Source organism: Rhodopseudomonas sp. P1 (assembly GCF_039642825.1).
GTDB lineage: Bacteria > Pseudomonadota > Alphaproteobacteria > Rhizobiales > Xanthobacteraceae > Rhodopseudomonas > Rhodopseudomonas palustris_H.
Genome location: NZ_CP088006.1, coordinates 4,653,570 through 4,709,654, shown reverse-complemented (window position 1 = coordinate 4,709,654; position 56,085 = coordinate 4,653,570). Strand labels below are relative to the sequence as shown.

Annotated in this window: 52 protein-coding genes (2 of these 52 running past the window's edge); 28 read left to right on the top strand and 24 right to left on the bottom strand. The window is 66.1% G+C overall.

All coding sequences use genetic code 11. From position 1 onward, the window contains the following. The 3 genes from LRC39_RS21755 to LRC39_RS21745 form a co-directional block, all read left to right on the top strand. On the top strand, positions 1-645 hold the end of the coding sequence (locus LRC39_RS21755; RefSeq protein WP_264053363.1) for a methyl-accepting chemotaxis protein. It extends 1,041 nt beyond the left edge of the window; only the last 645 of its 1,686 coding nucleotides appear in the window; its start codon lies beyond the left edge, outside the window; its stop codon occupies positions 643-645. A gap of 205 nt (positions 646-850) precedes the next feature. Next, on the top strand, positions 851-2,536 hold the full coding sequence (locus LRC39_RS21750) for a methyl-accepting chemotaxis protein (protein WP_346295604.1): 1,686 nt from the start codon (positions 851-853) through the stop codon (positions 2,534-2,536). Between the two features lie 13 nt (positions 2,537-2,549). Then, on the top strand, positions 2,550-2,957 hold the full coding sequence (locus LRC39_RS21745) for a hypothetical protein (protein ID WP_346295603.1): 408 nt from the start codon (positions 2,550-2,552) through the stop codon (positions 2,955-2,957). Between the two features lie 194 nt (positions 2,958-3,151). Here LRC39_RS21745 and LRC39_RS21740 read toward each other — a convergent pair whose 3' ends face one another. After that, on the bottom strand, positions 3,152-4,507 hold the full coding sequence (locus tag LRC39_RS21740; protein ID WP_264053361.1) for an esterase-like activity of phytase family protein: 1,356 nt from the start codon (positions 4,505-4,507) through the stop codon (positions 3,152-3,154). Positions 4,508-4,687: 180 nt separating this feature from the next. On the opposite strand from LRC39_RS21740, the gene mbfA reads away from it, so the two are divergent. The 3 genes from mbfA to LRC39_RS21725 all read left to right on the top strand — a co-directional run bounded on the left by mbfA (position 4,688) and on the right by LRC39_RS21725 (position 10,397). Next, positions 4,688-5,659 carry an iron exporter MbfA gene (gene mbfA / locus LRC39_RS21735; RefSeq protein ID WP_107356855.1) on the top strand — a complete coding sequence of 324 codons (972 nt, stop codon included), beginning with the start codon at positions 4,688-4,690 and terminating at the stop codon, positions 5,657-5,659. Between the two features lie 131 nt (positions 5,660-5,790). After that, positions 5,791-7,983 carry a methyl-accepting chemotaxis protein gene (locus LRC39_RS21730; RefSeq protein WP_263989606.1) on the top strand — a complete coding sequence of 731 codons (2,193 nt, stop codon included), beginning with the start codon at positions 5,791-5,793 and terminating at the stop codon, positions 7,981-7,983. Positions 7,984-8,300: 317 nt separating this feature from the next. Then, the gene (locus tag LRC39_RS21725; RefSeq protein WP_346295602.1) at positions 8,301-10,397 is read left to right on the top strand and encodes a methyl-accepting chemotaxis protein; all 2,097 of its coding nucleotides are present in this window, start codon (positions 8,301-8,303) and stop codon (positions 10,395-10,397) included. Between the two features lie 15 nt (positions 10,398-10,412). Here LRC39_RS21725 and LRC39_RS21720 read toward each other — a convergent pair whose 3' ends face one another. Continuing rightward, on the bottom strand, positions 10,413-11,318 hold the full coding sequence (locus LRC39_RS21720; protein WP_346295601.1) for a DMT family transporter: 906 nt from the start codon (positions 11,316-11,318) through the stop codon (positions 10,413-10,415). A gap of 232 nt (positions 11,319-11,550) precedes the next feature. On the opposite strand from LRC39_RS21720, the gene LRC39_RS21715 reads away from it, so the two are divergent. Then, positions 11,551-11,964, top strand: a complete 414-nt coding sequence (locus LRC39_RS21715) for a DUF1330 domain-containing protein (protein WP_346295600.1) — start codon at positions 11,551-11,553, stop codon at positions 11,962-11,964. A gap of 12 nt (positions 11,965-11,976) precedes the next feature. On the opposite strand, the gene LRC39_RS21710 is transcribed toward LRC39_RS21715, so the two are convergent. From LRC39_RS21710 to LRC39_RS21700, 3 genes are all read right to left on the bottom strand, one after another. Next, positions 11,977-12,906 carry a DMT family transporter gene (locus LRC39_RS21710; RefSeq protein ID WP_107345883.1) on the bottom strand — a complete coding sequence of 310 codons (930 nt, stop codon included), beginning with the start codon at positions 12,904-12,906 and terminating at the stop codon, positions 11,977-11,979. Positions 12,907-13,064: 158 nt separating this feature from the next. After that, positions 13,065-13,541 (bottom strand): Cys-tRNA(Pro) deacylase, encoded by a 477-nt coding sequence (ybaK, locus tag LRC39_RS21705; protein ID WP_107345882.1) that lies wholly within the window; start codon positions 13,539-13,541, stop codon positions 13,065-13,067. A 446-nt stretch (positions 13,542-13,987) separates the two neighbouring features. Next, positions 13,988-14,812, bottom strand: a complete 825-nt coding sequence (locus tag LRC39_RS21700; protein ID WP_346295599.1) for an aldo/keto reductase — start codon at positions 14,810-14,812, stop codon at positions 13,988-13,990. A 390-nt stretch (positions 14,813-15,202) separates the two neighbouring features. On the opposite strand from LRC39_RS21700, the gene LRC39_RS21695 reads away from it, so the two are divergent. From LRC39_RS21695 to LRC39_RS21685, 3 genes are all read left to right on the top strand, one after another. Next, a complete protein-coding gene (locus LRC39_RS21695; RefSeq protein ID WP_107345880.1) occupies positions 15,203-15,514 on the top strand; it encodes a PilZ domain-containing protein in 312 nt (103 codons plus the stop codon). Positions 15,515-15,809: 295 nt separating this feature from the next. Continuing rightward, a complete protein-coding gene (locus LRC39_RS21690) occupies positions 15,810-17,102 on the top strand; it encodes an adenylosuccinate synthase (RefSeq protein ID WP_107345879.1) in 1,293 nt (430 codons plus the stop codon). A 37-nt stretch (positions 17,103-17,139) separates the two neighbouring features. Beyond that, on the top strand, positions 17,140-18,747 hold the full coding sequence (locus tag LRC39_RS21685; protein ID WP_346295598.1) for a hypothetical protein: 1,608 nt from the start codon (positions 17,140-17,142) through the stop codon (positions 18,745-18,747). Positions 18,748-19,082: 335 nt separating this feature from the next. Here the strand turns inward: LRC39_RS21685 and LRC39_RS21680 are convergent, their stop codons facing one another. The 6 genes from LRC39_RS21680 to LRC39_RS21655 all read right to left on the bottom strand — a co-directional run bounded on the left by LRC39_RS21680 (position 19,083) and on the right by LRC39_RS21655 (position 22,397). After that, a complete protein-coding gene (locus LRC39_RS21680; protein WP_107345877.1) occupies positions 19,083-19,301 on the bottom strand; it encodes a hypothetical protein in 219 nt (72 codons plus the stop codon). 474 nt (positions 19,302-19,775) lie between these two features. Further along, positions 19,776-19,976, bottom strand: a complete 201-nt coding sequence (gene pufA, locus LRC39_RS21675) for a light-harvesting protein (RefSeq protein WP_107345876.1) — start codon at positions 19,974-19,976, stop codon at positions 19,776-19,778. A gap of 12 nt (positions 19,977-19,988) precedes the next feature. Further along, on the bottom strand, positions 19,989-20,144 hold the full coding sequence (gene pufB, locus LRC39_RS21670) for a light-harvesting antenna LH1, beta subunit (protein ID WP_022721374.1): 156 nt from the start codon (positions 20,142-20,144) through the stop codon (positions 19,989-19,991). A 322-nt stretch (positions 20,145-20,466) separates the two neighbouring features. Beyond that, complete coding sequence (locus tag LRC39_RS21665) at positions 20,467-20,937, bottom strand: phosphate-starvation-inducible protein PsiE (protein WP_346295597.1); 471 nt, start codon at positions 20,935-20,937, stop codon at positions 20,467-20,469. Between the two features lie 129 nt (positions 20,938-21,066). Beyond that, entirely contained in the window at positions 21,067-21,624 is a 558-nt protein-coding gene (locus tag LRC39_RS21660) for a cyclin-dependent kinase inhibitor 3 family protein (RefSeq protein ID WP_107356849.1), read from the bottom strand. Then, entirely contained in the window at positions 21,624-22,397 is a 774-nt protein-coding gene (locus LRC39_RS21655) for a type III effector HopAG1 (RefSeq protein WP_346295596.1), read from the bottom strand. Before LRC39_RS21655 ends, LRC39_RS21660 begins: the two co-directional genes overlap by 1 nt. Before the next feature lie 139 nt (positions 22,398-22,536). Here LRC39_RS21655 and LRC39_RS21650 point away from each other — a divergent pair, with 139 nt between their 5' ends. Beyond that, on the top strand, positions 22,537-23,172 hold the full coding sequence (locus tag LRC39_RS21650; RefSeq protein WP_346295595.1) for a class I SAM-dependent methyltransferase: 636 nt from the start codon (positions 22,537-22,539) through the stop codon (positions 23,170-23,172). A gap of 328 nt (positions 23,173-23,500) precedes the next feature. Here LRC39_RS21650 and LRC39_RS21645 read toward each other — a convergent pair whose 3' ends face one another. The 3 genes from LRC39_RS21645 to LRC39_RS21635 form a co-directional block, all read right to left on the bottom strand. Then, on the bottom strand, positions 23,501-24,304 hold the full coding sequence (locus LRC39_RS21645; protein ID WP_346295594.1) for a DODA-type extradiol aromatic ring-opening family dioxygenase: 804 nt from the start codon (positions 24,302-24,304) through the stop codon (positions 23,501-23,503). A gap of 42 nt (positions 24,305-24,346) precedes the next feature. Then, entirely contained in the window at positions 24,347-24,937 is a 591-nt protein-coding gene (locus tag LRC39_RS21640; RefSeq protein WP_346295593.1) for a malonic semialdehyde reductase, read from the bottom strand. 73 nt (positions 24,938-25,010) lie between these two features. Beyond that, positions 25,011-25,652, bottom strand: coding sequence for a YceI family protein (locus tag LRC39_RS21635; protein WP_346295592.1), 642 nt, complete (start codon positions 25,650-25,652; stop codon positions 25,011-25,013). A gap of 96 nt (positions 25,653-25,748) precedes the next feature. Between LRC39_RS21635 and LRC39_RS21630 the strand changes: the two genes are divergently transcribed. Further along, complete coding sequence (locus LRC39_RS21630) at positions 25,749-26,651, top strand: LysR family transcriptional regulator (protein ID WP_346295591.1); 903 nt, start codon at positions 25,749-25,751, stop codon at positions 26,649-26,651. Between the two features lie 12 nt (positions 26,652-26,663). Here the strand turns inward: LRC39_RS21630 and LRC39_RS21625 are convergent, their stop codons facing one another. The 5 genes from LRC39_RS21625 to LRC39_RS21605 all read right to left on the bottom strand — a co-directional run bounded on the left by LRC39_RS21625 (position 26,664) and on the right by LRC39_RS21605 (position 32,083). Continuing rightward, on the bottom strand, positions 26,664-27,137 hold the full coding sequence (locus LRC39_RS21625) for a BLUF domain-containing protein (protein ID WP_346295590.1): 474 nt from the start codon (positions 27,135-27,137) through the stop codon (positions 26,664-26,666). 213 nt (positions 27,138-27,350) lie between these two features. After that, on the bottom strand, positions 27,351-27,950 hold the full coding sequence (locus tag LRC39_RS21620; protein ID WP_264074546.1) for a GNAT family N-acetyltransferase: 600 nt from the start codon (positions 27,948-27,950) through the stop codon (positions 27,351-27,353). Between the two features lie 321 nt (positions 27,951-28,271). Continuing rightward, positions 28,272-28,532 carry a hypothetical protein gene (locus tag LRC39_RS21615; protein WP_234822271.1) on the bottom strand — a complete coding sequence of 87 codons (261 nt, stop codon included), beginning with the start codon at positions 28,530-28,532 and terminating at the stop codon, positions 28,272-28,274. 765 nt (positions 28,533-29,297) lie between these two features. Next, positions 29,298-29,723: a hypothetical protein gene (locus tag LRC39_RS21610; RefSeq protein WP_264053344.1), complete on the bottom strand. Its 426-nt coding sequence runs from the start codon at positions 29,721-29,723 to the stop codon at positions 29,298-29,300. Positions 29,724-30,466: 743 nt separating this feature from the next. Next, positions 30,467-32,083: a hypothetical protein gene (locus LRC39_RS21605; RefSeq protein WP_346295589.1), complete on the bottom strand. Its 1,617-nt coding sequence runs from the start codon at positions 32,081-32,083 to the stop codon at positions 30,467-30,469. A gap of 580 nt (positions 32,084-32,663) precedes the next feature. Here LRC39_RS21605 and LRC39_RS21600 point away from each other — a divergent pair. Next, positions 32,664-33,041 (top strand): hypothetical protein, encoded by a 378-nt coding sequence (locus tag LRC39_RS21600; RefSeq protein WP_346295588.1) that lies wholly within the window; start codon positions 32,664-32,666, stop codon positions 33,039-33,041. Positions 33,042-33,220: 179 nt separating this feature from the next. Here the strand turns inward: LRC39_RS21600 and LRC39_RS21595 are convergent, their stop codons facing one another. After that, positions 33,221-33,937, bottom strand: coding sequence for a DUF1013 domain-containing protein (locus tag LRC39_RS21595; RefSeq protein WP_107356835.1), 717 nt, complete (start codon positions 33,935-33,937; stop codon positions 33,221-33,223). A 259-nt stretch (positions 33,938-34,196) separates the two neighbouring features. On the opposite strand from LRC39_RS21595, the gene ispH reads away from it, so the two are divergent. The 3 genes from ispH to rnhA all read left to right on the top strand — a co-directional run bounded on the left by ispH (position 34,197) and on the right by rnhA (position 36,707). Next, positions 34,197-35,159 (top strand): 4-hydroxy-3-methylbut-2-enyl diphosphate reductase, encoded by a 963-nt coding sequence (gene ispH / locus LRC39_RS21590; RefSeq protein WP_263989582.1) that lies wholly within the window; start codon positions 34,197-34,199, stop codon positions 35,157-35,159. A 100-nt stretch (positions 35,160-35,259) separates the two neighbouring features. After that, entirely contained in the window at positions 35,260-36,243 is a 984-nt protein-coding gene (locus tag LRC39_RS21585) for a homoserine kinase (RefSeq protein WP_346295587.1), read from the top strand. Next, positions 36,240-36,707, top strand: coding sequence for a ribonuclease HI (gene rnhA, locus LRC39_RS21580; RefSeq protein ID WP_047309033.1), 468 nt, complete (start codon positions 36,240-36,242; stop codon positions 36,705-36,707). Before LRC39_RS21585 ends, rnhA begins: the two co-directional genes overlap by 4 nt. Positions 36,708-36,834: 127 nt before the next feature. Here rnhA and LRC39_RS21575 read toward each other — a convergent pair whose 3' ends face one another. From LRC39_RS21575 to LRC39_RS21560, 4 genes are all read right to left on the bottom strand, one after another. Then, the gene (locus LRC39_RS21575; RefSeq protein ID WP_107345858.1) at positions 36,835-37,320 is read right to left on the bottom strand and encodes a peroxiredoxin; all 486 of its coding nucleotides are present in this window, start codon (positions 37,318-37,320) and stop codon (positions 36,835-36,837) included. Positions 37,321-37,568: 248 nt separating this feature from the next. Beyond that, the gene (locus LRC39_RS21570) at positions 37,569-39,260 is read right to left on the bottom strand and encodes a long-chain fatty acid--CoA ligase (RefSeq protein ID WP_346295586.1); all 1,692 of its coding nucleotides are present in this window, start codon (positions 39,258-39,260) and stop codon (positions 37,569-37,571) included. A 274-nt stretch (positions 39,261-39,534) separates the two neighbouring features. After that, complete coding sequence (locus tag LRC39_RS21565) at positions 39,535-40,983, bottom strand: serine hydrolase (protein WP_346295585.1); 1,449 nt, start codon at positions 40,981-40,983, stop codon at positions 39,535-39,537. A 169-nt stretch (positions 40,984-41,152) separates the two neighbouring features. Then, the gene (locus tag LRC39_RS21560) at positions 41,153-42,952 is read right to left on the bottom strand and encodes a glucan ABC transporter ATP-binding protein/ permease (protein ID WP_346295584.1); all 1,800 of its coding nucleotides are present in this window, start codon (positions 42,950-42,952) and stop codon (positions 41,153-41,155) included. Between the two features lie 445 nt (positions 42,953-43,397). On the opposite strand from LRC39_RS21560, the gene LRC39_RS21555 reads away from it, so the two are divergent. The 12 genes in view from LRC39_RS21555 to LRC39_RS21500 are tightly spaced (at most 2 nt apart) and all read left to right on the top strand, a layout consistent with a single transcriptional unit that may run on beyond the window. Continuing rightward, a complete protein-coding gene (locus tag LRC39_RS21555; protein WP_011159799.1) occupies positions 43,398-43,787 on the top strand; it encodes an NADH-quinone oxidoreductase subunit A in 390 nt (129 codons plus the stop codon). Continuing rightward, entirely contained in the window at positions 43,784-44,410 is a 627-nt protein-coding gene (locus LRC39_RS21550; RefSeq protein WP_346295583.1) for a NuoB/complex I 20 kDa subunit family protein, read from the top strand. The genes LRC39_RS21555 and LRC39_RS21550 overlap by 4 nt, the downstream gene beginning before the upstream one ends. Beyond that, a complete protein-coding gene (gene nuoC, locus LRC39_RS21545) occupies positions 44,407-46,152 on the top strand; it encodes an NADH-quinone oxidoreductase subunit C/D (protein ID WP_346295582.1) in 1,746 nt (581 codons plus the stop codon). Before LRC39_RS21550 ends, nuoC begins: the two co-directional genes overlap by 4 nt. Further along, positions 46,149-46,637: an NADH-quinone oxidoreductase subunit NuoE gene (gene nuoE, locus LRC39_RS21540; RefSeq protein ID WP_346295581.1), complete on the top strand. Its 489-nt coding sequence runs from the start codon at positions 46,149-46,151 to the stop codon at positions 46,635-46,637. The genes nuoC and nuoE overlap by 4 nt, the downstream gene beginning before the upstream one ends. Further along, positions 46,634-47,920 (top strand): complex I 51 kDa subunit family protein, encoded by a 1,287-nt coding sequence (locus LRC39_RS21535; protein ID WP_346295580.1) that lies wholly within the window; start codon positions 46,634-46,636, stop codon positions 47,918-47,920. The genes nuoE and LRC39_RS21535 overlap by 4 nt, the downstream gene beginning before the upstream one ends. Beyond that, positions 47,917-50,550, top strand: coding sequence for an NADH-quinone oxidoreductase subunit NuoG (nuoG, locus tag LRC39_RS21530; RefSeq protein ID WP_346295579.1), 2,634 nt, complete (start codon positions 47,917-47,919; stop codon positions 50,548-50,550). The genes LRC39_RS21535 and nuoG overlap by 4 nt, the downstream gene beginning before the upstream one ends. Then, positions 50,547-51,506: an NADH-quinone oxidoreductase subunit NuoH gene (nuoH, locus tag LRC39_RS21525; protein WP_346295578.1), complete on the top strand. Its 960-nt coding sequence runs from the start codon at positions 50,547-50,549 to the stop codon at positions 51,504-51,506. Before nuoG ends, nuoH begins: the two co-directional genes overlap by 4 nt. Next, the gene (gene nuoI / locus LRC39_RS21520) at positions 51,503-52,024 is read left to right on the top strand and encodes an NADH-quinone oxidoreductase subunit NuoI (RefSeq protein ID WP_107356825.1); all 522 of its coding nucleotides are present in this window, start codon (positions 51,503-51,505) and stop codon (positions 52,022-52,024) included. The genes nuoH and nuoI overlap by 4 nt, the downstream gene beginning before the upstream one ends. Then, on the top strand, positions 52,021-52,527 hold the full coding sequence (locus tag LRC39_RS21515) for an NADH-quinone oxidoreductase subunit J family protein (protein WP_346295577.1): 507 nt from the start codon (positions 52,021-52,023) through the stop codon (positions 52,525-52,527). The genes nuoI and LRC39_RS21515 overlap by 4 nt, the downstream gene beginning before the upstream one ends. Then, complete coding sequence (gene nuoK, locus LRC39_RS21510) at positions 52,524-52,832, top strand: NADH-quinone oxidoreductase subunit NuoK (protein WP_107345848.1); 309 nt, start codon at positions 52,524-52,526, stop codon at positions 52,830-52,832. The genes LRC39_RS21515 and nuoK overlap by 4 nt, the downstream gene beginning before the upstream one ends. A gap of 2 nt (positions 52,833-52,834) precedes the next feature. Beyond that, positions 52,835-54,904 carry an NADH-quinone oxidoreductase subunit 5 family protein gene (locus tag LRC39_RS21505; protein WP_346295576.1) on the top strand — a complete coding sequence of 690 codons (2,070 nt, stop codon included), beginning with the start codon at positions 52,835-52,837 and terminating at the stop codon, positions 54,902-54,904. After that, positions 54,895-56,085, top strand: partial view of a complex I subunit 4 family protein gene (locus tag LRC39_RS21500; RefSeq protein WP_107345846.1) — the 5' portion only. Its footprint extends 252 nt past the window's final position; the window shows 1,191 of its 1,443 coding nt (coding positions 1-1,191); it begins with the start codon at positions 54,895-54,897; its stop codon lies beyond the right edge, outside the window. The genes LRC39_RS21505 and LRC39_RS21500 overlap by 10 nt, the downstream gene beginning before the upstream one ends.

Here is a 56,085-nt window from a genome sequence, read left to right as displayed (position 1 = left end):
GCCGAGGAGCTGTCGGCCTCGGTCACCGAGATCTCGCGTCAGGTCGAGCAGTCGCGTGAAATCGCCGGTAAGGCGGTCGACGACGCCGCGCTGACCAACCAGACCGTCAAGCTGCTGGCGACCGGCGCCGAGAAGATCGGCGAGGTGGTGCAACTGATTCACTCGATCGCGTCGCAGACCAATCTGCTCGCGCTCAACGCCACCATCGAAGCCGCCCGCGCCGGCGAATCCGGCCGCGGCTTTGCGGTGGTCGCCAGCGAAGTGAAGGCGCTGGCCAGCCAGACCGCTAAGGCGACCGAGGAAATCTCCGCGCAGGTCGCGGCGATGCAGTCCTCGACCAACGATGCGGTGCAGTCGATCGGCGGCATCACCGCGACGATCGCGCAGATGAGCGAGATCACCATGGCGATCTCGACTGCGGTCGAACAGCAGGGCGCGGCGACCCGCGAGATCGCCCGCAACATTCAATCGGTTGCGGCGGGATCGACCGAGATCAGCATGCATATCGGCGGCGTCACCGAAGCGGCCAGCGCCACCGGCTCGGCCGCCGGCCAGGTGCTCGCCAATGCCCGTGAACTCGACGCCCAGTCCGGCGAACTTCGCCGCGCGGTCGACGACTTCCTCGGCAAAGTCCGCGCCGCCTGACTTCCCGCGAGCTTCGGCTCCCGCGATCACTTTTTGAGCCCCCGGCAGATCCGACGGTCTGCCAGGGGCTTCGTCTTTTCAGGGTGTTAGCAAGGTCCGAGGCGCAACCCTCGGGTTCCTACGAGGGAACTATTAAACCGATTGGACACCCTGAGCTTGTAACGCTTCTCGCAGCTAGTCTCGAAATGCGTAGGAGCTGATCGCTGTGAAGTTCACCAATCTGCGGATCTCGCCGAAGCTGGGCATCCTGGTCGCTGTGGCGATGCTCGGCCTGGTGGTGTCCGGCCTATTTGCGGCGTCGATGCTGCAACGGGAAATGAGCAACGAGCGGTTCGAGCAGACCAAAGCGCTGGTCGAAAGCGCGCTGAACATGGCGATGGGGCTGCAGAAGCAGGTCGCGGCCGGCAAGCTCACCAAGGAGCAGGCGATCGCTGAATTTCAGCAGCGCGCCCAGAGCATGACCTACGACGGGACCAACGGTTACTTCTTCGCCTACAAGATGGACGGCACCGTGGTGGTGATGTCCGATCCGAAGATGACCGGCACCAACCGGCTCGACGTCGAGACCGGCGGCCGCAAGATTGTGCGCGAGCTGCGCGACGGCGTCGCCGCCAAGGGCGACGTGACGCTGTTTTACGAATTCATGAAGCCCGGCAGCACCGAATTGCTCCGCAAGGTGTCGTATGCCGCGGCGATTCCCGGCTGGGACATGTTCGTCGGCACCGGCGTGTACTTGCAGGACATCAACGCCAAGCTGAAGCCGCTTCTGACCTGGCTCGGCGTGGTCATCGTCGGCATCGGCGTGGTGTGTGCCCTGGTCGCGTGGCTGATCAGCCGCAGCATCACCCAGCCGCTCGGCGCGCTCGGCACCCGCATGACTGCGCTGGCCGAAGGTCAGCTCGACGCGCCAATCCCCAGCGTCGACCGCGGCGACGAAATCGGCGCGATGGCCAAGACCGTGCAGGTGTTCAAGGACAACGCGATCCGCATTCGCGGGCTCGAGCAGCAGGAGCAGGAGGCGCAGCGCCGGGCCGCGGCCGAGCGCAGCGCGCTGATGCAGAGCATCGCCGACGATTTCGAACGCAGCGTCAATGGCGTGGTGCGAAGCGTGGCCGATGCCACGCGCTACATGCAGAGCACCGCGCAGTCGATGACCTCCACCGCGGCCGATGCGTCCTCGCGCGCCGCAGCAGTTGGTGCGGCCTCGGATTCGGCATCCGGCATGGTCGGGACCGTGGCGTCGGCCTCCGAGCAGCTTTCGAGTTCGGTGCAGGAAATTTCCCGTCAGGTCGACCAGTCGCGCTCGGTGGCGAGCAAGGCGGTGAGCGACGCCGAGCAGACCAACGGGACGGTGATGCAGCTGTCGGTCAGCGCCGAGAAGATCGGCGAAGTCGTGCAGCTGATTCACTCGATCGCGTCGCAAACCAATTTGCTGGCGCTCAACGCCACCATCGAAGCGGCGCGCGCCGGCGAGTCCGGGCGCGGCTTTGCGGTGGTGGCGAGCGAAGTGAAGGCGCTGGCGAGCCAGACCGCGAAAGCGACCGAAGAAATTTCCGCGCAGGTCGCGGCGATGCAGTCCTCGACCGCGAGTGCGGTGCAGTCGATTGGCGGCATCACCGCGACGATCGGCGAGATCAACAAGATCACCGTGGCCATTGCGACGGCGGTCGAGCAGCAGGGGGCTGCAACGCAGGAAATCGCCCGCAACATTCAGTCGGTTGCGGCCGGTTCGAGCGAGATCAGCGATCACATCGGCGGCGTCAGTTCCGCTGCGGCTGCGACCGGCGATGCGGCTTCGCAGGTGCTGTCGCATGCGCAGGCGCTCGACAGCCAGTCTGGTGCACTGCAATCGGCGGTCGACGACTTCCTCCGCAAGATTCGCGCCGCTTGATCGTGCGCTAGGCTTGAACCTTTTGGCCTCCAGTGGTGACAATTCTCTGCTGGGGGGATGCGTGAAGGACGAGAGACAACGCATGCCCATGATGTTGCAAGGCACCGTCGCTTTCGAACCTGAATTCGTCGGCAATCTGGCGTGGCTCACCCGCGCGCTGATTGCCCGCGACATCGATCCGGATGGTGTGACCATCGCCAAGGATCTGGCCGGCGTCGGTGCGCCACCGCGCGCGGCCGGCTTACGCTACGTCTACACGGTCTCGACCGGCGATACGGATTTCGTCGTGATCGAAACCAGCGATGCGCGGTTTCTCGAACGGTTTCTGGGCCGCCTCGAATCCGCCGACGACACGCCGTCGGCTCTGCCGCCCAAAGGCATGTTCGCGCGCCTGACCCGCTGGATGTCGCCGCCGGCGTGAAGACAACGGGCGCGGGCTTCCTATGCCGAAGCGGCGCCTCCCATCGCAAACGTCATTCCGGGGCGCCGCGCAGCGGCGAACCCGGAATCTCGAGATGTTGAAGCAACGCCGCAGAACCGCACCGCGAGGTTCCGGGTTCACGCGCTGATGCGCGTGCCCCGGAACGACGGCAGTGGCTACGTCGGCAGTGGCGCTTACTTCGCCTTCAGGAAGTCAGCGACTTCGAGCAGCACGAATTCGTTGTCGTCGGCCTTGTTCGGATCGCGGCTCGACGAGAACGGCAGGTTGTTGTCGTTGCCGACGATGATGTGGCGGTCGTCGACCTTGTCGACGTTCTCGATGGTGAAGAACGGGAACGCCAGCACGCCGTCGGTCAGCGGCTTCTTCGCCTTCTTGTCCGGATCGCGGATCTTCATCAGGTCGATGAAGCCGATCTTGTTCACCGGCTTGCCGGCGTTCGCATCGGTCAGCTCGATCTTGTAGACGCGCTTGAACTTGGCGAGATCGTTGAAGCAGTCGGTGCCGGTCTTGCCCTCGGGGCAGGCCTTGTCCTTGGTGCCTTCGCCGTTGTCACGCTCGATCACCAGGCCGTGGGTGGCGTCGATCATGTTGAAGTCGCCGATCGCATTGCCGTTCTGCTCGAACACGTAGTGCCAGGAGCGGCCGGTGAACTTCTTCTGCGCGACGTCGAATTCGAGGATGCGCGAGGCTTCCTTGCCGTCGACCTTTTCCCAGTCCTTCTTGTCGGCGTCCCACAGCGGGCCTTCGAGCAGGCCGTACAGGAACTTGCCGTCCTTGGAGGCGGCGAAGCCTTCGTAGCCCTTGGAACGCTTCAGGTTGACGCCGGTGTAGGTCGCGCCCGGCGCGCCGGGCGACTGCACCGACCAATGATCCGGCGACTTGATCGGCTTGCCGTCGGCCATGCTCTCATAGACGCCGATGATCTTGCCGGTCAGGTCGGCTTCGATGATGTAGGGGCCGAACTCGTCGCCGATCCAGAACCGGTCGCCGATGATCTGGAAGCCTTCGGTGTCGAAGTCGGCGCCGGTCAGATAGCGCTTGTCGGTGTCTTCGTGGACGATGCGGAACGGCACCTTCTTGTCCGGATCGTGCAGGAACACGGTCTGCTTGCGGTCGACCGTGCCGGTCGCCCAGTCGATCTTGTAGTTGTCCAGATACAGCATCGAGTCGGCCGAGTTGTAGCGCGAGCCGAAGCCGTTGTCGGTCAGCACCCAGAAGGTGCCGTCCGGCATCGCCTTGATGCCGGAATGGCCCTGCAGCGGCTGGCCCTTGAACGGCACCGACACGCCGGTCGGACGGCCGTTGGACTTGCCCATCACGCTGCCCTGCGCTTCGACGCGCTGCCCGGTGGTGTACTTGCCCGAGGTCTTTAGATCGGCCGGCGCATCGGCCGGCGCGTCGACGAACGAGGCCGCCGGCAGCACCGCATGGCCGGCGAGAGTGGCGGGAAATTCGCCTTCGGTTTGCGCCAGCGCGGCGGACGTCGCCAGCGCAAAGACCGCGACCGAACCGAGCAGTAGTTTTCGCATGAACAGCCTCCTGGAATGGAAAGCCGGTCTTGTGGCGGCGCTCGGTCACAGAGGCCTGACGGATCGATGAAGCGATGATGACGGGCCCTGCGACCAGTTGGCCACCCGCCGTCGAGCTCGGCTTTGACTCCCCCGGTCGGCGATCCTATTTAGAAGCGTTCTAAACTTGCGGGTGCTGAAATGAAGGCGTTTTCCGACCTCACCGAGCGTGAAATCCTGGCCGTCGCCATCTCGGGCGAGGAGGAAGACAGCCGGATCTATTTGGCGTTCGCCGAGGATCTGGCCGAGCGTTATCCCGATTCCGCGCGCGTGTTCACCGAGATGGCGCAGCAGGAGAAGGGCCATCGCCACATGCTGCTGCGGATGTACGAGGAGAGGTTCGGGCCGGACCTGCCGCCGATCCGCCGCGAGGACGTCAAAGGCTTCATCCGCCGCCGCCCGATCTGGCTGACCCGCAATCTGCCGCTCGACCGCATCCGTAAAGAAGCCGAGACGATGGAGTTCGAGGCGCAGCGCTTCTACGAGCGCGCCGCCGAACGCGCCACCGACGTCCACATCCGCAAGCTGCTGTCCGACCTCGCCGAGTTCGAGAAGCGCCACGAGCAGCGCGCCACCCAGCTCACCGACAAGATCCTCACCCCCGATGCGCGCAGCGCCGAGGATCACGCCGCGCGGCGGATGTTCGTGCTGCAATACGTCCAGCCCGGTCTCGCCGGCCTGATGGACGGTTCGGTGTCGACGCTGGCACCGCTGTTCGCCGCCGCCTTCGCGACCCATCAGAACTGGCAGACCTTCCTGGTCGGTCTCGCCGCCTCGATCGGCGCCGGCATCTCGATGGGCTTTGCCGAAGCGCTGTCCGACGACGGCTCGATGACCGGGCGCGGCTCGCCGTGGCTGCGTGGCGGCATCTGCGGACTGATGACCACGCTCGGTGGCCTCGGTCACACGCTGCCGTATCTCGTCCCTGATAGTTGGGCCAACGCGTTCTGGATCGCGACCGGGATCGCCGCGCTGGTCGTGTTCGTCGAGCTGTGGGTGATCGCTTATGTCCGCGCCAGATACATGGACACGCCGTTCCTGCACGCGGTGTTCCAGATCGTGCTGGGCGGCGTCATCGTGCTCGGCGTCGGCATCCTGATCGGCGGCGCTTAGTCCCGCTGTTACATGCGGAATTCGACCTAAGTCGTAGTCTGAACCCGGCTTTCCTCGTAGCCGCACGAGGCGTTTGCTTAAGCAATTCCAAACAGCCGGCGATCAGCATGGGGCTCTCCTAGGAGTGCCCCATGTCGTTCTCGTTCAAATCCATCCGCAAGATTCAGGTCAAGATCGCGCTGGTCGCCGGCCTCTGCTTGACCGGCGCCAGCCTGATCCTGATCGGCTACAGCGTTCTGTCGGCGCAGAGCACGCATCACTACGTCACCTCCGAGGTGATGAAGCTGGTCGATCAGCAGACCAAGGAAAGCCTGCTCAACCGCGCCACCTCGGAAGCCTCGGTGATTAAGGCCGAGCTCGACCTCGGGCTCGACTCCGCGCGCAACATGGCGCACGCCTTCGAGGTCCTGGCCGATCCCAACAATGCGGGCACCACCGACGGCAATCGCCGCCTGCAGCTCAACGCGGTGCTCAAGAACACGCTGGAGCAGAACCCGGCCTTCAACGGCACCTACTCGGCCTGGGAGCCGAACGCGCTCGACGGCAACGACGTTGCGTTCAAGGGCCGCCAGACGATGGGCTCAGATAACACCGGCCGCTTCCTGCCGTATTGGACTCGCAGCGCCAGCGGTTCGATCGCGGTGCAGCCGCTGGTCGAATACGACAGCCAGGAACGGCATCCGAACGGCCTGGTGAAGGGCGCGTGGTTCATCAATCCGAAGGCGACCGGCAAGGAGAACATCCTCGGCCCGCTGCCTTACATCGTGCAGGGCAAGGCGGTGTTCCTCGCCACCATGTCGGTGCCGATCAAGATCGACGGCAAGTTCGTCGGCGTCGCCGGCGCGGACTACAATCTCGACTTCGTGCAGAAGCTCGCCACCCAGGCCAACCGCTCGCTGTTCGGCGGCAAGGGCAAGGTCGCGATCCTCAATGACACCGGCCTGATCGTCGCCAACAGCGCCAATCCGGAATCGATCGGCAAGGCGGCGTCGAGCGCCGATCCGCGCTGGTCGGAGAGTCTGGCGATCGTCAAGGAAGGCAAGGGCACGGTGCTCGACGATCCGAAGTGGGATAACGTCGAGGTCTACTCGCCGATCTCGGTGGGGCGGACCGGCACGCCGTGGTCGGTGCTGATCTCGGTGCCGCGCAAAGTGGTGCTGGCCTCGGCCCATGAGCTCGACACCGCGCTGAACGAGCGCGCCAACTCGGCGATGTTCTGGCAGCTCGGCGCCGGCATCCTGGTTGTGGTGCTCGCCATCACGGTGATCGCGTTCGCAGCCCGCAGCATCGCCCGTCCGATCGGTGATTGCGCCACCTTCGCGGACGGCATCGCCAAGGGCGAGCTCGACCAGAAGCTGGCGATCGAACAGGCCGACGAAGTCGGCGTGCTCGCCGCCTCGCTGCGCACCATGCAGGGCGAGCTCAAACGCAGCATCGCGCAGCGTGCGGAGGATCAGGCCAGCGCCGATCTGGCGCGCCGTCGCGACATGAACGACATGGCCGACAAGTTCGAATCCGCCGTCGGCAAGATCGTCGAAACGGTGTCGTCGGCCTCGACCGAACTCGAAGTCTCGGCCGGCCGGCTGACGACGACGGCGGAGCGATCGCAGCAACTGACCTCGATGGTCGCCTCGGCGTCCGAAGAAGCCTCGTCGAACGTGCAGTCGGTTGCCACGGCGACCGAGGAGATGTCGGCCTCGGTCGACGAGATCAGCCGGCAGGTGCAGGAGTCCTCGCGGATCGCCAACGAGGCGGTCAACCAGGCTCAGAAGACCAACGACCGCGTCGGCGAGCTCGCCAAGGCCGCGACCCGGATCGGCGACGTCGTCGAGCTGATCAACACCATCGCCGGCCAGACCAACCTCTTGGCGCTCAACGCCACGATCGAGGCGGCGCGCGCGGGCGAGGCCGGCCGCGGCTTCGCGGTGGTGGCCGCGGAGGTCAAGCAGCTCGCCGAGCAGACCGCCAAGGCGACCGGCGAGATCAGCGCGCAGATCAGCGGCATCCAGTCGGCCACCGGCGAGTCGGTGACGGCCATCAAGGAGATCACCGACACCATCGGCCACATCTCCGAGATCGCCGGGTCGATCGCGTCCGCGGTCGAGCAGCAGGGCGCCGCGACCCGCGAGATTTCGCGCAACATCCAACAGGCGTCGCGCGGCACCAGTCAGGTGACCGGCAATATCAGCGACGTGCAACGCGGTGCCAGCGAGACCGGCAGTGCGTCGTCGCAGGTGCTGGCGGCGGCACAGTCGCTCGCCGGCGACAGCAATCTGCTCCGGCGTGAAGTCGCGCGCTTCCTCGACACCATCCGCGCCGCCTGACCTGGCTGTCGTCAGTTGCGGTTACGCGCTCGGCGCCGCCGTCTCGCACGGCGGCGCCGCAGTATTTTCAGAGTGTAAGTAACAAGTGACAGGTGTCTTCGTCTTTCGTCGCTCAGGACTCATACGTAGCCCGCGATTAACGAAGATTGATACGCGCGTAGGTAGTGTCGAGCTGCCGCGATTGGCGTGATGCCCGGCGTTCAACGGCGAACCCCACCATCGAAATCGGACCCTAAGATTTCCTGCGGCTTGTTCCATGTTCGGAACAGGCGCGCGTCGCCGTCGCTCGTTTGAAATGCGCCAACCAGGAGCCGGCGATGTCTCTCAAGATCCGTGTATTGCTGCCGTTGATCGTTCTCGCGCTCGCGGCCACCGCCATGACGCTCGCCGGGTTCGAGGCGCGCGACGCGGTGATCCGCCGCCGCCAGTCCGAAGCCTTCGTCGAGGTCAATCGCATCTCGCAGCTGCTATTGAAGAGCGCCGGCCGATGGGCGCTGGAACGCGGCCTGAGCAACGCGGCGCTGAATGCCCCGGAGCCGGCCGATCCCGAGCGCCGCGCCGACATCGCCAAGGCGCGGGCCTCCGGCGACACCGCGTTCGCCGAGGCGCTGCGGCTGATCGGCGATGTGCCGCAGATGAAGGCCGGCGCCGCCGCGATCACCGAAGCGCAGCGCGCCCAGCAGGACCATCGCGCTCTGCGTTCGCGTGTGGATGAAGCGATCGCCAAGCCGGCGTCCGCACGCGATCCGGAGGTGGTGCGCGGCACTTTCGGCATCATCACCCGCACCATTGATGTCGCCGGCACTTCGCTGCGCAGCACGCTGGAGACGCTGACCGATCCGCCGTCGGTGGCGCTGGCGCAGATGATCCGGCTCCGGCATCTGGCGGCGGTGATGGCCGAAAATGCGGGGCGGGAGCGCGCTTATCTCGGCGCCAAGGTCAGCGCGCGGTCGAAGTTCACGGCCGCGGAGATCGGTGAGATCTCGGCGTTCCGCGGCCAGATCGATCTGGCGTGGCCGATGATCGCCGCATTGAAGCAGCGCACCGATACGCCGGCCGCGGTGATCGACGCGATCCGCAGCGTCGAAACTGATTACTTCGGAACCTATGTGCAGGCTCGCGGCAGCGTGCTCGCCGCCAGCGACACCGGCGCCTATCCGCTCGGCGGCAGCGACTACATCGCCCGCGCCACCGACGGCGTTGAGACCATCCTCAAGCTCGCCGGCGCGATCGGCCAGGCGGCCGACGCCGAAGCCGCCGCGGATTCCGCCCGCAGCAGTTCGCGCCTGATCCAGGCGCTGGCCGCGCTCGGCGCCGCGGGCGCGCTGGTGATGATCAGCCTGTGGATCACCTTCCGCCGCGTGCTGCGTCCGCTCGCCGAACTCGGCGGCGCGCTGCACAAGCTGGCGCAGGGACAGCTCGACCTGACGCTGCCGGGGCTCGATCGCAAGGACGAGATCGGCGACATGGCCAACGCGATCGAGGACCTCAAAGTCCACGCCGCCGCCAAGGCGCGCGAAGAGGCCGAAGCCCGGATCCGCCAGGATGCGATCGCCGCGGCGCAGCGCCGAGCCGACATGCACAAGCTTGCCGACGATTTCGAAAGCGCGATCGGCGAGATCATCGAGACGGTGTCGTCGGCCGCGACCGAACTGGAAGCCTCGGCCGGCACGCTGAACGTCAATGCCGAGCGCGCCCAGCATCTCACCGTCACGGTCGCCGGCGCCTCGGAAGAAGCCTCCACCAACGTGCAGTCGGTCGCGTCGGCATCCGAGGAGATGACCGCGTCGGTCGAGGAGATCAGCCGCCAGGTGCAGGCCTCCGCCAAGATCGCGTCGGACGCGGTGGAGCAGGCGGCCCACACCAATCACCGCGTCGAGGAGCTGTCACAGGCCGCGGCGCGGATCGGCGACGTCGTCGAACTGATTAACACCATCGCGCAGCAGACCAACCTGCTGGCGCTCAATGCCACCATCGAGGCAGCGCGTGCCGGCGAGGCCGGCCGCGGCTTTGCGGTGGTGGCCGCCGAAGTGAAGGCGCTGGCCGAGCAGACCTCAAAGGCGACCGGCGAGATCGGTCAGCAGATCGCCAGCATCCAGTCGGCGACGCACGAGTCGGTCGAAGCCATCAAGGGCATCGGCGGCACCATCGAGAAGATGTCGGAGATCGCCTCGACCATCGCCTCCGCGGTGGAGGAGCAGGGCGCCGCGACGCGGGAGATCTCGCGCAATATCCAGCAGGCGGCCGAAGGCACCCGCGCGGTGTCGTCGAACATCGTCGAGGTCGAGCACGGCGCCAGCGGCACCGGTGCCGCGGCCGGCGAAGTGCTGCATGCCGCGCAGTCGCTCGCCGGCGAGAGCAACCGGCTCAAGCTCGAAGTCGGCAAGTTCATGCACACGGTGCGCGCGGCCTGACGGCTGCGCGTTCCGTCACCGCCGGGCGGCGATGAACACACCGGCGACCACCATGGCGTAGCCGGCGAGGTGAAACAGCTCGGGCTTTTCGCCGAGCAGCACGATCGCCATCACCGAGCCGAACACCGGCATCAGATGCAGGAACGGCGCCGAACGGTTCGGCCCGATCAGCGCCACCCCGCGGTTGAAGCAGAGATACGCCAGCATCGACGGGAAGATCACCACATAGGCGAGCGTCGCGGCGCTGAGCCAGTCGGCACTCGGCCGCACGCCGCTGGCATATTCCCAGGCGCTGAACGGCAGCAACAGCAGCGCGCCAAAGCCGGTCGTCACCACGATCAGCGACAGCGGATGCGTTGCGGGCCGCTTCGGCATCAGGGCCGAATACAGCCCGAATGCGCACAACGCGCCGGCCACCATCAGGTCCCCGCGGTTGAGTTCGATCCCTGCCAGCGCCGCGAAGTCGCCGCGCAGGATGATGGTCAGCACGCCGAGCAGCGACAGCGCGATGCCGGCCGCCTGCATCCAGGTCAGCCGCACGCCGAACAGCAGCAGCGACCACAGCGCCACGAAAAGCGGCCCGGAGGACTGCATCAGCAGCGCGTTGAGCGCCTGGGTGTATTGCAGCCCCCAATACGACAGCGCGTTGTTGATCGCGAAGCCGGTCGCCGACAGCACGATCATCAGCTTCCAGTGGTGCAGCAGCTTGCGCCAGTCGTGGCGCAGATGCGGCCAGGCGAACGGCAACAGCAGCAGCATCGCGCCGACCCAGCGCGCGCAGCTCAGTGTCACCGGCGGCACGTAGCCGGCCACCGCCCGGCCGAGCACGATGTTGCCGGCCCAGAACAGCGAGGTCAGGCTGAGCAGCAGATAAGGCTGGTGGGCGAGCCAGCCGAAAGCGGAGCGGGACCAGGCTATCAAATCGAGGGCCGGGGCAAGGGAACCATTTTGGCCTTCGTGCCTGAATTCACGTCGGCGCAAAAGAGGTGCGCGGCGGATTGCTGGCATTCGTCGCGCGTGTTTGCGCGTGCAGCGAGTTCCATGCGCCGCGCGGGTGGAAGCGTTGCTGCGGCGCGGTTGGCCGCGGCAAAGAATCGGCTACCACGTCGCCGGCGATCTGCGCATGCTGGCGCACGGATCGAGTGGGGCGAAGATGAGTATCGACGAGTTGAACATCGAAGGGCTGACGGCGCTCGATCGGGACGATCCGGGCCCGGTGGTGATGGTGAACCTGCTGCGGTTCAACGAGCAGTCCGCAGACGGCGACGGCACCGGCTGGGATGCTTACTTGCGCTACAGCGCCCAGAAGGTGGCGCTGATCAAGGAGCATGGCGGCATGCTGTTGTGGAACGGCAATGCCAAGGGCATCGCGCTCGGGCGCTCCGACCCCGCGCCCTGGGACTATGTCTCGCTGGTGTATTACCCGACGGTGGCGGCGTTCATGGCGATGATGCGGTCGCCGGCATATCTCAGCCAGTGCGAGCCGCATCGGCGCAACGCCTGCGCCGATCACCTGATCATCTGCACACGCGAAGCATTCAGCAAGTTTCACATCCCGGTGAAGTGAGCGCCGGGGCGCTCACGCCGTCTTCGGCTTGCGCGCCGCGATCACCACGCCGGTCAGCACCAGTGCGTAGCCGACGGCGTGGTAGAGGTGAGGCTGCTCGCCGAGAAACAGGATCGCCATCGCCGAGCCGAACACCGGCACCAGATGGAAGAATGGTGCCGAGCGGTTGGCGCCGATCAGCCGGACGCCGCGGTTGTAGCAGAGATAGGCCAGGATCGACGGGAACACCGCCACATAAGCGAGCGCGCCGAGATTGCGCCAGTCGACCGCCGGCAGCGGCTTGGTGCTCAGCTCCCAGATTTCGAGCGGGATCAGGAACAGCGCGCCGCAGCCGAAGGTGAAGCCGAGAAACGACAGCGCATGCATCGGCGGCCGCTTCTGGGTCAGCGTGGTGTACAGCCCGAAGCTCGCCAGCGCGCAGACGAACAGCACGTCGCCGCGGTTGAGATCGATCGCGGCGAGTTCGGCGATGTTGCCGTGCAGGATGATCACCACCACGCCGATCATCGACGAGCCAATGCCGATCGCCTGGGTCAGGGTCAGCCGCATCCGCAGCACGATCAGCGCCCACAGCGCCACGAACAGCGGCGCGGTGGATTGCAGCAGCAGCACGTTGAGCGCCGAGGTGTACTGCAGCGCGGTGTATTGCAGCGTGTTGAAGGTCGAGATGCCGATCACCGACACCGACACCATCAGCGGCAGATGCCGGCGGATCACCTTCCAATCCGCGATCAGGTGCCGCCAGGCGAACGGCGCGACGATCAGGAACGCGCAGGTCCAGCGCAGGAACGACAGGGTCACCGGCGGGAAGTGCCCGGCGATGGCGCGCCCGACAATGGCGTTGCCGGCCCAGAACAGCGACGTCAGGCTGAGCAGCAGATAGGCTTGGTCGGAGATCCAGCCGAAGCGGGGCGCTTCAGCGGGCGGCGTTGTGGTGGTCATAGCAGGCCCGGTGCTCGGAAGCGGCGCGCACGCCCGGCCATGCCCGCATCAGCAGAACGCCGCCTCCCTTTGAGATTTGGCCCCAGCAATACGGGTTTTTGCACAGATCACAAGCAGCCTGCACGCATCGCGAGCATGCGCGGCGGCGAACGGGCGTGTCAGTCCGCTGCGATCGGGCGTGCCACGGCGCCAAGCGCGGTGACGGCGGCGTTGGGATCGAGCTCGATCTGCAGGCCGCGCTGGCCGCCGTTGAGATACACGGTGGTTTCGGCGAGCGCGGCGTCGTCGATCGCCACCGGCACGCGCTTCTTCTGCCCGAACGGCGAGATGCCGCCGACGTGGTAGCCGGTCAGCCGCTCGGCATCGGCCGGCTTCATCATCTTGGCGCTCTTGCCGCCGAGCGCGGCCGCCAGCTTCTTCATGCTGACTTCCTTGTCGGACGCGATCACCGCGCACACCGGCTTGCCATCCAGCTCGGCCATCAGCGTCTTCAGCATCCGCTTCGGCTCCACTCCTACAGCCGCTGCCGCCGCAAGCCCGATCGCCTCGGCGTTCGGATCGTACTCATAGCTGTGCAGCTTGAAGGCGACGCCGAGCTTCTCCAGCATCTGGGTGGCGCGGGTGGATTTCGACATAGTGGGGACTCGAGGCAGGTCGCAGGACGGCGCAGACTTGCGTGCACCGGCGCGCACATTGTCACTGCGCGCAAGCCGACGCAATGCAACGCCATCATGTCCCCCGCACCGTCATTCCGGGGCGCTCGCGCCAGCGAGCGAACCCGGACTCTCGCGGCCATGGGGCACGGCGGGTCGGCCAGCACCTCGGGATTCCGGGTTCGCGCTTGCGCGCGCCCCGGAATGACGGTGGTGGAGCGACGAAACCCGCGGCGGTGTTACTTCATGCCTGCTGGCATCGTCATTCCGGGGCACGCGCGTCAGCGCGTGAGCCCGGAATCTGGAGGTGTGGGGCAAGGCGGTGGGACTTGCATTTCGGGATTCCGGGTTCGCTCGCTGGCGCGAGCGCCCCGGAATGACAAGGACGGGGCCAGATACTCGTCCGCTCAGTTGTGGCGATCCCGCCGCTACGCCTCATCCCACTTCGGCGAAAACGCCGGGGTGACGAAGCGCTGGTTCTTCGGCAGCTTGGCGATCACGGCGCGGTCGTCGAAGTCGAGCTTGATGGTCAGCGCGCCGAGATTGCTGCGCTGGCTGGCTTCGCTGCGGGCTTTCGGAATCGCCATCACGCCGTCCTGCTCCAGCAGCCAGGCCAGCGCGACTTGCGCCGCGGTGGCGCCGTGCTTGTCGGCGATCGCCTGCAGCTCCGGATAGGAGGCGAGCCGGCCTTGGGCCAGCGGCGCGTAGGCGGTGAGCGGGATGGATTTGCTCTGCAGATAGGGCAGCAGCTTGGTCTGCCCGAGCAGCACGTGGTACTCGACCTGATTGCAGGCGATCGGCGCGCCGATCTCCTCCACCGCCTGCTTCATCAGCGCCACCGGGAAGTTGCAGACGCCGATCGCGCGGGCGCCGCCGTCGTCCTTGATCTTCAGCAGCGTCTCCAGCGCCGCGCCGAGATTCATGTCCGGCGCCGGCCAGTGGATCAGATAGAAGTCGACATAGTCGGTCTTCAGCTTGCGCAGGCTCTGGTCGAATGCCTTGCGGATCGCGTCGGGCGCGAGATTGGTCCACCACACCTTGGTGGTGAGATGAATCTGATCGCGTGGCACGTCGGTGTCTTCCAGCGCGTCGCCGACGGAGTCCTCGTTGGCGTACATCTCGGCGGTGTCGATGTGGCGATAGCCGAGGCCGAGCGCGGTCAGCACCGCCTCGTGGCAGTCCTTGCCCTGCAGTTTGAAAGTGCCGAGCCCGAGCTTGGGCACACTAAGTCCCTGGGTCTTGATGCTGTCCATGCGGTCTCCTGGTGCGTCTTGGCGCGAACTGGACACCAGCCCGCTTCGACAAACGCGTCAAACCCAAATCAGGCTCATCGGATCTCATTTGATCAGGGCGGCGCGCGGAAGGCGTCGCTGCGCTTAGGAAAGCTTGCCACGCCGCGGAAATGGTCAACGCATTGTGAATGCGAATGCCTGACATCTGCATTGGATTTTACGAATCGGAAGTGGTTGTGGATTACGATTTGCCACAACTGACGGGGGTAATAGTTCCAAGGGATTGGCTTCGCGGGCGGAGCCCAAGGCCCGCGGGCGGCTGCCGTCGGCGCGTCGATCCGAGAATTTCAAGAACAAGTCGATTGGCCGCGACAACGGCGTTGCGGCGCCAAGAATTGCACGGAGCCGAGCGTGACCTATGGCGACCGCAAAGATCCGCGGGTCCGGTTCGAAACCGCGATGGATTCGGTGATGATTGCCGTCGATGGCACCTGGCGGCGCGATTGCGCGATCGCCGACATTTCGCAGACCGGCGCCAAGCTGATCCTGAAAACCTCGATGGCCGGGCTGAACCTGCGGGAGTTCTTCCTGGTGCTGACGCCGAACGGCACCGCCTATCGACGCTGCGAGCTGGTGCGGGTCGAGGGCGACACCATCGGAGTGCGCTTCGTCGTCGTCCGCAAGGGAGCCAAGCGGCTGCCGAACCAGCGGGCCAGTGTCTGACACCAAAACGGTATTGCGTCCGGGGTGATCGCCGGTCACCGCGGGGCGGCGCGTCGGCCTCGCCGGAATGCTTCCAAACAGTGACGGATTTCAGAGGGGATACAATGCGTTGCAGCGCCGTGGGACGGGCGTTTCGCTTGCGTCGCAAGCCTGCATCCGTTATCCGGTGCCGTGCCTCGTATGCGAGCGGCCACGGCCGCGTTTGCCTGGGCGCGCGAGCCCGATCCGTCATCGTCGCCACCGGCGCGCCGCGATCGTGCTTCATCCGATAAAGTGGCAGGGGAACCTTCTCGAAATGGCCAATGTCGTCGTGGTCGGCGCCCAGTGGGGCGACGAAGGCAAGGGAAAGATCGTCGATTGGCTCTCCGAGCAGGCCGACATCGTGGTGCGATTCCAGGGCGGTCACAATGCCGGCCACACCCTGGTGATCAACGGCGCGACCTACAAGCTGGCGCTGCTGCCCTCGGGCGTGCTGCGGCCGTCGAAGCTGGCGGTGATCGGCAACGGCGTGGTGTTCGATCCGCAGGCCTTCCTCGATGAAGTGAAGAAGCTGCAGGGCCAGGGCGTCGCGATCTCGCCGGACAATCTGCGCATCGCCGAGAACGTCACGCTGATTCTGCCGCTGCACCGCGAGCTCGACGCCACCCGCGAGAACGCCGCCAAGGCCGGCGCGATCGGCACCACCCAGCGCGGTATCGGCCCGGCCTATGAAGACAAGGTCGGCCGTCGCGCCATCCGGCTGATGGACCTCGCCGACCTCGACACTCTGCCGACCAAAATCGAACGGCTGCTCGCGCATCACAATGCGCTGCGCCGCGGCCTCGGTCAGCCGGAGATCGACGCCGGCCAGATCCTGGCGGAGCTGTCGGCGATGGCGCCGCAGTTGCTGCCTTATGCCGAGTCGGTGTGGCGCCTGCTCGACATCAAGCGCCGCGAAGGCAAGCGCATCCTGTTCGAAGGCGCGCAGGGCGCGCTGCTCGACGTCGACCACGGCACCTACCCGTACGTCACCTCATCCAATACCGTCGCGGCGCAAGCGGCGACCGGCACCGGCATGGGCCCGGGTGCGGTCGGCTATGTGCTCGGCATCTGCAAGGCCTACACCACGCGCGTTGGCGCCGGTCCGTTCCCGACCGAGCTGACCAACGAGATCGGCGAAGAGATCGGTCGTCGCGGCAAGGAGTTCGGCGTCAACACCGGGCGCAAGCGGCGCTGCGGCTGGTTCGATGCGGTGCTGGTGCGGCAGACGGTGCGGACCTGCGGCATCGCCGGTCTGGCGCTCACCAAGCTCGACATTCTCGACGGCTTCGACAGCGTCGAGGTCTGCGTCGGCTACAAGCTCGACGGCAAGGAGATCGATTACCTGCCGGCCGGCGAAGGCGCCCAGGCGCGGGTCGAGCCGATCTACGAGACCATCGAAGGCTGGAAGGAGCCGACCGCGAATGCCCGCTCTTGGGCAGAGCTGCCGGCGCAGGCGATCAAATATGTTCGCCGCATCGAGGAACTGGTCGGCTGTCCGGTGGCATTGTTGTCCACCAGCCCGGAGCGCGAGGATACAATCCTGGTGCAGAACCCGTTCGAGGCTTAATAAGATGTTACCGAAAGACATCGTAAATTGAGTCGAGATGGCTGATTACTATCCGCTGATCGCACGCGCTATTGCGAGCCTGGATCCGAGTGCTCCGGGCGAGCAACGTCGCGCGATCTATGAGCGGGCGCGCGCGGCTCTGATCGCGCAGTTGCGCGGCGTGCAGCCGCCGCTGACCGAATCCGAAATCACCCGCGAGCGCCTGGCGCTCGAAGAGGCCGTGCGCAAGGTCGAGTCCGAGGCCGCGCAGCGCGCCCGCGATGCCTCGCGCGCCGAGCTGAAGGGCCGCGGCCGTCCGGGCGATCCGCCGCGTCCCGGCGATGCGCTGCGTGCATCGAGCCGTCCGCTCGGCCGTCCCGGCGATCCGCCGCCGCAGGTCAATCGTGGCGCTCCGCCCAGTTCGATGCCGGAGCCGGAGCTGCCGTCGTCGGTGCGTCCGCGTAATCCCGACGAACCGATTGCTGCCGAAGACACCGGTGAGCCGAGGCCGTCGCGCACGCTGCGGGTCGATCCGCCGCCGATTCCGCCGGAGCCGCCGCTGCCCGGTCGTGGTCCTGCCGCGCCGCCACCGCGTCGTGGCCCGCTGCCGAACCAGCCGCCGCCGCCCGCCAATTCGCCGGGGCTGCGCGGCTTCCGCGACGTCACCGCCGATCTCGACGATCTCGGCCGCGCCGCTGCACAGGCCAATCGCTCGGCGCGCAAGACCTACGCCAATGTCGCGCCGTCGCCGGAATTCGACCGGCTCGAGCCGACCATGGAGAACCGCTCCGATCCGGACGCGCCGTACTCCTATGACGAATCGCCCGATGAGGCGGCGCGCTACACGCCGCCGCCGGCCGCTTCACGTGTCCCGGCCGAGCCGAAGCTGAAGGGCAGCCGCAAGCCGTCTAAATTCCCGCTGCGCACCGCGCTGGTGATCGGCGTGGTGGCGATGCTGATCGGTGCCGGCCTGGTGTGGGGACCGGGCGTGGTGTCGAGCCTGATGTCGATGATGCGCTCGCCCTCGACTCAGACCGCTGCGCCCGCGACTCCGGCGCCGTCGACCGAGCGGCCGAAGATCACCGACCGAGTGGGCCAGCCGTCGACCGAGCAGGCTGCGCCGGTGGCGCAGCGCGTCGTGCTGTATGATGAGGATCCGAACGATCCGAAGGGCAAGCAGTACGTCGGCACGGTGGTGTGGAAGACCGAGCAGGTGAAGGGCGCCAGCGCCAAGGGCGGCGCCGACATCGCGGTGCGCGCCGACATCGAGGTGCCCGAGCGGGCGTTCAAGATGACGATGTCGTTCCGCCGCAACACCGACACCTCGCTGCCGGCGAGCCACACCGCGGAATTGACCTTCATCCTGCCGGCGGATTTCCCCGGCGGCGGCGTTTCCAACGTGCCGGGCATCCTGATGAAGTCGAACGAGCAGTCGCGCGGCACGCCGCTCGCCGGGCTCGCCGTCAAGGTCACCGACGGCTTCTTCCTGGTCGGCCTCAGCAACGTCGAAGCCGACCGCGCCCGCAACCTGCAGCTCCTCAAGGAGCGCTCCTGGTTCGACGTGCCGATCGTCTACAGCAACGGCCGCCGCGCCATTATCGCGATCGAAAAAGGCGGCCCCGGCGAACGCGCCTTCAACGACGCCTTCAAGGCCTGGGGCGAGTAGTTAGGACGGGCAGCGCACCCGCGCCTTTGTGGCGCGGGGCCTGCGCGCCTCCATTCCTTCAGGTTGCTGTTCGACCTACAGAGTCATTCCGGGGCGCTCGCGTTAGCGAGCGAACCCGGAATCTCGAGGTCGTATTGCGCGGAGCTGGCCGCGCGCCCGCTGCATCTTGCCTCGCTACAATTTCGAGATTCCGGGTCTGCGTGCTGACGCACGCATCCCGGAATGACGGCGGGTGGGTAGGAGAACGCGCGTGGCTTCGAGATGCCACGCGTCCCCCGAATCAAAACGCGCCGCGGAGGCCGCGGCGCGTGGGTGGGTGAGGCGTGACGATTGGATTATGGCGCGCCGATCGATCCGGCGCGGACGGCGTCATCGACCAGTTCGTGGGCGTCGGTGATGCCGCGGGCGGCGTTCTGCACGATGATTTGCGCCATCATCGCTTTGGTGGCCGGAGTGCGGTGCTCCGCTGCGATCTGCTCGACCGCGATATCGAGCACTTCGCGCAGCGTCGCGACGTATTCGGGATCGAACTTCGGCGGTTCGTTGGCAGTCATCGTCGTCTCCTTCAGTTACGGCGCGCACCTTGTCGGCCCAATGCGGCCCAAGTGCGGAGCGGCGATGAAGTTGCAGTGACGGAGACGATTTTTCCGCGACCTTACGGAGCCGTCATGAATCGAAAAACCCTTGCGGCACAATCACAAACGTGATTCCGCCGCAGCCTCGACACGTTCCAATTTCGAGCAAATCCAGGCCGGCGCGAAAGCGGTGTCGCAGGTTGTTGACGTGGCTGCGATCTGCGGTGCCGTTCGCGTGTGAATTCAACCATCGCGAGTCACTGGCTACGCGTCATGCGCGCAAACGGCGGATGGGACTCGGGGACGATCAGGACACGCGGTGACATGCTGCGGTCATCACTGTGTCGTCGCGGCATGCTGCGGCCTTCAGGCCGCCAAAAACAAAACACCCGCCGGGACCTCCGCACGAGGGGCCACGACGGGTGTCTTGTCAGCTTCGAAGAAGTAAGAAGCTTACTTCTTGGCGGCCGGAGCAGCCGGCGCCGGCGCAGCGGCGGGGGCGGCAACGGTGGCGCCGTTCCAGTACTTCGGGAACCAGGTGGTGTTGCTGAGAACAGCGAAGTGCACCAGGATCGCGATGACGGTGACGCTGCCGAGCAGCAGCGGCAGGCCGACGCCCGGGTTCACGACGGTCCAAATACGACCTTGATTCATTGCATCTACTCCTTAGTGCAGCCAGGGCGAATAAACATACGCCAGGAAATGCGCGACGATGGCGATCGCGCCGAAAATGCGCGTGCCGTCGATCACATGCTTATGGAGCTCTTCCGACTCCGCGATCGTCAGACCGGTCGGCCAGACCTTGTTCAGATCGTCTGCCATTGTAAAACCTCCTGAGAGACTTCGATCAAAGCGTGCTGTTCGCACGCGTAAAGTGCCGCTAGCAGCGACCGGGTCGTCTGGTCCGTCTGACCAATCCGCGAGGCCCCCCTCAGGACTGTCGCGTATCATCCGGACCATTCGCTTCCGGTTGAGACCTCCGCTTTCGGTGCCGCTCCGATCCCGGAGGGGCGTTGCCGATCACGGCGTTCTCTCGCGCAGTCACATTATCGTGACAGCACCCCTTGTCAACTTGACATGACACTGACCTGTGTCCGGTTCATGCCGGACAGTGGCTCTCGTACGGAACGGACAAATCCGCCGATCATTTCGGCGGCGAGGCTGGCTGGTCCGAGCCTTGATGCCGGGGGCTCGACTGAGCATGGCCATGGCCGTGCTCGTGGTGGCTGTGCCGCGGCGGGCGGTAGGAAATCACCGCGCAGGCCAGCGCCAGGATCAGGATCGCGCCGCTCTCGTACAACAGGTTTTCGGCGGGCTGGTCCTTGCCCTGCAGGATCAACAGCCGGGAGATCGCCGTGATGGCGATGAACATCGGCAGCGTGATCGGGATCTTCTTGCTCTCGTAGTACACCGCGACCATCGCGATCACTTCGACATAGATGAACATCAGCAGCAGCTCTTTCAGCGTGACGCGGACGTTCAGCACGGTCTCGTAGACTTCCTGCGTCATCGCCACCACGGCGAAGGTGCCGATCAGCAGCAGGAAGGCGTTCTCGATCAGCTGGAAGCCTTTGCGGATCAGCGGCATCGGCGGGTTGGGCGGCAGGTCGTTCATTGAAAGAATCCGGTTGCGGCGCGGCTTGCGCCTTGAAGCGGCGCATCTAGCGGATCAGGCGTGAAGCGTCTTTGACACCGTCACGCGCTGCGGAAAAACGCCGCTGCGGCGGATGCGCGCCGTCCGCGATCAAGCGATCGGCTGCGCCCGTTCGACCACGGCCTGCTGCGCGCTGGTCTCGATGGCGCCGCGGCCGCGGGCGGCACGCACCTGCGCGATCGCGGTGGTCGGCGGCACGCCGAGTTCGACCAGCAGCCGCGCCGCAATCATGCCGGCGCGGCCGAGCCCGCCTTTGCAATGCACCAGGACGTCGTCGCCGGCGCGCAGCCGCTGCCGGATCAGGCGGCCGTCGGTTTCCCAGCGCCGTTCGAATTCCGCGGTCGGCGGGTGATAGTCCGGGATCGGCAGATGCAGCCACTGCATCGCACGGCGCTCCACCTCGGCGCCGAGCTCCGGCACCTTCAGCAGCTCCAGTTCGCGCCGCTCGACCAGCGTGAGCACCAGCTGCGCGCCCCATGCCTGGATCGCATCGAGATCGGCGGCGAGATCGCGGGCCCAGCCGCCGGTCAGCGCCGAATGATCGTGCTTGCCGGGGCAGAAGGTGATGCCGATGCGGCCGTGGTTCGGCCCGGCTCGCACTTCGGCGATCTGCAGCGGATGGGTCTGGCTGGTGCGCAGCGGCGCCATCATTCCTCCAGGGTGTCGAACGCGCGGACGCGATTGATCGCCGGCGCCGCGCCGCTGGCGGCGACGCGGCGGATCAGATCGTCGCGCCGGGCGAGCAGCAGCGCGGTCAGGGCGCGCGCGTCGTCGGTGTCGCCGAGCACATCGCGAACCACCGCCGAGATCGCCGGCTCGGTCAGCCGCGCCACCTTGGCGACGGAGGCCGCGAGCGCGTGCCGGGTCATCGCGCCGAATACGCTGGCCGCCACCGCATTGGCGCGGGCGTCGCGCAGGGTGTCGAACTCGATCACCTCGGCGCCGAAGTCGGTCTTGCGCGCGCCGCGGGCCCGATAGGCCAGCGCGCCGCCCTGATCGATCCGCACCACGCCGCCGTCGCGGGTCACCAGCACGTTGTCGAGGTCGACACCGAGCACGTCGCGATTGGCGAGCCAGGCATCGACCGCAAAATCGCGGCACACTTCGGCGGCGACGCCGTTCTCCGGATAGGCCAGCGCTTCGCCGAGCGAGGCGCCGCGCAGCATCGCGCTCGCGACCGCGAGGCCGCCGCCGCGCATCACCAGCTCGACCTCGGCGACGCCGGTGCCGGCGAGCCGATACAGCCGATTGGCCAGCACCTCGTTGCGGGCGTGATCGTCACTCGGCGGGGTTTTGACGTACCAGGCGCGGTCCTCCGCGTCGGCGTAAAGGCCGCCGGCATTGGAGCCGGCCTGGCCGCCGATCGCGGTCCAGCCGTTGGCGTCGCGCAAGGTTGGCGCGCTGTCGCTTGGCTCCGTCATAGACTCCCCGAGGTTGATCGCGCGCGCTTTCCGCGATTTGCGCGAAATCAAGCGACATCCCGCCGCCCGCCGATTAGCGTAGCGCCGCCGCTGGCCCACGCAACATCGACCAAACGCTGACGAGCCGGGAGGCGAGGCGATGTCATTCTCGAGATTCTGGGAGGTGCTCACCGGGCGTGACACGGCGCGCGCGGGCCGGATCGACTGGGACGCCAAATACGGCACCGACACCCGCTCGACCGTCGAACTGCACGGGCTCACCATCCCTCACGACAGCCGCAGCTTCGGCGAGCGCTATCAGGCGAGTGATCCGTCGGTGCTGAGCGACGCGCTGGCGTTCGTCGGGCTCGATCCGCGCTTCTATCGCTTCGTTGATCTCGGCTGCGGCAAGGGCCGGATGCTGATCGTCGCCGCCGAGCTCGGCTTCAAATCCTGCGTCGGCGTCGAATTTGCCGCCGAGCTGGCGCAGACCGCGAAGGCCAATGTCGCAGCAGCCGGATTCAAGACGATCTCGATCGTGCACGGCGACGCCGGCGCCTACGCGTTCCCCGACGAGCCGTTCGTGCTGTATCTGTTCAACCCGTTCTCGCACCAGATCATGGCGCGGGTGCGCGACAATCTCGCGACGCTGCGCCGCGCCGAGTACTACGTGATCTACAAGAACCCGCGCGAGCGCCGGATCTTCGACGAGATGCCGACGCTGCGCTATCTCGGCACCCCGCCGGCGCACAAGGGCGTCTGGGGCGTGCATGTCTGGGGGCCGCGGCGCGCGTAGTCGCTCGTAGGATGGGTTGAGCCGCAGGCGAAACCCATCGCTCCGTCGTTTGCGTCGACGATGGGTTTCGCTGCGCTCAACCCATCCTACCAACTGGGTGGAGCCACGCGCGCGCCTCTCCACCCGCCGTCATTCCGGGATGCGTGCGACAGCACGCAGACCCGGAATCTCGCAGTTGTTACGAAGGAAGATGCCGCGAAGCGCGCGGCGGTCGCGTGCACGAGCCCGTCGAGTAGCCCGTAGGATGGGTTGAGCGCAGCGAAACCCATCGCTCCGTTTGTGTCGTGATGATGGGTTTCGCTGCGCTCAACCCATCCTACGGTGTCAATCACCCGAACGCGTAGCCGGAGATGCGCTTGTTGCCGATGGCGTCGTGGAACACGCGGCGGCCTTGGTCGGGGCCGGCGGCGCCGGCGGTGACCATCAGCGGGATCAGATGTTCTTCGCGCGGATGGCAGGCGCGGGCGCCGGGGGCGCCGGCCCAATGTGCCAGACGTTCGTTGCGGACCGCGGCGTCGGGCGCGGTCGCGGCGTCGGTGAGCCAGTGATCGAACGCCACCGACTCGGCCTCCTGGCCGTCGAAGAAGGTCGAGAGATTGTGGAAGCTGTTGCCGCTGCCGATGATCAGCACGTTGTCGTCGCGGAGCGGCGCCAGCGCGGCGCCGATTGCCAGATGCTGCACCGGATCGAGATCCTGCTGCAGCGACAGCATCACCACCGGAATCTGCGCCTCCGGATCGACGATCAGCATCGGCACGAACACGCCGTGGTCGAAGCCGCGCGCCGCATCGGTTGCGGTGGCGATGCCGGCATTACCGAGCAGCGTCTGCACCCGCGCGGCGAGCACCGGATCGCCCGGCGCCGGATAGCTCAGCCGGTAGGTGTGCTCGGGAAAGCCGTAGTAATCGAACAGCATCGATGGGGCCGCCGAGGTGCTGACGGTCGGCAGCGCCGCCTCCCAATGGCCGGAGACGATCAGGATTGCGCGCGGCCGCGCCGGCAGCGAGGCCAGCACGCCGGACAGATAGGCGCGCAGGCCGTCATAAGCGTGCGGCCCGAACCGCCGCGGCGGCTCCATCCAGAAGCAGGGGCCGCCGCCGTGCGACAGGAAGATAGTGGGTTGACGGGGCATCGTCGCAATCTCCCTGATTGAAAGTGATGTTGAGCGGCCGCGTTACAGCACGCGGCAGGCGTCCTCGAAGGCGAGCCGCGGGTTGCGCGGAAACAGCTTCTCGGCGTCGCCGTAGCCGATGTTGCACAGGAAGTTCGACTTCCAGCGGCCGTCGGGGAAGAACTCGGCATCGAGCGCGGCGTGATCGAAGCCGGACATCGGCCCGGCATCGAGCCCGAGCGCGCGGGCGGCGAGGATCATGTAGGCGCCCTGCAGCGCCGAGTTGCGCTTGGCCGTCTCGGTGATCAGCTCCGGCTTGCCGACGAAGCCGCTGCGCATGTCGCGCGCGGGAAACAGCTGCGGCAGCAGATCGTGGAATTCGGTGTCGTAGGCCACGATCACGCAGCACGGCGCCTGTTTCACCTTGTCGACATTGCCGGGCGCCACGCTCTTCAATAGCCGCGCCTTGGCCTCGGCGCTGCGCACGAACACGAACCGGCCCGGATTGCTGTTGGCCGCGGTCGGCGCCCATTTCAGAAGATCGTACAGCGCGTGGATGGTGTCGTCGGTCACCGGCTTGCTGGTCCAGGCATTATGGGTGCGGGCCTGAACGAACAGCTGGTCGAGGTGAGGGGCGTGCAGCGTCGAGCTCATGGGGAGTTTCTTCTGTCGGACGAAGGGAGGTGCGCCCGCCGCCGGATGCGACGGGCGCGGAATGTCGAAGCGATCAGTTCTGCTTTTCGAACGCGGCGCTGATTTCCAGGCCGACCTCGTCGCTGATCAGCGGCACATATTTGGTCACGCCGAACTCGCTGCGCTTGATCGTGCCGGTGAGGTCGAAGCCGACCGTCACCTTCTTGTTCAGCGGGTTGACGCCGGCGCCGTGCAGCCGGGCATCGAGCGTCACGGTCTTGGTGACGCCGTGCAGCGTCAGCTCGCCGGTCACCTTGGCCTGGCGCGGACCGGTGACGGTGACCTTCTGCGATTTGAACAGGATCTCCGGATTCGCCTTGGCGTCGAGCCAGTCGGCGGCCGTCAGCTCCGTGGTGAGCTTGTCGACCGGGGTGTTCACCGAGGCGGTCGGCAGCTTGATGTCGAAGCTGCTCTTGGCCGGGTTGGCGCCGTCGAGCTGCAGCGTGCCGGAGACGTCGCCGAACCGGCCGCGGAACTCCGAGAAGCCCATATGCGACACCACGAAGCCGACCTGGGTGTGGTCGGGGTCGATCGCGTAGGCGCCGCTCTCGACCTTCACCGGTTCGGTCTTCACTGCCTGGGCCTTGGCGGCCTTCGGCGCAGTCTCGGCGAACACGGCAGGCGCGGCCATCAGGGCGGCGGCCAGGATCGGAAACAGCAGGCGTCGTTGGATCATGGGTATCCTCCAGTTTGGCTGTCCCCCTGACTTAAGAGCGGCGGCCAGCCGAAGAAAGAGATGAAGTTTTGTGGTTCTTCATCTAAAATTTCGATCATGAACGACGGCCTCACCCTCGACCAGATCCAGCTTCTGCTCACGGTGGCGGACGAAGGCAGCTTCTCCGGCGCCGCCCGCAGGCTGCGGCGGGCGCAGTCGGCCGTCACCTATGGGGTGCAGAAGCTGGAGCAGCAGATCGGGGTGTCGCTGTTCGATCGCTCCGGCTACCGGCCGGTGCTGACCGAGGCGGGGCGCGCGCTGCTGGCGCGGGCGCGGCGGATCGCCGAGGAGGCGGCGGCGTTCCGCGATCAGGCGCGCAGCCTCGCCGGGGGCCTCGAGCCGGAATTGACCCTGGTGCTCGACTCGATGTTTCCGATGCCGCGGATGGTCGATGCGCTGCGCGCCTTCACCGATGCCTTCCCCACCGTGCCGCCGCGGATCTTCGTGCAGTCGCTCGGCGCCTCGGCCGAGCTGGTGCTGAACGGCACCTGCGTGATCGGGCTGGTGCCGGAGCCGTTCAGCGATCAGCCCGAGCTGAAGCGCTATCCGCTGTCCACCGTGCAGCTGTTGCCGGTGGTGGCGCAGGATCATCCGCTCGCCGCGATCGCCGGCCCGATCCCGACCGATGTGCTGCGCCGCCATGTCCAGCTCGTGCTCACCGACCGTTCGGCGCTGACCGAGGGCCGCGACTACGGCGTGCTGTCGACCCAGACCTGGCGGCTGGCCGATCTCGGCACCAAGCACGCGATGCTGCTGGCCGGGCTCGGCTGGGGCAGCATGCCGACCCATCTGGTGGCGGACGATGTCGAGGCCGGCCGGCTCAAGCTGATCCAGCCGCTCGAATTCGAAGACCACACGGCGCGGCTGGTGATGACCGCCGCGCATCTCGCCGGCCGCCCGCTCGGCCCCGCGGCGCAGTGGATGCTGAACTACCTCCGCGCCCAGAGCCCGCGCGGGTGAGGCGCCGCGCCCTCAGCTCTTGCCCGGCGCCGCGAAGCTCCGGTCCGGCGACAGCTCGGAATCGTAGGCCATTTCCATCACGATCTTGAACAGCCGGTCGCAGCGCTCGTCGGGGGCGAAGTGGGTGTCGTCCCTGATCCAGCCGAGCGCCTTCTCCCAGCTCGGCGAGCGGCCGATATAGGCCATCGTCCAGTTCGGGAATTCGCGGTCCTCGACCTCGGCGGCCGACATCACCTGGATCTTGCTATGGCGGGGATCGTGCCGGATCACCTCGAAGATCCGCTCCACGGTCTCGCGCGGGCCTTCCAGCACCTGGGCGAAGAAGCCGCAGTTGAAGATCAGTGCGCCGGTGAGGCCGAGCGCGTTGTTGTTGCGGCGGGAGGTGGCGAGGATGCCCTCGATCTCACGGGCGACATGCGCGACATCGCCCTCGATCCGATTCTCGCTGACATACAGCAATCGATACAAATGCGCAGATTCAGTCATCACCGCGCTGGTTTAGACGGAGCCAAGCCATCAGCCAATCCTCCCCAACGCCATTGAGGAGTGCTGCGCCTTCGGCTTCCTTGCGCGGCGTCAAATCACCTCGCGCTTCGAATGGCCGGACGCGTGGCGAGGGGCGAAAGACGAAGAGAAAAAGACGCTGGGCTGGTCGGATGGCGCGCGCGCAGCGACCCCTATCCGCCGCGCCGCGCGCGATCAGCGGCCGAGCTGTTTCAGCATCGTAGTGGCGCTGCGGAAACCGAACAGCGGCTCCAGCAAGCCGAGCGATTGCGTGCCGCGCGCCTGGTAGCCCTGCCGCTCGTACAGCTTTCGCGCGCCGTGATTGCTGTCGATGACGTCGAGCCGCACGGCCTTGAGGCCGCAGGCTGCGGCGTGCTGTTCGACGGCGTTCAAGAGCGCGGTGCCGACGCCGAGCCCGCGGGCCTGTTCGTCGACGAAGATGCCGTCCATCAGCAGCGTGCCGGGCTCGCAGCCGCGCTCCAGGATGCTCAGCAGCAGCCCGCGCCAGACCGCCTGCACCGGACCGTAGATCCGCACCACATCACCGAACCCGCCGCCGACGAAGGCGCCGTCCGGCGTCTTGAACCCGGCGACGCCGAGGAAGCGGCCGTCGTCGGCCACCGCGCTGATCGCGTAGTCGGCATCGAGCACCCGCCGGATCAAAGCGACCGCCTGGCGCCGCGGCCCGAGCGAATAATGCAGCTTGCGCGCGAACGCCGCCCAATAGCCGGCGGCAGCCTGCGCGCGATGCTGCGGCCGCAGCCCGTGTTCGATCCGGAAGGTGGTTGGTGTCATCGTGGCCGTCCTGTTGTCGCCCCGCGCCGGCGGGGCAGCGCTCGGAATACTGCGCCGAGCGTTCGCGGCCGCAGCATCGTGCTGCGAGCCTTGCGAGCGATTTATGGCGACGGTCGGGCGCAACCGGCGTCGGCCCCGCGCCCCTATGTCGCTCCGTATGGCGTCAGTGCGCGCTTCACCGAGTCATTCCGGGGCGCTCGCGCCAGCGAGCGAACCCGGAATCGCGATCCCTGGATCAACGAATGGTCTGGCTTGCCTCCGCGAGCCGAGAACGCTGATGGATCGAGCGCGTCGAACCCCATCAGCGGCAGTCAAAGCCGCTCAGCTCAGCATCGGCCACAGCCGATACGCCACTGCCACGGCGAGCACGATCGCGGCCCAGATCAAAGCGTGGTTTAGCCATTGGCTGGTGGTGGTCCCGCGCAGCATGCCGCGGCCGACGAACAGCGTCAGCGCCGACAGCATCGCGACGCCGACCACCGTCGAGGAATCGAACAGTTCGCCGCTATAGGCGGTGTCGTTGACGATCGCCGCCACCCCGCCGGTGACCACGATCGCGATCAGAAGCCAGAAGTAAGCCATGGCCGAAGTCTCCGCCGCACCGCGCAGCCCTGTCAATGCGGGGCAGCGCCGCGGGGGCAGGGGGCTCCGCACCCGCAGTGTCTCGCGACACGACGTCCTTTCTCCACGTCATTCCGGGATGCGCGCCACCGGCGCGCAGGCCCGGAATCCATAACCACCGTCGTTTGCATTCCGCCGCAGCGATGCAGCGCCGCGCCCTTACAGCATTCACAGTGAGTATGGATTCCGGGCTCGCGCTCCGCGCGCCCCGGAATGACGTGGAGAGAGGATTGTACAGTTAGGCTAAGCAGGTCGTTCGGTCATTCCGGGGCGCTCGCGAAGCGAGCGAACCCGGAATCTCGACGTTGTGACAAGGATCGTCGCGACGTGATCAGAGCGTCGGGCGAGTTAGCCGAAGGCATCAGCCGTCGATGTGCGCTGTATGCGTCTCCCCCTATCGCAGCGCGCCCCCTCTCCCGCTTGCGGGAGAGGGCTGGGGTGAGGGCGACGCGAGCAGTGAGTCCAGTATGGAGTCCGCATGAGCGGAACGAAGCGCGGCTCACAGATCGCGACAGGCCGCTTCGTCGGACCCAAAAAGCCGTTCGGGGAATGTCGCGAACGGATCAACGTCACGTACCGAGAGTCCTGTCCGACGCGGCGCAAGTTCGACATCTCGACAAGGCGATGCTTGCATCGCATCGACCAGGGCGGCGCCGGTGCGGTCGCACTTCAGCCGCAGAATTCGTTGGCCGCAGCACCCCGACCTCGTCGCGGCCGTGCACCGGGCTACGTTTGCTTCCCGTTGGAAACTGCATGTCTTTTGAAGATCGATTTGATGTTGCTTATCTTGCCGTCTGGACTCGGCACGGTCATCAGCATGAGGAGTAGATCGTCCTTCAGCCCGAGGTTGAGATAGAACGGCTTCCCTCCGTAGAAGCCGCGAGTATTCGGACTCCAGCTTCCTTTCCCTGCGACATAGGGTCTTCCCTGGAAGCTTTGTCGCACGACAGCAGACCAGCCGTTGTTCGCTTTCACCGTAAAATCGCTCCCGTTTTCTTCAATCAGGATGCGGCAATCAGCGCAGTGACCTGCGTTCGAATCCACCTGGAGCCATTCACCCGGCAAAGATGATAAGATGGTTGGTTCCGCCCGAACCAGACTCGAGCAGACGGAAAAGGCGCCGAGGAGAAAGCAAAGAAGAGCGTGATGCATAATAACTCCGATCAAATCGACGTGGCACGATAATCCCGACAATCCGTTACGTGCCGCCGTACGACCGGATCATCCTCCAAGACCGCTGCGCGGACAGTTCAGGCGATCGGAGCTATTTGAATCAAATTGCCAGACTCGGGAGCGAAGCGGCAGCGGGCCTACGCATGCCGCCTGCCTCTTAACTCCTCTTGTCCTGCATTGCGCCTCCCACACCGCAGTACGCAGGGCGGGTTATCCGAAGGCGTAATCCGCCGATGTGCGACGCCAATGACGACGGCATATTACGCTGCGATAATCCCCCCCTCTGAGCTTGAAGCACGGGCCATGCCGCAGATCGCAGCGCGCTCCCTCTCCCGCTTGCGGGAGAGGGCTGGGGTGAGGGCGACGCGGGCAGTGAGTCCAATGTGTAGCCCGCGTGAGCGGAGCGAAACGCGGGACGAAGCGCGGCTCACAGATCGCGATAGGTCGCTTCGTCGGACTCCAAAAGTCATTCTGAGAATGTCGCGAACGGATCAACGTCACGTACCGGAAGTCTCATCCGACGCGGCATAAGTTCGACATCCCGACAAGGCGATGCTTGCATCGCATCGACCAGATCGCGTCCGGTCCGAGCCATGTCCGGCGCGGCTGTGCCGGGCGTCCTTTCGGCGTCCCGAGCGATGCCGGACGGCCGCCGCTTGTTCGTCATAGAACGCATCCTTGCAAAAACCCCGCGGTCGCTTCGCTCGCGCGGGCTACGCTTGCTAGCGAATGACCTTCGAATTCAATCCGAAGTAAAGATCAAACATCTGGTTGCCACTAGCATAGCTCATTGGACATCGTATTCGATGAACGAAATGATCGAGGTCGGAAACTCCCTGTAGGTACGCGCTCAGCGAGGCGGCGCTTGCTGAGGATGTGAAAAATGCCTGCTCGCGCTCTGATATTCCGATCTCCAGCGATTCGGTTTGAATCTTCAGCAGAGCTTGGTTGATTTTTGATGCGATTTCTTCGGATTTGTCGTCACCGGCACCGGAAGCACGAGATCTCAATAAGGTTTCATAGATCAGGAACAGTAGGGTGCGGTCATGGAGCGCCCCATGGTCCAAAAGAGTAAGCGCAATGCGCGTAATCTCTTGCCCGTTGAACTTCAGCGACGTGTTGCCGTCTGAGAACACGATAGTGCCATTCTGGCGCAGGACACGTTCGTGCTGAAGAGCTTGTGCATGGGCCTTGATAATTCCGAGCGAGAAGTCGGTTAGTGCGGCTCCTTCGCTCCCGCTCATTGATGCGCGAGTGAGTGCCTTTGCCTTGCATTCCAAGAATACGATGTGGCGCTCGTCAGCCAGAATAAGGTCGCACTCTCCGTCGGCATTTGTTCCCATGTTATATTTTGCATTGGCTGCTACGATGGGTAATCCAGCGTCATTAATCAGTCGCGCAAATACCCGCTCAGTCCCAGTTCCTTGGAGATCGTCGATTTCGTTTCGATTTACCAATGGCCTAATCGCCGCCATCAGTGCTTCATAAAACGCGGGACCTGAGGTCGATGCGGCTGGCAGAAAGAAGGTGTCGGGTTGTATCGCGATGAGTGGCTTAAACATGAGGTTGGCCTGTGAGCTCGCCAACGGAGAGTCGTAATCTTTGTTTACGATCGAAATATCGTGCGCAAAGAAATTGATGATCCGGTCAAATGACTCGCGGTGCGCCCCCGCCGTCAAGAGTGCTGATTTTGTTATAATATTAGGGTCCAGGCCGCTGAAGTGACCGATTGCCTCGCAGAGTCGAAAGGCATCCTCCAAATCCCAGCCAAGTTGCTGCGGCATTCGGTCGAGCGGGAAGGCCGAGAAGAATTCAGAAATCACTGGAAGTGTGATTTCCCAGGGCCATTGGCGCAGTGTGAATACATGGTCAAATAGTGCGCATCTCCCGAGTAGTGCTCCCAATTGCGTAGGCCCAACGTTCACGTTCCAGAATTGACTTCGTGGCTGAATATCTAAGATGGCGGCAAGGGCAACGGCGAATTCGATTGCCTCCCGCCAAGCTGTCTTGGGGTCCTCTGGGAGTTGGGTCGATGGTGGTAGCTGGACAGCAAGGTTGAGAAGAAAGCCATATGGGATTGCTGACGGGGTGGTAGGTTTACTGAACTCTCGTGCCGTTAAGTACACGCCTAGTCCAAATCGATTGTTAGATCGCATGCCTCCGAAAAGTTGGCATAACACATCAAAGCACCCAAAGGGTCTGAATTTCTCCAGTAAGCTTGCTGTTGCCCGCTCAAGTTCGCCGTTGGCGAGTTCTCCGTCCGCATCGAGCTCATAGCCCGCAGAAGAGAGATGCGCTTTGGCGGCAACTAGAGCGGCTGATCGCTTTGACTGATTCATTGGGGCGCAAATCGTCAATAGTAGTGCCTTGAGCTTAGGCTGATTCTCGAAGAATGCTTGCCATCAAAAAGGGGCGTAGTGTCGAAAGACTCCTGTTGACTTATCTGTAGTACAGGATTATATTCCCATTCATCCCGCCCCATCGAGGGGCGCGTTGCCGGGACGCTGGTCGTCGCGGGGCGGGGTGTGGCGCCTGCGGGTGTGGGGTGGACGTCGCCCTGGACCTCCGGGAGGCTGAGGGTCGCCGTCCGCCGCTACTACGAGCGGCCGCCGCGACAGAGGCTGGACGGGTACGGTAGAGGCCGGGGAAAGCCCGCAAGCTCGCCGTGTCCCGGAAGAACGGTCCTTCAGCCAAAAGTCGCCACGGTGGAGCGTCGAAAGACGTTTCCGCGGCGCTCGCGCTTCGGCGATCCGAGGCATGAGGCCGCGGGTACTACCAAAGGCGCGTCTTTCGGCGCTCCACCTCCCTCGGCCCGATGGCCGACCGGAGGCCCCCTGAACCCACCACTCACGCAAGGCTTTTGCGGGCAACGCCGCCGCATGCGCGCGCGCCCGCTGCTATCAGCATCAGGAGGGAGCGATGCCGACTTGGCCGACCGAACAGCTCAGCTGGGATCACGCGCGGCTGGATGCGCTCGAGCAGCAGGCCAGCGCCGAGCGGGCGCAGCTTTGGCTCGACATCGACATGCTGGCGGCACGCCGCGCGCTGCAGCGCGCGCTGGCAGATGAAGTGCAGGCGCACAAGCGCTGCCCGGTGAAGGACTGCCGCCGGGCACGCGGCTGCCGCACGCCGATGCTCTGCGCCGTCGTGCCGATGGACCCGCCGACCGAACCACAGTGGAAGATGATCGACACGCTGTACACCAACCTGCAGCGCCGGCGCCGCGATCAGGCGCTGGCGCGGCGGCAGCACGGCGAGTGGATGCGCGATGGGCGCAAGCCGGGGAGCGGGCGATGACGATGTCGGTGGGGAGGGCGCTTCGCGCTGATCCCGGCTGCGGAGCTGCCACGCGCCGGGTCCGTCATCCTCCGCGCAGGCGGAGGATCGAGTATTCCAGAGAGCCTGCGGTCGGCAACGCGCGCTTTGGAATCCTGGGTCGCCCGCCAGCGCGGGCGATGACCGTGAGGGTGGGCGGCTCAGAAGCCGCCGTCTTCGTCCTCGTCGTCGTGCTTCTTGCCGCCGATGGTCTTGAGCTTGGCGAACACCGCGTCGACGTCGAGATCTTCCTGGCTCTTGCCGGAGGTCGCGGCTTCGAACTCGGCTTCCTTGCGGGTGGTCTCGGAGGCCGGCAGCAGGGTGGCGCCGCCATACTGCTGGTCGGTCGGCTTCTCCTTGGCGGCGCGCTGCACTTCGAAGTCGAGGTCGAGCTGCGAGCACAGGCCGAGCGTCACCGGGTCCATCGGGGTCAGCGTCGCGGCGTTCCAATGGGTGCGGTCGCGAACGGAAGCGATCGTGGTCTTGGTGGTGCCGACCAGGCGCATGATCTGCGCGTCCTTCAGCTCCGGATGATTACGCACCAGCCACAGGATCGCGCTCGGGCGCTCGTGGCGGCGCGACACCGGGGTGTAGCGCGGACCCTTCTTCTTGGCGGCCTGCGGCAGCACCACCTTGCTCTCGGCGAGCTTGAGGCGATAGTCCGGGTCCTTCTCGCCCTTCTCGATCTCGTCGCGGGTGAGCTGGCCGGTCGAAATCGGGTCCATGCCCTTGATGCCCTGGGCGGCGTCGCCGTCGGCGATCGCCTTGACCTCCAAGACATGCATCTTGGTGAAGTCGGCGACCTGATCGAACGTCAACGCCGTGTTGTCGAGCAGCCAGACGGCGGTGGCCTTCGGCATCAGCGGTGCGTTGCTCATGGCAAATCTCCTTTGTCCCTTGCCCCTCCGGATTCGTCCTGAGGCAAGGCGGGTCGTCGAGGATGACGGGAATTGCCGCTTATATATGCTGTCCGGGGCTTGCCGCGCAAGGAGCCTTGCTAAAGTGCAGGTGATCCGGCCTTGACAGTGCCGCAAACCCGGCCCAATTCCTACCCCGTTCGACCGCTGCGCAACGCCGTTGGCGTGCGCCCGTTTTCCGCCGGTTCTGCTCGGCGCCCAGGCCCCCGGATCGTTGCCCATGCTCGCCAAATCGCCGCTGAAAATCGTGTTGTGCTCGCCGCGCGGGTTCTGCGCCGGCGTGGTGCGGGCGATCGATACCGTCGAGCGGGCGCTCGCGATGTACGGCGCCCCGGTCTATGTCCGGCACGAAATCGTCCATAACAAATACGTGGTCGACAGCCTGCGCGCCAAGGGCGCGATCTTCGTCGAGGAACTGGAAGAGATCCCGGACACCAAGGCGCCGGTGGTGTTCTCCGCCCACGGCGTGCCGAAGTCGGTGCCGGAAGACGCGCTGTCGCGGAATTTCTTCTCGATCGACGCCACCTGCCCGCTGGTCACCAAGGTGCACCGCGAGGCGGCGATCCATTTCAAGCGCGGCCGCGAGATCCTGCTGATCGGCCATTCGCACCACCCCGAAGTGGTCGGCACCCTCGGCCAGCTCCCGGCCGGCGCTGTGACGCTGATCGAGACCGCGGCGGATGCCGAGGCGTATCAGCCGAAGGATCCCAACAACCTCGCCTTCGTCACCCAGACCACGCTGTCGATCGACGACACCGCCGGCATCGTCACGGTGCTGCGCGAGCGCTTCCCGAACATCTCCGGGCCGCACAAGGAAGACATCTGCTACGCCACCACCAACCGCCAGGCGGCGGTGAAGAAGGTGGCGCCGGTGGTCGACGCCATGATCGTGGTCGGCGCGCCGAATTCGTCGAACTCGCAGCGGCTGCGCGAAGTCGCCGAGCGCGAGGGCTGCAAGGTCGCGGTGCTGGTGCAGCGCGCGTCGGATCTCGACTGGAGCCAGTTCGAGGGCATCAAGGTGCTCGGCCTCACCGCCGGGGCCTCCGCCCCCGAGGTGATCGTCGAGGAGATCATGGGCGCCTTCGCCGAGCGGTTCGACCTGTCGGTCGAGACGGTGTCGGCGGCGGAAGAAAACGAGTTCTTCCCGGTGCCGCGGGTGCTGCGCCCCGACGCCGCGGAATAACCGGCCGGACCCGGGGGGCTCCCCCCGGGGGCGCCCTTTCATCGCGCCCCGTCTTGGTCTAGGAAGCCGCCAGGTTTTTTCCTTCTGATCGGATCACGCCATGGCGGTCTATACCGACGTCGCCGCCGACGAGCTTGCGGATTTCCTGAGCCGCTACGACATCGGCGACTTGTTGTCCTACAAAGGCATCGCCGAAGGCGTCGAGAACTCCAACTTCCTGCTGCACACCTCGCGCGGCTATTTCATCCTGACGCTGTATGAAAAGCGCGTCGCCCGCGACGATCTGCCGTTCTTTCTGTCGCTGATGACGCATCTGGCCGGCAACGGCATCAGCTGCCCGCAGCCGGTCGCCGATCGCGAAGGCCATACGCTGGCGACGCTCGCCGGCCGTCCGGCGGCGATCATCAGCTTCCTGGATGGAGTATGGCCGCGCAAGCCGAGCGTGGTGCATTGCGCCGGCGTCGGTCAGGCACTCGCCAAGATGCATCTGGCGGGCCGCGACTTTGCGATGAAGCGCGCGAACGCGCTGTCGGTCGCCGGCTGGCGGCCGCTGTTCGCCGCCGCCGAGGCGCGCGCCGACGAAGTACAGCCAGGCCTGCGCGATTTTCTGGCCGCCGAGCTGAGCTATCTGGAAAGCGGAGTGTGGCCGTCCGATCTGCCGCAGGGGCTGATCCACGCCGACCTGTTCCCGGACAACGTGTTCTTCATCGGCGACGACGTCTCCGGCATCATCGACTTCACCTTCGCCTGCAACGATCTGCTCGCCTACGACGTTGCGATCTGCCTGAACGCCTGGTGCTTCGAGGCCGACCACGCCTTCAACGTCACCAAGGCGCGGGCGCTGCTCAGCGCCTACACGCGCGTACGCCCGCTCGATGCCGCCGAGCAGGCCGCGCTGCCGCTGCTCGCCCGCGGCGCCGCGCTGCGTTTCCTGCTGACCCGGCTGGTCGACTGGCTCAACGTGCCGGAAGGCGCGCTGGTTAAGCCGAAGGATCCGATGGAGTACGTCCGCAAGCTGCGCTTCCAGCAGAATGTCGCCGGAATTCGCGACTATGGTGTCGAGATCGCAGGGGCGGTGGCGTGAGCGAGGCTGACCAGAAGCCGGTGATCATCCACACCGACGGCGCCTGCTCCGGCAACCCCGGCCCCGGCGGCTGGGGCGCCATCCTCAAATTCGGCGATGTCGAAAAAGAGCTGAAGGGCGGGGAGCCCCACACCACCAACAACCGGATGGAGTTATTGGCGGCGATCTCGGCGCTCGAAGCGCTGACGCGGCCGTGCTCGGTGGATCTCTATACCGACAGCCAATACGTGAAGAACGGCATCGGCAGCTGGATTCACAATTGGAAGCGCAACGGCTGGAAGACCGCCGACAAGAAGCCGGTCAAGAACGTCGACCTGTGGCAGCGCCTCGACGCCGCGCTGAAGACTCACAGCATCCGTTGGCACTGGGTCAAAGGCCACGCCGGCCACGCCGAAAACGAACGCGCCGATCAGCTCGCGCGGGACGGCCTCACCGAAAACCGGATGAAGTCGCGGCTGAAGTAGTTCGTCACCTGCGTGATCGATTATTTCGTCGTCATTGCGAGCGGAGCGAAGCAATCCAGCTCAGTGCACGGCGCTGGATTGCTTCGTCGCTTTGCTCCTCGCAATGACGCGTTGAGAGCGAACTAACTCACAGCTGCCCGAGCAGCGTGTCGCCGCCGGAGACTTCGACCTTGCCGGGGTTCGGCTCGAGGTTGAGAGTCTTCACCACGCCGTCTTCGACCAGCATCGAATAGCGCAGCGAACGGGTGCCGAGGCCGAAGCCCGAGCCGTCCATTTCCATGCCGATCGCCTTGGTGAAGTCGGCATTGCCGTCGCCGAGGAAGATCGCTTCATTGCGCTGGTCGGTGTCGCGCTTCCAGGCGTTCATCACGAAGGCGTCGTTGACCGAGACGATCGCGATGGTGTCGACGCCCTTATCCTTGATCGCATAGGCGTTGAGGAAGATGCTCGGCAGATGCATCTTGTGGCAGGTGCCGGTGTAAGCGCCGGGCACGGCGAACAGCGCCACCTTCTTGCCCTTGAAGATATCGTCGGTGGTCTTCACCTGCACACCGTCTTCGGTCATCACCCGAAACTGCGCGTCGGGCAGGCGGTCGCCAACCTTGATGGTCATCGGTATCTCTCCCTGTTGTGCGGATGATTTCTAGCCCGCGGGTATGACAGTGACAATATTGCGGGATCGGTCGGGTGTTTGTGTTGGCTGGTGGCGGCGCGCGCTCCAAGCGTAACGCCGTCATTCCGGGGCGCTCGCGTAGCGAGCGAACCCGGAATCTGACACCGGCACGATAACTGCGGGAATCCGGGTTCGCGGCCGTTTGGCCGCGCCCCGGAATGACGTGGAGGGCAAGAGGACAGCAGGCGTTACGCCGCTGCCTGATTGCTCTTCTTCTCGTCGCGCAGTTCGCGGCGCAGGATCTTGCCGACGTTGGTCTTCGGCAGCGTGGTGCGGAATTCGATCTGCCGCGGCACTTTGTAGTTGGTCAGTTCGTTGTGGCAGAACTTGATGATGTCCTCGGCGGTGACATCCGGGTCCTTCTTCACCACGAACGCCTTGACGGCCTCGCCGGTGCGCGAGTCCGGCACGCCGATCACCGCGCATTCCAGCACGCCGGGATGGCTGGCGACCACTTCCTCGACTTCGTTCGGATAGACGTTGAAGCCGGAGACCAGGATCATATCCTTCTTGCGGTCGACGATCTTGGTGAAGCCGTCGGGCGACATCACGCCGATATCGCCGGTGCGGAAGAAGCCGTCGGCGGTCACCACCAGCGCCGTCTCGTCGGGACGATTCCAGTAGCCGGACATCACCTGCGGACCCCTGGCGCAAATCTCTCCCGGGGTGCCGAACGGCACTTCCTTGCCCTCTTCGTCGCGGATCGAGAGCTCGGTCGACGGCATCGGAAGCCCGATGGTGCCGTTGAACTCGGTCACGGTCGCGGGGTTGCAGGTCAGCACCGGCGCGGTCTCGGACAGACCGTAGCCTTCGGCGATCGGGCAGCCGGTCATCTTCAGCCAGGCTTCGGCGACCGGGCGTTGCACCGCCATGCCGCCGCCATTCGAGATTTTCAGCTTGGAGAAGTCGACCTTGTCGAAGCCCGGCGCGTGGAGCAGGCCGTTGTAAAGCGTGTTGACGGCCGGGAAGCTGTTGACCTGATACTTCATCAGTTCCTTGATGAAGCCCGGAATGTCGCGCGGGTTCGGGATCAACAAGTTGACGCCGCCGGCGCGCATGCCGAGCAGGTAGCACGCGGTCAGCGCGAAGATGTGATACAGCGGCAGCGCGCAGACGATGAACAGCTGGTCGACATGCGGCGGCTTGGCCAGCGCCGGCTGCAGCCAGGCGTCGTTCTGCAGCACGTTCGCCACCACGTTGCGGTGGAGCAGCGTCGCGCCCTTGGAGACGCCGGTGGTGCCGCCGGTATATTGCAGGAAGGCAACGCTCTCGGGACCGATCGCCGGCTTGGTGAACTTCTGGCCGCGGCCGGCCGAGACCGCGTCGTTGAACGAGACCGCGCCCGGCAGCGAATAGGCCGGCACCATCTTCTTCACTTTGCGGACCACCAGATTGACGATCACGCCCTTGAAGCCGAGCATGTCGCCCATCGTGCCGACGATGATGTGCTTGACGGGCGTGCGGGCGGCCACCTGCTCGACCGTGTGGGCGAAGTTCTCCAGCACGATGATGGCTTCGGCGCCGGAGTCTTTGAGCTGATGCTCGAGCTCGCGCGGGGTGTAGAGCGGGTTGACGTTGACCACCGCGAAGCCGGCGCGCAGCACTGCAGCGATCGCCACCGGATACTGCAGCACGTTCGGCATCATCAGCGCGACGCGCGCGCCCTTCTGCAGACCCTTGCCCTGCAGGTAGGCGCCCAGCGCGACCGACATTTCGTCGAGCTCGCGATAGGTGATCGCCTTGTCCATGCAGATGAAGGCTTTGCGATCGCTGTACTTACGGAAGCTCTCCTCGAACAGATCGACCAGCGAGGGATACTGCGTCACGTCGATGTCGGCCGGGACGCCCGGCGGGTATTGCTTGAGCCAGATCCGCTCCATGGTGTGTTCCTCGTGTCGCCTGCCCGAAGCATTCCGCTTCGTGCGTTATGATTGTTGCATATCGATTGGGGGCGGCGAATTGGCCGAAAGACGCCGCAGGTCGTTTGCTGCGCTGCGAAATAAGTACTCGAAAACCGCGTTCGACCTCCCGTTCGGCGGAGTATTGAGCGAAGCCAACACCGAACGCAAGCGGCCGCACGCCGCAGTGCGACGGCGGTCTGTGAACCATCAAGCGGCAGCAACGAGAGGTTGATTCAAGCTGCCGTAACGGTCGTCAGGATTTCGGCTTGGCGTCGCTCGCTGCGCTGCTCGGCGTAGGTTTGGCGGCTGCCTTCGGCTTCGGCTTGGCCGGAGCGGCAGGCTTGTCCGCGGCGGCTTCAGGCTTTGCCGTCGCATGCTTCGGGCCCGCATGCTTGGTGCCGGCTGGCTTGCCACCGGCAGCAGGTTTGGCCGGCTTGTTGGTATCGACGACGACCGCGGTACGCGGCTTGCTGCCCTTCGGCGCGGCCTGATCGACGCTGGCTTCCTGACCTTCCGAAGCGGCGTCGTTCTTCTTGGCGACCCGGGCTTTCTTCTTCTTGGCCGGCTTGACGGCCTGCCGCTCGGCATCGCTGGCCTCGGCGGCGATCAGCGCCGGACCGCTGCGGGTCGGACCGGTATAGACCAGCACCGGCTGGGTCGGTTCGGGTTCGGCGGCGATCATGTCGACCGGTCGCAGCGCCGGCGTCTGGAACATCGACATTACCGGATTGCCCGACAGCGCATTGGCGACGGTTTCGTCTTCATCGCTGGCCGGGCGCTTGCGCTTCGGCCCGCACATCTCATCGCGCAGATCCGGCGGTGCAGCGGCGATCGGCGCCAGATTGTCGACGGTGCCGAGCGACGGCGTCAGCCAGGCAAGGGTGTTGGTGGAGAAGCCGCGCTCCAACAGTTGGGCGGCCTTCACGGCACGGTCCTGGCCGGAGCTCGCGCCGAGCACGACGGCGATCAGCCGGCGGCCGTTACGCGTGGCGCTGGCGACGAGGTTGTAACCCGAGGCGCAGATGAAGCCGGTCTTGAAGCCGTCGGCGCCGGGATAGCGGCCGATCAGCTTGTTGAAGTTCCGCGTCACCCGCTTGCCGAAGCGGATCGCCGGAATGTGGACGTAGTATTCGTATTCAGGCAGGTCGCGGATGATGGCACGAGCCAGGATCGCGAGGTCGCGCGCCGAGGTCACCTGCTCGTCGGCGGGCAGGCCGTTGGGATTGACGTAGTGGGTCTGCGTCATTCCGAGCCGCGCCGCGGTATCGTTCATCATCGCCGAGAAGCCGTCGATCGAACCGCCGACGCCTTCGGCCAGCACCACGGCCATGTCGTTGGCCGACTTCACCATCATCATCTTCAGAGCGTTGTCGACGGTGAGCTGGGTGCCGGCGCGGAAGCCCATCTTCGAGGGCGATTGCGCCGAGGCGATCGGCGACACCGTCAGCAGCGTGTCCGGCGTGATCCGGCCCTGCTTCACCGCCTGCAGCGTCACATACAGCGTCATCAGCTTGGTGACGGAGGCCGGATGCCACGGATAGGTGGCGTTGTCGGCCTGCAGCACCTTGCCGGTATCGGCCTCGATCAGCAGCAGCGCTTCGGCATTCGCGACGCGTGGCAGTACGGTCAGCGACAACAACGCCGCAACGACGATGGTCAAAAACGAGGATGAACGGCGAGGCTGTGCAGTGATGAAAGGCACGTTCCGATTCCGGTCCTGTGAGTTCCGTCGCGCCGACGAGATCGCGGCACGGTGACGTTCGGGTTTTCAGGCGGTGGCCCCAGCAAACCCGACCCTATACCGGCTCGCGCCCGCAGAACAGGGCTTGGCCCCGGGTAATCGGGGACGAAAAGGGCTGAAATTCGACCGATCAGAGTTGTGTGTCGGCTGCCGGGCTCATTGCCGAGCGCGCGCTCTCCTGCACCATGAATTGCGCCCGCGCCAATTGCGCAAATGCACCGCCGCGCGCCACCAGTTCATCGAACGTTCCGCTTTCGATCACTTTGCCGTTGTCGAACACCAGAATACGGGTGGCGTCGCGGATGGTGGACAGGCGGTGCGCGATCACGAAGGTGGTGCGGCCTTTCATCACCTCGTCGAGCGCGAGGTTGAGCTTGGCCTCGGTCACCGCGTCGAGTGCCGAGGTGGCTTCGTCAAGGATCAGGATCGGCGGATCCTTCAGCAATGCACGCGCGATCGACAACCGCTGCCTTTCGCCGCCGGACAGCATCCGGCCGCGCTCGCCGGCATTGGTCTCGAACTTGTGGTCGCTGCGCTCGATGAACTCGAGCGCTTGGGCGCGCTCGGCGGCGAGGCGCAACTCTTCTGGCGTGGCGTCCGGCTTGCCGACCCGGAGATTGTCGGCGATCGAGCGGTCGAACAGCAGCGCTTCCTGAAACACCACGCCGATGTTCCGCCGCAGCGATGCCAGTGTAATACCGCGGACGTCCATGCCGTCGACTTTGATCACGCCGGACTGCGGATCGAAGGCGCGATGCAGCAGCGCGATCGCGGTCGACTTGCCGGCGCCGGTGGCGCCGACCAGCGCGATGGTGTCGCCGGGCAGGGCGGTGAAGCTCAGATCCTCGACCGCCGGCCGCTTGCCGTCATAAGAGAACGATACGTTCTGGAATTCGACCAGGCCGGACAGCCGGCCGCAGTCGATCGCGTCGGCGCGGTCGCGCACGGCGGGCACGGTATCGAGCACCGCGATGAATTCGCGCAAGCGCGGCGCTTCCATCAGCACGTTGTTGATGAAATTCACCACCTGCTCGAGCCGCTGGATCAGCAGCGTGGCGAACGAGACGAACATCACGATCTCGCCGACGCTGGTGAGCCCCTGCTGGTTGAGGTAGATGCCCAGCGCGAAGATCGACAGCACCGTAATGGTGGTGGATGCGCGGGTGATCACCGTCACCAGCGCCCACCACGACAGCACCGGCATCTGCGCCGCGAGCAGCCGCCCCGAGACATTGCGCAGCCCCTGCACCTCGGCGTCGATGCGCACGAAGCTCTGCACCAGCGCGACATTGCCGAGCGCGTCCGAAGCGCGGGCGGAGAGATCGCTGTACTGGGCTTCGACCTCGCCCTGCATGCCATAGGTCTTGTGCACCACCAGTGTGGTCAGCACCGTGAACACGACGCACAGCACAAACAGCAAAATTGCCAGCCGCCAGTTGATGTACAGCGACAACGGCAGCAGCACGACCAGCGACAGAATCGCGGCGAAGTGCTCGCGGAAGAAGCCGAGCCACATCCGCCACAGCGCGTCGGTGCCTTGCAGCATTACTTTCATCAGCCGGCCCGAGTGGGTGCCGGTGTGGAAGCTGATCGGCAGTTGCAGGATGTGTTCGAAGTACCCGGTGAGCACGGCCTGGCGTTGCCGGTGCGCCAGCCGGTCAGCCTGCAGCGCGACCAGGGCCGAGCACATGATGGTGAACAGGCCAAAGCCGACCCAGGCGCCGAGGAGCGGCCAGGGCGAGCGCGTTTCCGGCACGAGTGCGCCGGTGGCGAGATTGCCGCTCATCACGTCGACGATGCGGCCGAACAAGATCGGCTCGGCGAATTGCGCGGTGGCGAGCAGCAGATTGGCGACGGCAAGAATCCAGCCGAGCCGCGCCTCCTTGCCGAGCAGTTGCAGCACGCGGGTGTAGAGATGGAGTAGCGACATCAGCCGGCCCAGGACGAAACAATTATCGTTAGATCATTTCAGCGTCCGGCGAAATGTATTCGCGCATCGGTCCCAGGCGTGTTCGGGCGGACCGATGCGTACGCGGCCGACCTCGGACAGTCACCGGGCACGCAATCTCACGGCCATCGCGGCTCAACGTGGCAACGTGCCGCAGATTGTGGGCGAGGCCGATTCGGCCGTCGGAAGAACCTCGGCTGGAGCCCGCAAAGCCCTGCCATGCGGGGCTTTCCGACACCCTCTACCGGGTTCCAAGTACAGGAAATCACAGCGGGATTCTCACGTTGTCGTGGCCGCGGAGTTGATCCGCGTCAACCAGCCTTGACGGGTCGGATGGCATGGTGACGATGCGTTAACAACCCGACTTCTACACCCCACGTCGGATCGTTCGTGATCCGCTCTTCCGCTGTTTGTTGGAGCCTTGCCGGTGGGTGATCTGACCCTTCCGATCAATTCGGGCGCCGCACTCGCTATCCACGTCGCGTTGTCGGCCGGGATCGTTGCGGCGATCATCGTGGTCGCGGCCTGGCTGCGCGAGAAGCGCTCCGGTGCGCGGCCCGACGTGCCCTACGAAGGCGGCGTGCTGCCGGCGCAGCCGCAGCAGGGGCCGCTGAACGCGCCGTACTTCCTGATCGCCGCGCTGTTCGTGATCTTCGACATGGAAGCCGCGATCCTGTTCGCCTGGGCGGTCGCCGCGCGCGACGCCGGCTGGCTCGGCCTGATCGAAGCGGCTGTGTTTATCGGCGTGCTGCTGCTCGCGCTGGTGTATCTGTGGCTCGACGGAGCGCTCGACTGGGTCAAGGGCAAGCGCCGATGACGATGACGCCGCAACATCCGGGCATGCCGGACGAACAGCGCTCGGTCGAAGAACATATGGCGCTGTCGAGCCTGTTCACCACGCTCGAAGACCTCACCGCCTGGTCGCGCAAGCACAGCCTGTGGCCGTTCAATTTCGGGCTGTCGTGCTGCTACGTCGAGCAAGTCACGGTGCTGACGCCGGTCTATGACCAGGCACGGTTCGGCGCCGAGGTGATCCGCGCTTCGCCGCGTCAGGCGGATCTTCTCGTCGTGTCCGGCACCGTGTTTCACAAGATGGCTGCGCCGCTGCTGCGCCTGTACGAACAGATGCGCGCGCCGCGCTGGGTGATCGCGATGGGCGCCTGCGCCTGCTCGGGTGGCATGTACGACATCTACTCGGTGGTGCAGGGTGTCGACCGCTTCATTCCGGTCGACGTCTACATCCCCGGCTGCCCGCCGCGTCCCGAGGCGGTGCTCGACGCGCTGATCATGCTGCAGCAGCAGGTCGGCAGCGAACGCCGTCCGCTCGGCGTCACCGTCGGCAACACCGCCGGCCTCGGCTTCGACGCGCCGCGCCGGCGCGACCAGCGCCATGACGAACGCATGGCGCAGACCCTGCTCGATCCGCCGGAGTCATTGTGAGCGCATCCGAACTCGTCACCGAGCTCAGCGCGCGCTTCAAGGATGCGGTGCTGGGCCAGCAAGTTACTGCCGATCGGTTTCCGACCGTCTGGATTCGGCCGGACGCGACGATCGACGTGCATCGCTTCCTGAAGCAGGAGATCGACCGGCCGTTCAGGATGCTGGTCGACCTGTGGGCGATCGACGAGACCGCGCGCAAGCATCGCGAAGGCCTGCCGCCGTCCGGCATCACCATCGCCAGCCATCTGATGTCGCACGAGCGCAATGCCGACATCCGGATCAAGATCGCGCTCGATGCCGAATATCCGCGCGCCAAGTCGATCGGCACGGTGTATCCCAACGCGCCGTGGTACGAGCGCGAAGCCTACGACATGTTCGGCGTCGAGTTCGAAGCTCAGCCGCATTCGCTGCGCATCCTGCTGCCGCCGGGCTGGGAAGGCCACCCGATGCGCAAGACCCAGCCGGGGCGCGCCACGGAGCGGCCGCTGTTCAACATGACGGCGTCGCTGTTCGACGCCAAAGAGCACGCGCTCGCCGCTGATCCGGAGAAGTTCGGCCTGCCGACGCATCGCGACGGCGTCGAGCTGATGATCCTGAACTACGGGCCGCATTCGATGGCGACCCATGGCGTGTTCCGGATTGTCCTTGCGCTCGATGGTGAAGAGATCGTCGCGGCGCGGCCCGATATCGGCTTCCATCACCGCGGTGCCGAGAAGATGGCCGAGCGCCAGACTTGGCACAACTTCCTGCCCTACACCGACCGGGTCGATTACCTGGGCGGAGTGATGGGCGAGATGCCCTACCTGCAGGCGGTCGAAAAGGCCTGCGGCATCAAGGTGCCGGACCGTGCGCTCACGGTGCGGATCATGCTGTCGGAAATGTTCCGCATCATGAATCACCTGCTGTTCTACGGCACCATGGCGCAGGACACCGGTGCGATGTCGCCGGTGTTCTACATGTTCACCGACCGCGAGCGCGGCTACCGGGTGATCGAGTCGATCACCGGCGCCCGGATGCATCCCGGATTCTTCCGCATCGGCGGCCTGTCGATGGATCTGCCGGAGGGGTGGGACAGGCTGGTCCGCGAATTCCTCGACTGGATGCCGTCGCGGCTCGACGATTACGAAGGCATGGTGCTGCGCAACGAGATCTTTCGCGCGCGGACCAAGGGCATTGCGGCCTACGACACCGCGATGGCGTTCGACTGGGGCGTCACCGGTCCGGGCCTGCGCGCCACCGGCTATGCCTGGGACGTGCGCAAGGCGCGGCCCTATGCGGGCTTCGAGAATTTCGACTTCGAGATTCCGGTCGGCCACACGGGCGATTGCTACGACCGCACGGTGGTGCGGGTCGAAGAGATCCGGCAATCGCTGAAGATCATCCGGCAGTGCGTCGACAACATGCCGTCCGGCCCGATCAAGGCCGATCATCCGCTGACGACGCCGCCGCCGCGCGAGCGGATGCTGCACGACATCGAGACCATGATCCATCACTTCGTCAGCACGAGCTGGGGACCGGTGCTGCCGCCGGGCGAATACACCGGCCAGGTCGAGACCGTGCGTGGCCTGACGCAGTTCGCGCTGATCTCGGATGGCGAGCCGTCGAGCTATCGCACCCGAATTCGCACGCCGTCGTTCGCGCATCTGCAGATGATTTCCGCGGTGGCGCCCGGCATGATGGTGGCCGATCTCGTCGCCTATCTCGGCAGCATTGATTACGTGATGTCGGACGTCGACCGATGAGCCTCAGTCCCGCCCTCAAGACCGCGATCCAGCACGCTGCCGCCACCCATGGCGGCGCGAAGGCTGCGATGGTGGAAGCGCTGAAGCTGGTGCAGGAAGCCGAAGGCTGGGTGTCCGACGCGCACCTGAAGGAAGCCGCCGACGTGCTCGGCGTCACGCCTGCCGAGATCGACGCGCTGGCGACGTTCTACAGTCAGATCTTCCGCTCGCCTGTCGGCGACACGGTCATCCTCTTGTGCGACGGTGTGAGCTGCTATCTGTGCGGCGGCGATGCGGTGCGCGATGCGGTGATGAGCAAGCTCGGCATCGGCTTCGGCGAAACCACACCGGACGGCAAGTTCACGCTGATCAACATCTGCTGCGTCGGCGGCTGCGATCGCGCGCCGGTGGCGCTGGTCGGCCCGGAACGTAAGCTGATCGGTCCGCTGACGCCGGACGATCTCGATGCGCTGATCGGCGGCGCTGCGGTGGGAGGCCAGCCATGAGCGACAAGCCGCTCACCGGCCGCGCTCGCGCCGACCGTCAGCCGCACAGCCTCGCCGCCTGGCGGGGGCTCGGCGGCTATGCGGCGCTGTCGCTGGCGCTCAAGCGTCACAGCCCGGAAGCGATCATCGCGATGGTCGAAGCCGCGGGCCTGCGCGGCCGCGGCGGCGCAGGCTTCCCGACCGCCAACAAATGGCGCTTCATGCGCACCGGCAGCGACAAGGCCGGTCCGGGCGCGCGCTATCTCTGCGTCAACGGTGACGAGACCGAGCCCGGCTCGTTCAAGGACCGGCTGTTGATGGAGGCGCTGCCGCATCAACTGATCGAGGGGGCGACCATCGCAGCCTATGCGATCGGTGCCACCGAAGTGATCATCCTGGTGCGCGACGAATATCGCGCCGCTGCCACCGCGCTGAGCCGCGCGATTGCCGAAGCGGAAGCCGCCGGGTTGCTGGGTCGCGACATTCTCGGCTCCGGCTTCGATCTCACGATGCGGGTCCACGCCTCGGCGGGCCGTTACATCGTCGGCGAAGAGACCGCACTGATCGCGGCGATCGAGGGCGAGCGTCCGGTGCCGCGGCATCGGCCGCCTTATCCGGCGGTCAGCGGCCTGTGGGGCCGGCCGACCACGGTCAACAATGTCGAGACGCTGTCGTCGGTGCCGTCGATCATCGAGAACGGCGCCGACTGGTATCGGTCGCTGTCGTTCACCGACGAAGGCGGCACCAAGCTGTACGGCATCTCCGGCTGCGTCGAGCGTCCGCAACTGATCGAAGCGCCGATGGGTTCGACCGCGCGTGAGCTGCTGCATCGTGCCGGCGGCATTCGCAATGGCCGCGCGCTGCTGGCGTTCCAGCCCGGCGGCGGCGCCACCGCGTTCTTCGAGAAGGCCGAGCTCGACGTGCCGCTCGATTTCACCAGCACCAAAAAGGCCGGCAGTTCGCTCGGCACCGGCGCGCTGATCGTGCTCGATGATCACGCCTGCCCGGTGGCAGCGATCGGACGCCATATGCGGTTCTACGCGCGCGAGAGCTGCGGGCTGTGCACGCCGTGCCGCGACGGCTTGCCGTGGGTATCGAAGCTGCTCGATACGCTCGAAGCCGGCAAGGGCACACGCGCCGACATCGACCTGCTGCATCAGCATGTCGCGCTGTCCGGTCCGTCTGGCCGCTCCTATTGCGACCTCAACACCGGAGCGCTGACGCCGCTGCGCAGCGGTCTCGAACGCTTCGGCGACGTCTTCACGGCCCACCTCCAGGGCTTCTGTCCGGTGGGCCGCGCATGACCAAGAAGAAGATCGAGATCGACGGCCGCGTCATCGAAGCCAAGGACGGCGAGGATCTGCTGTCGGCGTGCCTGACGCACGGCATCGACGTGCCGTATTTCTGCTGGCACGGCGCGCTCGGCTCGGTCGGCGCCTGCCGGCAATGCGCCGTGAAGGTCTATGACGGTCCGGACGACAAGGAAGGCCGCATCGTCATGAGCTGCATGACGCCGGTCGCCGACGTCGAGCGGGTGTCGGTGTCTGATCCGGAAGCGGTGGCGTTCCGCGCCCAGGTGATCGAGTGGCTGATGGTCAACCATCCGCACGATTGCCCGGTGTGCGAGGAGGCCGGCTCCTGCCATCTGCAGGACATGACGATCGCCACCGGTCATATCGATCGCCGCTACAAGTTCACCAAGCGCACCCATCGCAACCAGGATCTCGGGCCGCTGGTGACGCACGAGATGAACCGCTGCATCGCCTGCTATCGCTGTACCCGGTTCTATCGCGACTATGCGGGCGGCCGCGATCTCGACGCGTTCGGCGCCCACGACAACGTGTATTTCGGCCGCGCCGAGGACGGCCCGCTGGAAAGCCCGTTTACCGGTAACCTCGCCGAAGTGTGTCCGACCGGCGTTTTCAACGACAAGGGCTGGTCGCACGATTATTCGCGCAAATGGGACATGCGGGCGACGCCGTCGATCTGCCCGCATTGCCCGCTCGGTTGCAACATCCTGGTCGACCAGCGCGACGGCCGGGTGAAGCGGGTGCAGAACCGCTACCACGGCGCCCTCAACGGCTACTTCATCTGCGACCGCGGCCGCTATGGGCCGCTTCACGTCGTCTCCGAGCATCGGCTGCGGGAGCCGCTGATCGATGGGATGCCCGCCGGCGAGCACGACGCCGCCTCGGCCGCGCATGCGATCGTCGCCGAAGGCGCGATCGGGATCGGTTCGCCGCGTGCGTCGCTGGAAGCCAACTACGCGCTGCAGCGCCTGGTCGGACCGGAGCGGTTCTTCGCCGGCGTGTCCGACGTCGAAGCCGGTTTGGTGCAACGCATCGTCGAAATCTTGCGGGCAGGGCCTGCCAAGATCGCGTCGCTGCACGATGTCGAGCACGCCGATGCCGTGCTGGTACTCGGCGAAGACCTCACCGGCACCGCGCCGCGGCTGGCCTTGGCGTTGCGGCAGACAGCACGGGGCGCCGAGCGCGAGCTCGCCGCGCAGAAGGGCGTGCACGCCTTCCTCGATCCGGCGGTGCGCACCGCCGGCGAGGGGCGCCGCTCGCCGATCGTGCTGGCGACGCCGCTGCCCGATGCGCTCGACGATCTCGCTGCGCTGTCGCTGCGGCTCGATCCCCAGGGCGTCGCCGCGTTCGCCGCGAGCGTTGCGGCCGCGCTTGGCGCAGGCCCCGCCGACGTCGTCGAGGAGCATTCCGAAGCGGCGCGGGTCGCCGAAATTCTGGCGAACGCCGAGCGGCCGCTGATCGTCGCCGGCTGCGCGCTGATGTCGGCCGAGATCATCGAGACGGCTGCGCGCATCGTCGCGGCGCTCGGCCCCAAGGCACGGATCGTGCTGCTGGCGCCGGAAGCCAACAGCATCGGGCTGGCGCTGCTCGGCGGCGACGGCCTCGACAGCGCTGCCGCTTTGCTCGAACGCGGCGGTGCCAAGACCGCGATCGTGCTCGAGAACGATCTGTTCGACCGCGCGCCGCGCGCCAGTGTCGAGCGGCTGTTTGCCGCCGCGAAGGGTGTGGTTGCGCTGGACTCGATGGCCAACGAGACCTCCGCGCGCGCGGCGGTGGCGCTGCCGGTGGCGCCCTTCACCGAGGCGACCGGCACCTTCGTCAATTATGAAGGCCGGGCGCAGCGCTTCTTCGCCGCGGTGGCGCCGCAGGAGTCCGCACCGGCGAGCTGGCGCCGGCTCGACGCGTTCGGCGCCGGCGACTGGCACGGGCTCGACGCGCTAATCGGCGATCTGATCGTCGAGCGTCCCGATCTCGTGGCAGTGGCGGACGCTGCGCCGGGCGAAGATTTCGGGATGCCCGACGGCAAGGTCACCCGCGCGCCGCGGCCTTACACCGGGCGCACCGCCGACGATCGCGCCGGGCAGTTTGCCGATGCGGTGATCCCGGTCGATCATGATGGCCCGCTCACTTTCGGCATCAAGGGCGCGCGTGGCACCGCGGTGCCGGCGCCTTTGATCACCAGCTACAAGACCTCCGGCCTGCATTCGGCCAACAACGTGACGCGCTTTTTGGAAGAAGTCGGCGGCCCGTTGCGTGGGGGTGATCCCGGCACCTTGCTGATCAAGCCGGGCGAGGCGTCTCTGCCTGACGCCGTGTCGCAACGGGGTGAGGCCGGCGAGGGGCTGTGGCTGATCCCGCTGCACGACGCCTTCACCGGCGGCGAGCTGAGCCGCGCCAGTGCGCTACTCGCCGCGCGCCGGCCGGCGCCGCGCCTGCTGCTGCATCCAGACGATGCGGCGCTTCACGGTTTCCGCGACGGCGCCGCGGTGCAGGTCGACGGCAATCCCTGCGCACCGGTGGTGACGCTGGACGCAACGGTGCCGCGCGGCACCGTGGTGATCAGCGCCGGCTCGTGCCAGCCGCGTGGCCCGCTGCGCCGGGTCAAGGTGGAGGCGGCGCCATGATCGGGATGATCATCACCGCCACGATTTCGGTCGCACTGATCATGGTGCTGCTGGTGCTCGCCGGCACCTTCACCTGGGTCGAGCGGCGGCTGCTCGGCTTCGTGCAGGAGCGCTACGGGCCGAACCGCGTCGGTCCGTTCGGGGCGCTGCAATGGGTCGCCGACACGGTGAAGATCCTGACCAAGGAGGATCGTCCGCCGCCGGGCGCCGACAAGCTGCTCTACATCCTGGCGCCTGCCGTTGCGGCGACGCCGGTGCTTGCCGGCTTCGGCGTGGTGGCGATCGGTGACGGCTGGGCGCTGTCCTCGGTCGATGTCGGGCTGTTGTTCCTGCTGGGCATGCTGGGGCTGACCGCTTATGCCGCCGTGCTCGGCGCCTGGGCGTCGAACAACCGGTTCTCGCTGCTCGGCGGTATGCGCGCCGCGGCGCAGATGCTGGCCTATGAGGTGTTCCTCGGCCTGTCGCTGATGGGCGTGGTGATGATCGCCAGTTCGTTCTCGATGGCCGAGATCGTCGAGGCGCAGCGCAGCATCTGGTTCGTGGTGGTGCAGCCGCTCGGGGCGGTGCTGTTCACCATCGCGGGCGTCGCCGCCGCGCACCGGCTGCCATTCGACCTGCCGGAATCCGAGAACGATCTCATCGCCGGGTTCATCACCGAATATACCGGCATGTCGTTCGGTCTGTTCTTCCTCGGCGAATATCTCGCGGTGCTGCTGGTGTCGGCGCTGGCGGTGACGCTGTTCTTCGGCGGCTGGCTCGGTCCGTGGCTGCCCGGCCCGGTCTGGTTCGGGCTCAAGACCGCGGTGATCGCGGTCGCGTTCGTCTGGATCCGCGCCACGCTGCCGCGGCCGCGCTACGATCAGCTCTTGAGCTTCGCCTGGAAGGTGGCGCTGCCGCTGTCGCTGCTCAATCTGATGCTGACCGGCATCGTCGTGGTGGCGAGGAGCGCGTCATGATCGGATTCGGATGGCTCGAAGCGCTGTTGCGGGTCGGCCGCAAGCTGTTCGTCAAACCGGAAACGCAGCTCTATCCGGAACAGAAGCCGAAGCTGTACCCGCGCGCCCGCGGCCGGATCGTGCTGACCCGCGATCCGGATGGCCAGGAGCGCTGCGTCGCCTGCAATCTGTGCGCGACGGTGTGTCCGGTCGGCTGCATCGATCTTTCCAAGGCGGTCGCCGACGACGGCCGCTGGTATCCGGAGCACTTCCGCGTCAACTTCGCCCGCTGCATCTTCTGCGGCTTCTGCGAGGACGCCTGTCCGACGGCGGCGATCCAGCTCACACCGGACTACGAATTGTCGGAATGGCGCCGCGACGCGCTGGTGTACGAGAAGCACGATCTTCTGATTTCCGGCGAAGGCAAGGTGCGCGGCTATCGCTACTGGTCGGTCGCCGGCAAGGCGATCCCTGGTAAGGACAAGGGCGAGGCCGAACACGAGGCGCCGCCGGTGAACCTGAAGGGGCTGCTGCCATGAGTTCGCTGCTTGCGATCTATGCCGGCGCCTTCGCGCTGATCTCGGCTGCGCTGTCGGTGACGCGGCCGAACGCGGTGCACTCGCTGCTGTATCTGGTGGTGACGCTGCTGGCGCTGGCGGTGTGCTTCTTCGCGCTCGGCGCCGCATTTGCGGCCGTGCTGCTGATCATGATCTATGCCGGCGCCATCGTGGTGCTGTTCGTATTTGTGGTGATGACGCTGCCGATCTCGCCGGAGGCGATCACCCGCGAGCGTGCGCTGCTGCGCGGCGCTTGGCCGTTGCCGGTTCTGATGTCGGTGCTGATCGTCACGCCCTTCGTGTTCGGCGAGTTCGGCCTGAAGGCCACCGGCCAGCCGGTGCCGGTGTCGGCCCAGGAGGTCGGCAAGCTGCTGTTCGGGCCGTGGGCGCTGGCGGTCGAACTCGCGTCACTGTTGTTGCTCGCCGGCCTGATCGGCGTCCGCCACATCGGTCGCAGCGACCGCAGCCCGAGGAGCGGATCATGACCGGCTCCGACCTGATCGGCATCATGATCCTGGCCGCCGGCCTGTTCGCGATCGGCGTGTTCGGCGTGCTGGCGCGCCGGGGCATGATGTTTCAGCTCGTGGCGCTGGAGGTCGCGCTCAGCGGTCCGGCGCTCGGCTTCATCGCCGCCGGCGCCTATCACGCCGATCCGGAAGGGCAGGGGATGTTCATCCTGGTGCTGACGCTGGCCGCCGCCGAAGTCGCGGTCGGGCTGGCGCTGTTCCTGCGGCTGCGCCGCCTCACCGGCACCGACGACAGCGATGCCATCAGCGGGCTGAAGGGCTGAGCATGGCGCATCTGCTTCCCTTCGTCCCGGGCCCGGCGCTGCTCGGCTTCGTGATTTTGTCGTTGGTCCCGGTGCCGCTGTCGCGCGCCGCGGTGATCGCGCTCGGCGTTGGCGCCGCGGTGCTGCCGGCGATCCTGTTCTTCCCGGTCGGGCTGTCCTGCATCGAAGGCGTCTGCGTCGCCGGAGCGGTGGTGCCGATCCTGTCGATCGACACCGGCGTGTTCGTCGCGCAGATCGCGATGTCGATGGATCCGCTCAGCATGGTCACCGGTGGCACGGTGGTGCTGGTCGGTGCGTTGGTGCTGATCTATTCGGGCGCCTACATGGCGTCGGAGCCGCTGCCGGATCTGCGACGGTTCTTCGCGGTGATGAACCTGTTCCTGGCCGGGATGCTGGCGGTGGTGTTCGCCGCTGACGTCATCCTGCTGTTCCTGGGCTGGGAAACCATCGGTCTGTGCAGCTTCATGCTGATCGCGTTCTACGACAAGCTGCCGAAGGCGGTGGCGTCGGGACGCAAGGCACTGATCACCACGCGCGTCGCCGACAGCTTCCTGCTCGCCGGCCTGATGATGCTGTTCCTGAACGCCGGCACCACGCGGCTCGACGGCATGCTGGCCGCGGTGCCGGGAATTGATCCGTGGCGTCTGGCGCCGATCGCCGGGCTGATCGCGCTCGGTGCGCTCGGCAAGTCGGCGCAGTTTCCATTTCACACCTGGCTGCCGAGCGCGATGGCCGGCCCGACGCCGGTGTCGGCGCTGCTGCACTCGGCCACCATGGTGGCGGCCGGCGTGATCCTGCTGGCGCGGCTGGCGCCGCTGTTCGCTGCCGCGCCGGAAATCTCCGCCATGGTGGCGATGCTCGGCATCCTCACCGCGGCGCTCGGCGCGCTGGTTGCGCTGATCCAAACCGACGTCAAGAAGCTGCTGGCGTTCTCGACCATGAGCCAGATCGGCTTCATGGTGCTGGCGCTCGGGCTCGGTGCGCCCGCGGTGGCGCTGTCGCACTTCGCCATCCACGCCGTGTTCAAGTCGCTGCTGTTCCTCAGCGCCGGCGTGATGAGCCATGCCGCCGGCGGCTCGACCGCGATCGAGTCCTTGCGCGGCTCGCGCTATCGCCAGCCGCTGGCGTTCTGGAGCTTTGCGGTCGGCGCGGCGTCGCTCGCCGGTCTGCCGGTGATCACCGCCGGCTGGTACTCGAAGGAAGCCGTGCTCGCCGCAGTGTGGAGCAGCGGACCGTGGGGCGTGCCATTGTGGCTGCTGGCCGCGACCGCTGCGGTTCTGACCGGCGCTTACGCATTCCGCGTCGTATTCGTCGCCGCCAGCCAGACCGCCGATCTCGCAGCTCCCGCTTGGGGCGGTCTCGCCGTGGTGGTGCCGCTGACGGTGCTGACGCTGGTTGCGGTGATCGGTGGCCTGTCGGTCGGCGCGCTGATTCAGTTCACCGGCGGCGCGCCGGTGCATACGCCGTTGCTGCCGACGCTGCTCGGCGCCGCCGCGCCGATCCTCGGCGTGCTGCTGGCGCGGCAATTGGTCAAACACCCGCAGGAGCTCGAGGCGCTGGCGAAGCGGATGCGCCACGTCCGCATCTTCCGGTTCGAGGTGCTGTACTACTATTACTTCGTCCGGCGCTTCCGCCGCGTCGCAACCGTGCTCGGCAATGCCGAAGGCACCGAGGCGGTGGCCGACGCCGTCGCGCTGCGCCGTGAGGGCGTTGACGTGCCTGGCCTCGTCACCGACGATCCGCTCGGCCGCGGCACCAGCCAGGTTCGCGGTATCCGCACCGACCTGATCACGCGCGCCACCGATGGTCAGACCCCGGTGGTGCGGATGGTGGCCGGCGATCCGGTCGGCCGATTGCTGATCGTCGTGGCCCGGCTGTTCGTCGGGTTCTTCGTGGCGCGCTTCAATCCGGACCGGATCGATCGCGCCTGGATGGGCCTGGCCGGCGGTGCCGGCCACGCCTGGGCGCTGGTGCGGCGGACGCAAACCGGCCGCGTCCGCGATCACTCGCTGTGGATCGCGCTCGGTTGCGCGGGACTTCTATTGTTTGCCTGGGGGACGTCATGGCGTTGATTGCGCTCATCCTGCTGCCTGCGATCGGCGGCCTCGTCGCATTCTTCGTCGCCGGCAAGGGCGAGCGCGAGCGTTGGGTCACGATCGCGACCTTCGCGCTGATGCTGGTGCTGTTGGTCGGCGTCGTTGCGACCGGGGCCGAGGGGCGCTGGTACGACAAGGTGTCGTATCCTTGGGTGCCGTCGTTCGGCATCTCGCTGGATTTCGCGATCGACGGCCTGTCGGCGACGATGATCGCGCTGGCCGCCGGGCTCGGCATCATCTCGGTGATGGCGTCGTGGTCGGAGATCCGCACCCAGTCCGGGCTGTTTCACGCCAGCCTGTGCTGGACGGTGGCGGCGACCGTCGGCGTGTTCCTGTCGTTCGACCTGCTGATCTTCGCGTTCTTCTGGGAAGCGATGCTGGTGCCGGCGTTCACGCTGATCGCAGTATGGGGCCATGGCGACAAGGAAGGCGCGGCGCTGAAATTTCTGATCTTCAACGCAGTCGCCGGCTTCGGCTTGCTGGCGGCGTCGTTCGCGCTGGCGGCGATGGCCGACCACATGACGTTCAGTGCCTTCGAACTTGCCGAGATGAAGCTCTCGACGCCGGTTCAGGTGTGGATGCTGCTCGGCTTCTCGCTCGCCTTCATGGTCAAGCTGTCGGTGCCGCCGTTCCATGCCTGGTTGCCGGAAGCGCACACGCTGGCGCCGACCGCGGGCTCGATCCTGCTCGCCGGCCTGTTGCTGAAGACCGGCGCCTACGGCCTGTTCCGGTTCGCCCCGATGCTGTTTCCGGACGGTCTCGCCGCGGTGGCGCCCTACGGCATCGCGCTCGGCGCCGCTGGCGCGCTGTATGGCGGCCTTGTCGCCTGCGGCCAGAACGATGCCAAGCGGCTGGTCGCCTATACGTCGATCGCCCACATGTCGATCGTGCTGATGGGCATCGCCGCCGGCGTGCACTACGCGCTCGCCGGCGCCGCGGTCGAGATGATCGCGCACTCGTTCTCGGCCTCAGCGCTGTTCCTGCTGATCGGCGCGCTGTACGAACGCACGCATACGCGCGACCTGCGCCAGCTCGGCGGCCTGCAGCAGACCGCGCCGAAATTCGCCGCCGCCTTCGCGCTGTTCTGTTCGGCGCTGCTGGCGCTGCCCGGCACCGCCAACTTCGTCGGCGAGGCGCTGGTGATCGTCGGCATCTTC

What these genes read in the sequence shown, in the direction of transcription:
- LRC39_RS21550 (WP_346295583.1), top strand. Translation starts at nt 43,784, where the DNA reads ATGACGATGACGCCGCAACATCCGGGCATGCCGGACGAACAGCGCTCG.
- LRC39_RS21615 (WP_234822271.1), bottom strand. Translation starts at nt 28,532, where the DNA reads ATGGCTTACTTCTGGCTTCTGATCGCGATCGTGGTCACCGGCGGGGTG.
- nuoH (WP_346295578.1), top strand. Translation starts at nt 50,547, where the DNA reads ATGATCGGGATGATCATCACCGCCACGATTTCGGTCGCACTGATCATG.
- LRC39_RS21640 (WP_346295593.1), bottom strand. Translation starts at nt 24,937, where the DNA reads ATGAGCTCGACGCTGCACGCCCCTCACCTCGACCAGCTGTTCGTTCAG.
- LRC39_RS21740 (WP_264053361.1), bottom strand. Translation starts at nt 4,507, where the DNA reads ATGCGAAAACTACTGCTCGGTTCGGTCGCGGTCTTTGCGCTGGCGACG.
- LRC39_RS21570 (WP_346295586.1), bottom strand. Translation starts at nt 39,260, where the DNA reads ATGGAGCGGATCTGGCTCAAGCAATACCCGCCGGGCGTCCCGGCCGAC.
- LRC39_RS21605 (WP_346295589.1), bottom strand. Translation starts at nt 32,083, where the DNA reads ATGAATCAGTCAAAGCGATCAGCCGCTCTAGTTGCCGCCAAAGCGCAT.
- LRC39_RS21715 (WP_346295600.1), top strand. Translation starts at nt 11,551, where the DNA reads ATGAGTATCGACGAGTTGAACATCGAAGGGCTGACGGCGCTCGATCGG.
- LRC39_RS21725 (WP_346295602.1), top strand. Translation starts at nt 8,301, where the DNA reads ATGTCTCTCAAGATCCGTGTATTGCTGCCGTTGATCGTTCTCGCGCTC.
- LRC39_RS21730 (WP_263989606.1), top strand. Translation starts at nt 5,791, where the DNA reads ATGTCGTTCTCGTTCAAATCCATCCGCAAGATTCAGGTCAAGATCGCG.
- LRC39_RS21665 (WP_346295597.1), bottom strand. Translation starts at nt 20,937, where the DNA reads ATGAACGACCTGCCGCCCAACCCGCCGATGCCGCTGATCCGCAAAGGC.
- LRC39_RS21650 (WP_346295595.1), top strand. Translation starts at nt 22,537, where the DNA reads ATGTCATTCTCGAGATTCTGGGAGGTGCTCACCGGGCGTGACACGGCG.
- nuoK (WP_107345848.1), top strand. Translation starts at nt 52,524, where the DNA reads ATGACCGGCTCCGACCTGATCGGCATCATGATCCTGGCCGCCGGCCTG.
- nuoG (WP_346295579.1), top strand. Translation starts at nt 47,917, where the DNA reads ATGACCAAGAAGAAGATCGAGATCGACGGCCGCGTCATCGAAGCCAAG.
- LRC39_RS21575 (WP_107345858.1), bottom strand. Translation starts at nt 37,320, where the DNA reads ATGACCATCAAGGTTGGCGACCGCCTGCCCGACGCGCAGTTTCGGGTG.
- LRC39_RS21515 (WP_346295577.1), top strand. Translation starts at nt 52,021, where the DNA reads ATGAGTTCGCTGCTTGCGATCTATGCCGGCGCCTTCGCGCTGATCTCG.
- LRC39_RS21635 (WP_346295592.1), bottom strand. Translation starts at nt 25,652, where the DNA reads ATGATCCAACGACGCCTGCTGTTTCCGATCCTGGCCGCCGCCCTGATG.
- ispH (WP_263989582.1), top strand. Translation starts at nt 34,197, where the DNA reads ATGCTCGCCAAATCGCCGCTGAAAATCGTGTTGTGCTCGCCGCGCGGG.
- LRC39_RS21660 (WP_107356849.1), bottom strand. Translation starts at nt 21,624, where the DNA reads ATGGCGCCGCTGCGCACCAGCCAGACCCATCCGCTGCAGATCGCCGAA.
- LRC39_RS21620 (WP_264074546.1), bottom strand. Translation starts at nt 27,950, where the DNA reads ATGACACCAACCACCTTCCGGATCGAACACGGGCTGCGGCCGCAGCAT.
- LRC39_RS21630 (WP_346295591.1), top strand. Translation starts at nt 25,749, where the DNA reads ATGAACGACGGCCTCACCCTCGACCAGATCCAGCTTCTGCTCACGGTG.
- LRC39_RS21610 (WP_264053344.1), bottom strand. Translation starts at nt 29,723, where the DNA reads ATGCATCACGCTCTTCTTTGCTTTCTCCTCGGCGCCTTTTCCGTCTGC.
- LRC39_RS21505 (WP_346295576.1), top strand. Translation starts at nt 52,835, where the DNA reads ATGGCGCATCTGCTTCCCTTCGTCCCGGGCCCGGCGCTGCTCGGCTTC.
- LRC39_RS21655 (WP_346295596.1), bottom strand. Translation starts at nt 22,397, where the DNA reads ATGACGGAGCCAAGCGACAGCGCGCCAACCTTGCGCGACGCCAACGGC.
- nuoI (WP_107356825.1), top strand. Translation starts at nt 51,503, where the DNA reads ATGATCGGATTCGGATGGCTCGAAGCGCTGTTGCGGGTCGGCCGCAAG.
- LRC39_RS21685 (WP_346295598.1), top strand. Translation starts at nt 17,140, where the DNA reads ATGGCTGATTACTATCCGCTGATCGCACGCGCTATTGCGAGCCTGGAT.
- LRC39_RS21595 (WP_107356835.1), bottom strand. Translation starts at nt 33,937, where the DNA reads ATGAGCAACGCACCGCTGATGCCGAAGGCCACCGCCGTCTGGCTGCTC.
- LRC39_RS21710 (WP_107345883.1), bottom strand. Translation starts at nt 12,906, where the DNA reads ATGACCACCACAACGCCGCCCGCTGAAGCGCCCCGCTTCGGCTGGATC.
- mbfA (WP_107356855.1), top strand. Translation starts at nt 4,688, where the DNA reads ATGAAGGCGTTTTCCGACCTCACCGAGCGTGAAATCCTGGCCGTCGCC.
- LRC39_RS21535 (WP_346295580.1), top strand. Translation starts at nt 46,634, where the DNA reads ATGAGCGACAAGCCGCTCACCGGCCGCGCTCGCGCCGACCGTCAGCCG.
- LRC39_RS21560 (WP_346295584.1), bottom strand. Translation starts at nt 42,952, where the DNA reads ATGTCGCTACTCCATCTCTACACCCGCGTGCTGCAACTGCTCGGCAAG.
- LRC39_RS21700 (WP_346295599.1), bottom strand. Translation starts at nt 14,812, where the DNA reads ATGGACAGCATCAAGACCCAGGGACTTAGTGTGCCCAAGCTCGGGCTC.
- ybaK (WP_107345882.1), bottom strand. Translation starts at nt 13,541, where the DNA reads ATGTCGAAATCCACCCGCGCCACCCAGATGCTGGAGAAGCTCGGCGTC.
- LRC39_RS21625 (WP_346295590.1), bottom strand. Translation starts at nt 27,137, where the DNA reads ATGACTGAATCTGCGCATTTGTATCGATTGCTGTATGTCAGCGAGAAT.
- pufA (WP_107345876.1), bottom strand. Translation starts at nt 19,976, where the DNA reads ATGAATCAAGGTCGTATTTGGACCGTCGTGAACCCGGGCGTCGGCCTG.
- LRC39_RS21645 (WP_346295594.1), bottom strand. Translation starts at nt 24,304, where the DNA reads ATGCCCCGTCAACCCACTATCTTCCTGTCGCACGGCGGCGGCCCCTGC.
- pufB (WP_022721374.1), bottom strand. Translation starts at nt 20,144, where the DNA reads ATGGCAGACGATCTGAACAAGGTCTGGCCGACCGGTCTGACGATCGCG.
- LRC39_RS21600 (WP_346295588.1), top strand. Translation starts at nt 32,664, where the DNA reads ATGCCGACTTGGCCGACCGAACAGCTCAGCTGGGATCACGCGCGGCTG.
- nuoE (WP_346295581.1), top strand. Translation starts at nt 46,149, where the DNA reads ATGAGCCTCAGTCCCGCCCTCAAGACCGCGATCCAGCACGCTGCCGCC.
- LRC39_RS21690 (WP_107345879.1), top strand. Translation starts at nt 15,810, where the DNA reads ATGGCCAATGTCGTCGTGGTCGGCGCCCAGTGGGGCGACGAAGGCAAG.
- LRC39_RS21585 (WP_346295587.1), top strand. Translation starts at nt 35,260, where the DNA reads ATGGCGGTCTATACCGACGTCGCCGCCGACGAGCTTGCGGATTTCCTG.
- LRC39_RS21680 (WP_107345877.1), bottom strand. Translation starts at nt 19,301, where the DNA reads ATGACTGCCAACGAACCGCCGAAGTTCGATCCCGAATACGTCGCGACG.